This is a genomic window from Marinobacter subterrani, from assembly GCF_001045555.1.
GTDB lineage: Bacteria > Pseudomonadota > Gammaproteobacteria > Pseudomonadales > Oleiphilaceae > Marinobacter > Marinobacter subterrani.
On record NZ_LFBU01000002.1, the window covers coordinates 402054 to 457557 of the forward strand.

The 55504-nt window shown below is 59.0% G+C and carries 59 protein-coding genes (2 of these 59 only partly in view); 27 read left to right on the top strand and 32 right to left on the bottom strand.

The features are described from left to right. From msub_RS17695 to msub_RS17740, 10 genes are all read right to left on the bottom strand, one after another. Nucleotides 1-153 carry the start of a phytoene desaturase family protein gene (locus msub_RS17695; RefSeq protein ID WP_048497464.1) on the bottom strand. Its footprint begins 1509 nt before the window's first position, so only the first 153 of its 1662 coding nucleotides appear in the window; its start codon is at nucleotides 151-153; its stop codon lies off the left edge, out of view. Then, nucleotides 144-650, bottom strand: a complete 507-nt coding sequence (locus msub_RS17700; RefSeq protein WP_048497465.1) for a DUF6231 family protein — start codon at nucleotides 648-650, stop codon at nucleotides 144-146. The genes msub_RS17695 and msub_RS17700 overlap by 10 nt, the downstream gene beginning before the upstream one ends. A gap of 14 nt (nucleotides 651-664) precedes the next feature. After that, nucleotides 665-1990 (bottom strand): DASH family cryptochrome, encoded by a 1326-nt coding sequence (locus tag msub_RS17705; protein ID WP_048497466.1) that lies wholly within the window; start codon nucleotides 1988-1990, stop codon nucleotides 665-667. A gap of 126 nt (nucleotides 1991-2116) precedes the next feature. Further along, entirely contained in the window at nucleotides 2117-2833 is a 717-nt protein-coding gene (locus msub_RS17710) for an ABC transporter ATP-binding protein (protein ID WP_048497467.1), read from the bottom strand. After that, nucleotides 2830-3573: an ABC transporter ATP-binding protein gene (locus msub_RS17715; RefSeq protein ID WP_048497468.1), complete on the bottom strand. Its 744-nt coding sequence runs from the start codon at nucleotides 3571-3573 to the stop codon at nucleotides 2830-2832. Before msub_RS17715 ends, msub_RS17710 begins: the two co-directional genes overlap by 4 nt. A gap of 13 nt (nucleotides 3574-3586) precedes the next feature. Then, the gene (locus msub_RS17720) at nucleotides 3587-4564 is read right to left on the bottom strand and encodes a branched-chain amino acid ABC transporter permease (protein ID WP_053077983.1); all 978 of its coding nucleotides are present in this window, start codon (nucleotides 4562-4564) and stop codon (nucleotides 3587-3589) included. Then, complete coding sequence (locus tag msub_RS17725) at nucleotides 4554-5426, bottom strand: branched-chain amino acid ABC transporter permease (protein ID WP_048497469.1); 873 nt, start codon at nucleotides 5424-5426, stop codon at nucleotides 4554-4556. The genes msub_RS17720 and msub_RS17725 overlap by 11 nt, the downstream gene beginning before the upstream one ends. Nucleotides 5427-5513: 87 nt before the next feature. Then, nucleotides 5514-6773, bottom strand: coding sequence for an amino acid ABC transporter substrate-binding protein (locus tag msub_RS17730; RefSeq protein ID WP_048497470.1), 1260 nt, complete (start codon nucleotides 6771-6773; stop codon nucleotides 5514-5516). Between the two features lie 287 nt (nucleotides 6774-7060). Then, nucleotides 7061-7810, bottom strand: a complete 750-nt coding sequence (locus msub_RS17735) for an SDR family oxidoreductase (protein WP_048497471.1) — start codon at nucleotides 7808-7810, stop codon at nucleotides 7061-7063. 77 nt (nucleotides 7811-7887) lie between these two features. Beyond that, nucleotides 7888-8475: a TetR/AcrR family transcriptional regulator gene (locus msub_RS17740; protein WP_048497472.1), complete on the bottom strand. Its 588-nt coding sequence runs from the start codon at nucleotides 8473-8475 to the stop codon at nucleotides 7888-7890. Nucleotides 8476-8566: 91 nt separating this feature from the next. Between msub_RS17740 and msub_RS17745 the strand changes: the two genes are divergently transcribed. Then, nucleotides 8567-9679 carry an S-(hydroxymethyl)glutathione dehydrogenase/class III alcohol dehydrogenase gene (locus tag msub_RS17745; protein ID WP_048497473.1) on the top strand — a complete coding sequence of 371 codons (1113 nt, stop codon included), beginning with the start codon at nucleotides 8567-8569 and terminating at the stop codon, nucleotides 9677-9679. 125 nt (nucleotides 9680-9804) lie between these two features. Here msub_RS17745 and msub_RS17750 read toward each other — a convergent pair whose 3' ends face one another. Continuing rightward, nucleotides 9805-10713, bottom strand: a complete 909-nt coding sequence (locus msub_RS17750; RefSeq protein WP_048497474.1) for a LysR family transcriptional regulator — start codon at nucleotides 10711-10713, stop codon at nucleotides 9805-9807. A 163-nt stretch (nucleotides 10714-10876) separates the two neighbouring features. Here msub_RS17750 and msub_RS17755 point away from each other — a divergent pair, with 163 nt between their 5' ends. Both msub_RS17755 and msub_RS17760 read left to right on the top strand, forming a co-directional pair. Continuing rightward, nucleotides 10877-11320, top strand: a complete 444-nt coding sequence (locus msub_RS17755) for a DoxX family protein (RefSeq protein ID WP_048497475.1) — start codon at nucleotides 10877-10879, stop codon at nucleotides 11318-11320. A 92-nt stretch (nucleotides 11321-11412) separates the two neighbouring features. Continuing rightward, on the top strand, nucleotides 11413-12216 hold the full coding sequence (locus msub_RS17760; protein WP_048497476.1) for a DODA-type extradiol aromatic ring-opening family dioxygenase: 804 nt from the start codon (nucleotides 11413-11415) through the stop codon (nucleotides 12214-12216). A gap of 5 nt (nucleotides 12217-12221) precedes the next feature. Here msub_RS17760 and msub_RS17765 read toward each other — a convergent pair whose 3' ends face one another. Together msub_RS17765 and msub_RS17770 are read right to left on the bottom strand one after the other, a co-directional pair. Next, nucleotides 12222-13247: a peptidoglycan -binding protein gene (locus msub_RS17765; protein WP_048497477.1), complete on the bottom strand. Its 1026-nt coding sequence runs from the start codon at nucleotides 13245-13247 to the stop codon at nucleotides 12222-12224. Further along, complete coding sequence (locus tag msub_RS17770; protein WP_048497478.1) at nucleotides 13244-13972, bottom strand: hypothetical protein; 729 nt, start codon at nucleotides 13970-13972, stop codon at nucleotides 13244-13246. The genes msub_RS17765 and msub_RS17770 overlap by 4 nt, the downstream gene beginning before the upstream one ends. Before the next feature lie 155 nt (nucleotides 13973-14127). On the opposite strand from msub_RS17770, the gene msub_RS17775 reads away from it, so the two are divergent. Next, on the top strand, nucleotides 14128-15084 hold the full coding sequence (locus tag msub_RS17775) for an AraC family transcriptional regulator (protein WP_048497479.1): 957 nt from the start codon (nucleotides 14128-14130) through the stop codon (nucleotides 15082-15084). Here the strand turns inward: msub_RS17775 and msub_RS17780 are convergent. The 7 genes from msub_RS17780 to msub_RS17810 all read right to left on the bottom strand — a co-directional run bounded on the left by msub_RS17780 (nucleotide 15040) and on the right by msub_RS17810 (nucleotide 21701). Next, the gene (locus tag msub_RS17780) at nucleotides 15040-15984 is read right to left on the bottom strand and encodes an IclR family transcriptional regulator (protein WP_227506845.1); all 945 of its coding nucleotides are present in this window, start codon (nucleotides 15982-15984) and stop codon (nucleotides 15040-15042) included. The two genes, msub_RS17775 and msub_RS17780, sit on opposite strands and share 45 nt — an antisense overlap. A 24-nt stretch (nucleotides 15985-16008) precedes the next feature. After that, nucleotides 16009-17013: a hypothetical protein gene (locus msub_RS17785; RefSeq protein ID WP_048497480.1), complete on the bottom strand. Its 1005-nt coding sequence runs from the start codon at nucleotides 17011-17013 to the stop codon at nucleotides 16009-16011. A 95-nt stretch (nucleotides 17014-17108) separates the two neighbouring features. Then, nucleotides 17109-17822, bottom strand: a complete 714-nt coding sequence (locus msub_RS17790; protein WP_048497481.1) for an ABC transporter ATP-binding protein — start codon at nucleotides 17820-17822, stop codon at nucleotides 17109-17111. Beyond that, the gene (locus msub_RS17795; protein WP_048497482.1) at nucleotides 17819-18592 is read right to left on the bottom strand and encodes an ABC transporter ATP-binding protein; all 774 of its coding nucleotides are present in this window, start codon (nucleotides 18590-18592) and stop codon (nucleotides 17819-17821) included. Before msub_RS17795 ends, msub_RS17790 begins: the two co-directional genes overlap by 4 nt. 2 nt (nucleotides 18593-18594) lie before the next feature. Further along, the gene (locus msub_RS17800) at nucleotides 18595-19551 is read right to left on the bottom strand and encodes a branched-chain amino acid ABC transporter permease (protein ID WP_048497483.1); all 957 of its coding nucleotides are present in this window, start codon (nucleotides 19549-19551) and stop codon (nucleotides 18595-18597) included. Nucleotides 19552-19564: 13 nt separating this feature from the next. Beyond that, nucleotides 19565-20428 (bottom strand): branched-chain amino acid ABC transporter permease, encoded by an 864-nt coding sequence (locus tag msub_RS17805; RefSeq protein ID WP_048497484.1) that lies wholly within the window; start codon nucleotides 20426-20428, stop codon nucleotides 19565-19567. Nucleotides 20429-20528: 100 nt separating this feature from the next. Further along, nucleotides 20529-21701, bottom strand: a complete 1173-nt coding sequence (locus tag msub_RS17810) for an ABC transporter substrate-binding protein (protein ID WP_048497485.1) — start codon at nucleotides 21699-21701, stop codon at nucleotides 20529-20531. Nucleotides 21702-21902: 201 nt separating this feature from the next. Between msub_RS17810 and msub_RS17815 the strand changes: the two genes are divergently transcribed. Next, on the top strand, nucleotides 21903-24128 hold the full coding sequence (locus tag msub_RS17815; protein WP_048497486.1) for a hypothetical protein: 2226 nt from the start codon (nucleotides 21903-21905) through the stop codon (nucleotides 24126-24128). Between the two features lies 1 nt (nucleotide 24129). After that, nucleotides 24130-24678, top strand: coding sequence for a hypothetical protein (locus msub_RS17820; protein WP_048497487.1), 549 nt, complete (start codon nucleotides 24130-24132; stop codon nucleotides 24676-24678). Between the two features lie 206 nt (nucleotides 24679-24884). On the opposite strand, the gene msub_RS17825 is transcribed toward msub_RS17820, so the two are convergent. After that, nucleotides 24885-25499, bottom strand: a complete 615-nt coding sequence (locus msub_RS17825) for an alpha/beta fold hydrolase (RefSeq protein ID WP_227506846.1) — start codon at nucleotides 25497-25499, stop codon at nucleotides 24885-24887. A 24-nt stretch (nucleotides 25500-25523) separates the two neighbouring features. Here msub_RS17825 and msub_RS17830 point away from each other — a divergent pair, with 24 nt between their 5' ends. Both msub_RS17830 and msub_RS17835 read left to right on the top strand, forming a co-directional pair. Further along, entirely contained in the window at nucleotides 25524-27305 is a 1782-nt protein-coding gene (locus tag msub_RS17830) for a hypothetical protein (protein ID WP_156182834.1), read from the top strand. Between the two features lies 1 nt (nucleotide 27306). Then, the gene (locus tag msub_RS17835) at nucleotides 27307-27852 is read left to right on the top strand and encodes a hypothetical protein (protein WP_048497489.1); all 546 of its coding nucleotides are present in this window, start codon (nucleotides 27307-27309) and stop codon (nucleotides 27850-27852) included. A gap of 206 nt (nucleotides 27853-28058) precedes the next feature. Here the strand turns inward: msub_RS17835 and msub_RS17840 are convergent, their stop codons facing one another. From msub_RS17840 to msub_RS17855, 4 genes are read right to left on the bottom strand one after another with little or no spacing between them, the layout of a single operon-like run. Further along, the gene (locus msub_RS17840; RefSeq protein ID WP_048497490.1) at nucleotides 28059-28847 is read right to left on the bottom strand and encodes an alpha/beta fold hydrolase; all 789 of its coding nucleotides are present in this window, start codon (nucleotides 28845-28847) and stop codon (nucleotides 28059-28061) included. Between the two features lie 12 nt (nucleotides 28848-28859). Continuing rightward, nucleotides 28860-30062 carry a 3-oxoadipyl-CoA thiolase gene (gene pcaF / locus msub_RS17845; RefSeq protein WP_048497491.1) on the bottom strand — a complete coding sequence of 401 codons (1203 nt, stop codon included), beginning with the start codon at nucleotides 30060-30062 and terminating at the stop codon, nucleotides 28860-28862. Nucleotides 30063-30070: 8 nt separating this feature from the next. Further along, nucleotides 30071-30847 carry a CoA-transferase subunit beta gene (locus msub_RS17850; RefSeq protein WP_048497492.1) on the bottom strand — a complete coding sequence of 259 codons (777 nt, stop codon included), beginning with the start codon at nucleotides 30845-30847 and terminating at the stop codon, nucleotides 30071-30073. After that, nucleotides 30847-31662: a CoA transferase subunit A gene (locus msub_RS17855; protein ID WP_048497493.1), complete on the bottom strand. Its 816-nt coding sequence runs from the start codon at nucleotides 31660-31662 to the stop codon at nucleotides 30847-30849. Before msub_RS17855 ends, msub_RS17850 begins: the two co-directional genes overlap by 1 nt. A gap of 198 nt (nucleotides 31663-31860) precedes the next feature. Between msub_RS17855 and msub_RS17860 the strand changes: the two genes are divergently transcribed. After that, nucleotides 31861-32640 carry an IclR family transcriptional regulator domain-containing protein gene (locus msub_RS17860; RefSeq protein WP_048497494.1) on the top strand — a complete coding sequence of 260 codons (780 nt, stop codon included), beginning with the start codon at nucleotides 31861-31863 and terminating at the stop codon, nucleotides 32638-32640. Between the two features lie 46 nt (nucleotides 32641-32686). Here the strand turns inward: msub_RS17860 and msub_RS17865 are convergent, their stop codons facing one another. Beyond that, nucleotides 32687-33589: a LysR family transcriptional regulator gene (locus msub_RS17865; protein ID WP_048497495.1), complete on the bottom strand. Its 903-nt coding sequence runs from the start codon at nucleotides 33587-33589 to the stop codon at nucleotides 32687-32689. A gap of 106 nt (nucleotides 33590-33695) precedes the next feature. Between msub_RS17865 and msub_RS17870 the strand changes: the two genes are divergently transcribed. The 8 genes from msub_RS17870 to msub_RS17905 all read left to right on the top strand — a co-directional run bounded on the left by msub_RS17870 (nucleotide 33696) and on the right by msub_RS17905 (nucleotide 41222). Next, complete coding sequence (locus msub_RS17870; RefSeq protein ID WP_048497496.1) at nucleotides 33696-34817, top strand: muconate/chloromuconate family cycloisomerase; 1122 nt, start codon at nucleotides 33696-33698, stop codon at nucleotides 34815-34817. A 35-nt stretch (nucleotides 34818-34852) separates the two neighbouring features. Further along, nucleotides 34853-35143, top strand: a complete 291-nt coding sequence (catC, locus tag msub_RS17875) for a muconolactone Delta-isomerase (RefSeq protein WP_048497497.1) — start codon at nucleotides 34853-34855, stop codon at nucleotides 35141-35143. 96 nt (nucleotides 35144-35239) lie between these two features. After that, complete coding sequence (gene catA, locus msub_RS17880; protein WP_048497498.1) at nucleotides 35240-36181, top strand: catechol 1,2-dioxygenase; 942 nt, start codon at nucleotides 35240-35242, stop codon at nucleotides 36179-36181. A gap of 32 nt (nucleotides 36182-36213) precedes the next feature. Beyond that, nucleotides 36214-37605: a Rieske 2Fe-2S domain-containing protein gene (locus msub_RS17885; protein ID WP_048497499.1), complete on the top strand. Its 1392-nt coding sequence runs from the start codon at nucleotides 36214-36216 to the stop codon at nucleotides 37603-37605. Then, entirely contained in the window at nucleotides 37602-38093 is a 492-nt protein-coding gene (gene benB, locus msub_RS17890) for a benzoate 1,2-dioxygenase small subunit (protein ID WP_048497500.1), read from the top strand. Before msub_RS17885 ends, benB begins: the two co-directional genes overlap by 4 nt. A 20-nt stretch (nucleotides 38094-38113) precedes the next feature. Next, a complete protein-coding gene (gene benC / locus msub_RS17895; protein ID WP_048497501.1) occupies nucleotides 38114-39142 on the top strand; it encodes a benzoate 1,2-dioxygenase electron transfer component BenC in 1029 nt (342 codons plus the stop codon). Next, nucleotides 39139-39918 (top strand): benzoate diol dehydrogenase BenD, encoded by a 780-nt coding sequence (gene benD / locus msub_RS17900; protein WP_048497502.1) that lies wholly within the window; start codon nucleotides 39139-39141, stop codon nucleotides 39916-39918. The genes benC and benD overlap by 4 nt, the downstream gene beginning before the upstream one ends. A 128-nt stretch (nucleotides 39919-40046) precedes the next feature. Continuing rightward, the gene (locus msub_RS17905; protein WP_048497503.1) at nucleotides 40047-41222 is read left to right on the top strand and encodes a benzoate/H(+) symporter BenE family transporter; all 1176 of its coding nucleotides are present in this window, start codon (nucleotides 40047-40049) and stop codon (nucleotides 41220-41222) included. 37 nt (nucleotides 41223-41259) lie between these two features. Here the strand turns inward: msub_RS17905 and msub_RS17910 are convergent, their stop codons facing one another. Then, on the bottom strand, nucleotides 41260-41943 hold the full coding sequence (locus tag msub_RS17910; protein WP_048497504.1) for a type 1 glutamine amidotransferase domain-containing protein: 684 nt from the start codon (nucleotides 41941-41943) through the stop codon (nucleotides 41260-41262). 197 nt (nucleotides 41944-42140) lie between these two features. On the opposite strand from msub_RS17910, the gene msub_RS17915 reads away from it, so the two are divergent. The 3 genes from msub_RS17915 to msub_RS17925 all read left to right on the top strand — a co-directional run bounded on the left by msub_RS17915 (nucleotide 42141) and on the right by msub_RS17925 (nucleotide 44806). Continuing rightward, nucleotides 42141-42893 (top strand): substrate-binding periplasmic protein, encoded by a 753-nt coding sequence (locus tag msub_RS17915; protein WP_048497505.1) that lies wholly within the window; start codon nucleotides 42141-42143, stop codon nucleotides 42891-42893. Beyond that, nucleotides 42890-44272 carry a ribonuclease J gene (locus tag msub_RS17920; RefSeq protein WP_048497506.1) on the top strand — a complete coding sequence of 461 codons (1383 nt, stop codon included), beginning with the start codon at nucleotides 42890-42892 and terminating at the stop codon, nucleotides 44270-44272. Before msub_RS17915 ends, msub_RS17920 begins: the two co-directional genes overlap by 4 nt. A 108-nt stretch (nucleotides 44273-44380) precedes the next feature. Further along, nucleotides 44381-44806, top strand: a complete 426-nt coding sequence (locus tag msub_RS17925) for a hotdog fold thioesterase (protein WP_048497507.1) — start codon at nucleotides 44381-44383, stop codon at nucleotides 44804-44806. Nucleotides 44807-44812: 6 nt separating this feature from the next. On the opposite strand, the gene msub_RS17930 is transcribed toward msub_RS17925, so the two are convergent. Then, nucleotides 44813-46147 (bottom strand): HD-GYP domain-containing protein, encoded by a 1335-nt coding sequence (locus tag msub_RS17930; protein ID WP_048497508.1) that lies wholly within the window; start codon nucleotides 46145-46147, stop codon nucleotides 44813-44815. Between the two features lie 160 nt (nucleotides 46148-46307). On the opposite strand from msub_RS17930, the gene msub_RS17935 reads away from it, so the two are divergent. Next, nucleotides 46308-46520, top strand: a complete 213-nt coding sequence (locus msub_RS17935; RefSeq protein WP_048497509.1) for a hypothetical protein — start codon at nucleotides 46308-46310, stop codon at nucleotides 46518-46520. Between the two features lie 4 nt (nucleotides 46521-46524). Here msub_RS17935 and msub_RS17940 read toward each other — a convergent pair whose 3' ends face one another. Further along, a complete protein-coding gene (locus msub_RS17940; protein WP_048497510.1) occupies nucleotides 46525-47256 on the bottom strand; it encodes a sulfite exporter TauE/SafE family protein in 732 nt (243 codons plus the stop codon). 103 nt (nucleotides 47257-47359) lie between these two features. On the opposite strand from msub_RS17940, the gene msub_RS17945 reads away from it, so the two are divergent. After that, nucleotides 47360-47818: a YchJ family protein gene (locus msub_RS17945; protein WP_082146582.1), complete on the top strand. Its 459-nt coding sequence runs from the start codon at nucleotides 47360-47362 to the stop codon at nucleotides 47816-47818. A 7-nt stretch (nucleotides 47819-47825) separates the two neighbouring features. Here the strand turns inward: msub_RS17945 and msub_RS17950 are convergent, their stop codons facing one another. Continuing rightward, complete coding sequence (locus msub_RS17950; protein WP_048497511.1) at nucleotides 47826-48206, bottom strand: rhodanese-like domain-containing protein; 381 nt, start codon at nucleotides 48204-48206, stop codon at nucleotides 47826-47828. 116 nt (nucleotides 48207-48322) lie between these two features. On the opposite strand from msub_RS17950, the gene msub_RS17955 reads away from it, so the two are divergent. Both msub_RS17955 and msub_RS17960 read left to right on the top strand, forming a co-directional pair. After that, nucleotides 48323-48532: a DUF3565 domain-containing protein gene (locus msub_RS17955; RefSeq protein WP_048497512.1), complete on the top strand. Its 210-nt coding sequence runs from the start codon at nucleotides 48323-48325 to the stop codon at nucleotides 48530-48532. Nucleotides 48533-48581: 49 nt separating this feature from the next. Beyond that, a complete protein-coding gene (locus msub_RS17960) occupies nucleotides 48582-49595 on the top strand; it encodes a DUF2235 domain-containing protein (protein ID WP_048497513.1) in 1014 nt (337 codons plus the stop codon). Here msub_RS17960 and msub_RS17965 read toward each other — a convergent pair. Next, nucleotides 49592-49966: a thiol-disulfide oxidoreductase DCC family protein gene (locus msub_RS17965; RefSeq protein WP_048497514.1), complete on the bottom strand. Its 375-nt coding sequence runs from the start codon at nucleotides 49964-49966 to the stop codon at nucleotides 49592-49594. The two genes, msub_RS17960 and msub_RS17965, sit on opposite strands and share 4 nt — an antisense overlap. Further along, entirely contained in the window at nucleotides 49950-51302 is a 1353-nt protein-coding gene (locus msub_RS17970; RefSeq protein ID WP_048497515.1) for a CHAD domain-containing protein, read from the bottom strand. Before msub_RS17970 ends, msub_RS17965 begins: the two co-directional genes overlap by 17 nt. 224 nt (nucleotides 51303-51526) lie before the next feature. On the opposite strand from msub_RS17970, the gene msub_RS17975 reads away from it, so the two are divergent. The 3 genes from msub_RS17975 to potA all read left to right on the top strand — a co-directional run. Beyond that, entirely contained in the window at nucleotides 51527-53203 is a 1677-nt protein-coding gene (locus msub_RS17975) for a methyl-accepting chemotaxis protein (protein WP_048498013.1), read from the top strand. Between the two features lie 124 nt (nucleotides 53204-53327). Next, nucleotides 53328-54395, top strand: coding sequence for a TRAP transporter substrate-binding protein (locus tag msub_RS17980; protein ID WP_048497516.1), 1068 nt, complete (start codon nucleotides 53328-53330; stop codon nucleotides 54393-54395). A gap of 129 nt (nucleotides 54396-54524) precedes the next feature. Then, nucleotides 54525-55504: the 5' portion of a spermidine/putrescine ABC transporter ATP-binding protein PotA gene (gene potA, locus msub_RS17985; protein WP_048497517.1), read on the top strand. It continues 145 nt past the right edge of the window; 980 of the gene's 1125 nt are visible here — the first part of the coding sequence; its start codon is at nucleotides 54525-54527; its stop codon lies beyond the right edge, outside the window.

Consider the following 55504-nt stretch of genomic DNA (forward strand, 5'->3'; position numbering starts at 1 on the left):
GGCGGTGGTCAGTCCGCCAATACCGGAGCCGATCACGATGGCGTCGTAGGGGCCTTTCAATCGGTTGGCCCGGTATCTTGTGCCGATTCGAATGGTGCTCGGTTTGAGTTTTTCGGAAGACGGACTGTTTACCACCGCGCTTTTCACCACCATGCTTTGCCCCACATTTCCGGATTGGCCCAGTTCTCTGGCGTGTTCCAGGCCCGTTTGTGGTTGTAAGTATCCAGATTGTAGGTGTACAGCGTGAGTGCGCCGTTATCACTTTTCAGCTCGGCATGGCGCCGGAAGCCGAGGCCGATGAAATCGGCAAAGGCCCAGTCCGGCGTTTCGCCCACCAGTACAGCGATCTGGTGTGTGCCGTAGTTTCTGAGCTGGCCGAGCAGCAACGCGCCTTCATCATGGGGCAGGTGTTCGAGGGTGTCGGTGATCAGTGCCAGGTCTGCAACCCGATCCAGAAGCAGGCTGGCGTTCGGGTCGGTGGTGTCCAGCGCGCGCACCTCCACACCCTGCTGGTGTTTCTGCCAGATCTTAGACACCTCGGTGGCCAGAGTGCCGCAGCTCAGCAGGGTGGCGGGCGAGCTGGTGTCGATGATGCGGGCCAGGGTTTCCCGCGCTGTGCTGGTGCTTCCGTTGTCCGTCACATCATTCATAGCTGTCTCGCCTGTTAGAGCAGGGGCCAGTCTGCCGCATCCACTGTGTGCAAACCTACCGGCTGTTCCGCGTGCCCGCCCCAGCGGTCGATAAACGTGCCGGTGGGGTCGTGCTGTTGGGTCTGCTTCTCGAGGTTGAATTGCCGCAGGCCTCTGGGGTCGGCCCCCACGCCCGCCAGGTACTGCCAGTTGCCGTAGTTGCTCCCCACATCATAGTCGATCAGTTGCTCTTCAAACCATGCCGCGCCATAACGCCAGTCCAGCCCCAGTTCGTTGATGAAGCAGCTGGCCACGAGTTGCCTGGCCCGGTTGCTCATGTAGCCGGTTTCCCGAAGCTGGTTCATGGCTGCATTCACGATTGGGTACTCGGTATTACCCTGGCACCAGGCCTTGAACCGATGGCCATAAAAGGTGCCGTGGCGATGCTTGTGCTGGACACCATCCCGGCGGAACAGGTTGGCACCGTGCTTAAGCGCGCACCAGTAAAAGTATTCCCGCCAGAGTAACTCGAACCAGAGCCAATAGGTGGACTCATTTTCGGTCTCACTGGCCTCGTATTCGGAAATGCTCTCCGCCGCCTCCCGGACCGAGAGACAGCCATTGGCCAGCCAGGGCGAGAGTTTTGACGAGGCATCCCAGCGATCCAGAGCGTTGCGGGTTTCCTTATAAGTGTCGATGCCGTGGTTGCCGTACAAAAATTCCCGGAGTCGCTCGAGCCCGGCGGCTTCGCCACCCATGAACTGCAAGGGGTGAAGTGGCTCCGCGATGGGCGGGCAGTCACCCCGGTTGTCTTCCGGAAAACCCGGCGGTGGGGGCAGGGCCGTGAGCGTGCGGATTCTCAGTCGCCCGGAGCAGCGTTCGCCGGTTTTCTCCACCTGCTTGCGAAACTGGGAAAAGGTATTGGGCAGGTCCCGCAGGGTCATGGGCAGGGAACCCTCGGTAAACAGGCTCAGGGTTTCGAATTGCTGGAACAGAGTCTCTGGCAGCCTGTCCTTGATCGCCCGCCACTGACTGGCCTCCCGGGTACCCGGTAACCGCGAGCGAACCACCCGGGCAACCCGGTGCGCGTGCACCAGATCCGGGATCACCGTTTCCGGCTCACCAAAGGCAATATGCAGCCTCTGCCCCAGTGGGCGCAGGCTGCGCTCCAGCGCCACCAGACTCTGCCAGAGAAAACGCCAGCGGTGATCCCCCATGGTCTTGCTCTGCAGCGGCCCCGGCGCGAACCAGCGTGGGTCCACCACGTAGACGCAGAGCAGCATGTCGGAGCGGGACGCGGCCAGTAGTGCGGCGTTGTCGTGCAGGCGAAGGTCGCGGGTGAACCAGTAAAGCGTATTCAAGATGGAAGCTCCTTGGCCTTTTGATTGTTCTCCTAGATACGCGCCGGATTCAGAAAGGATTTTGCAGAATGGTTTTGGGACAGATGGGAAGACTTCGGCAATTGTCGGATCAATGGCGTGTGTCCGTCAGTCGCCGCCCATATAGATAGACATCAGATGATTGTCATCCCTGATGTCTTTCTGTGTGCCTGCAAATTTGCGCTTCCCCCCTGCAAAGATATACACACTGTCGGCGACAGGGAGGGCTTCACGAATATTCTGCTCCACCATGATGACGCCGACGCCGCGCTCCTTCAGGCTGACAACACGCTCCATGGTTTCATGGACCAGCGCGGGGGAGAGCCCCGCTGAGGGCTCGTCAAGCATCACAAACTCAGGATCCGTGACCAGCGCCCGGGCGATGGCCACCATCATCTGCTCTCCCCCCGACAGTGAGCCCGCCGCGGTATTCCGCCGGCGCTGCAAGTTGGGGTAATCCGCAATTAGCGCTTCAATACGGTCCTCAACAACCTGTTTATTGTCCAGCGCGTACCCGCCCATTCTGAGGTTCTCCATGACGGTAAAGCGCGGAAATACACCCCCGCCCTGAGGCATCATCACAATGCCGTTGCGCACCATGGCGTGTACCGGTAACCCGGTGAGCTCGGTGTTGCCGAGTGTGATCCGTCCGGACCATGCCGGTAAAAGACCGGCAATCGCCTTCACAACAGTGGATTTGCCGCTGCCATTGGGGCCGAAAATGCAGGTTATCTGCCCCGGTCGGGCAGAGACGGAGATGTCATGCACTATCTCCTGTTTACCGTAACCGGTAACCAGGTTGTCGACGCTCAGCTCGTTGCTCATGTACGCCCCAGGTAGGCTTGTTGGACATTGCTGTCGCTGGCGATGGTTTCGAAGTCACCTTCTGCTACGACTTTGCCCTGATCCATCACCACCAGCCGGTCGCAGATTTCTTTTACCATTTCCATGTCATGTTCAATGATCAGAAACGTAATGCCAGTTTTTTGCAAGCGCTGTATGGCGCCCAGAATGATCTGACGAATGTTTGGATGCACACCGGCCGTGACCTCATCGAGCAAAATCACTTTCGGGTCGCGCATGCAGACCCGCCCGAACTCCACCAGTTTCTGCTGACCGCCTGAAAGCTCAGAGGCCAGGTTATTGACCACATGGCTGATCTCCAGCATTTCCAGAGTATCTTTCATCCTGTCACGGGCGCCTTGCCAGTCTCCCTCGACAGCGGCGGCGAGCAGGTTGTCCCTGACTGTCATGTTGATGAACAGGGAAGGAATCTGAAACGTTCTGCTGATACCGGCACGGGCGATCTTCCAGGTGGGCCAGCCAGTAACGTCGATGCCTTGTAACAGTATTTTCCCGGCATCTGGCTTCTGGCCACCTGCGGCAAGGCTGAACAGTGTCGATTTACCGCTGCCATTCGGGCCAATTACCCCAACCACTTCACCGGCGTCGGCGAACAATGAGACACCGTCAACTGCGGTAATCCCACCGAAGTGCTTGGCCACTGACTCTATCCTCAGCGGCGGATACCCTGGCTGCTCGGCACTGCGGGATGCAGGTGACATCAGAGGCCTTCTCCTAGAATTTTCTGAGAATACTGGACATCAGTTCTTTGCCGCGCTGGGGGCCCACAATAAGGCTGATCAGCCCGTTGGGCAGGAACAGAACCACCAGCGCGATAATAATGCCGAGTATGGGTAGGTATATGACGGTGTCCCCGAACGTCGACCAGATGTAACGATTGGTGATCCAGAGCAGTACGGCGCCAAGGGCCGGCCCCCAGACGGTTCCAAGGCCGCCGAGAAGCACCATGACAACCATCTGGTCCGTAATATCCGGCCCCATGACGGAATGTGGGTCAATATAGGTGGTCCAGTAGGCGTAGATGCTGCCGAAAAGTGCAGTGATAGCTGCCGAGAGCGCAAAGGACTGGACTTTGACCAGGTTCGTCCGGATGCCCAGCGACTGGGCAGCCGGTTCGTCATCGCGTAACGCCTTGATTCGGAAGCCGAAGCGCGAGCGTTCGATTAACAGCCAGACTCCGGCGAAGCTGACCACCGCTGCGATCAACATGGTGTAGTAGAAGAAAAATTCGTTGAGGTAGGCGGGCAGGGAGAGCCCGGCGGTGCCCCCGGTAAAATCCAACACCGTGGTCAGTTGCAACAGCATCTCGGCAAACGCCCAGGTCGCAATGGCAAAATAGGCGCCCCGGAGCCGCATGGTCGGCCCGCCAATAACCACCGCGACCGCCATTGACAGAATGATCGCCGGGATCAGGGTGGCAAAGAACGAGGCGCCGATATCAGACTGCATCAGGATGGCGGTGGTGTAGGCACCGATGCCGAAGAACGCCGAGTGGCCAAAGCTGATATACCCGGCATAACCCCCCACAATGTTCCAGGCACAGGCAAGGCCTGCCCACATAAGGGCGCCGGTGGCAATTCTCAGCGTGTAGGGATCAATAAAGGCCGGCAATACCGCAAGGGCGATTGCAATGGCGCCGATGAGGAGGGCCCGGACGATGAACTTTGGGGTTTGAACCGGTTTAGATGCCACGTCCCAGAACTCCTTTGGGTGCAACCAGAAGGGCGAGGTACAGGGTTCCGAAAACAATCAGTAAGGAATATCTGGCACCAATATAGGTGGCGACATAGGCCTCAAGCAGTCCAAGAGCGAGGCCCGCGACCAGAACACCGCCAACGGATCCGAGCCCGGCGAGGACAGCAACAAAAAATGCAAAGAGCGTATAGCGAACGCCTACGGAGGGGTTCACGGAATAGATGGTGGCGATCAATACCCCGGCGGCTGCGGTCAACCCGGTATAAATGCCATACACCCAGGCGGAAACCCTCTTCACGTCTACACCCATTAACCCTGCATGATCACGGTCTTGCGCCAGTGCCCTGACGGCCATGCCAAAGCGGCTCCGGTAGAGCAGAATAAACAGCCCCAGGCTGAACAGCATTGCCATGAGAAAGGCTGACAATCGCATCAAGGGAATGGTGACCGGGCCCAGGCTCAGGAACTGCCCTGATAAAACCGATTCGACACTGCGGCTGTTATAGGACCAGAGCCAGAGCGCGCCGCCCTGCATGAACAGGAATATGCCGAACGTAAAGGCGAGCGCCATCAGGTCTGGTCTGGCATATCGGCTGGTTCTGACCCGGTAAATCAGTGGCCCCATGCCCCGGCCGATAAGGAGAAAAAGCGCAAAAACCAGGAAAATGCTGATGAAAGGATCAATGCCGACAAGGGTTACCAGCCAGTAGGCGGTGTAACCACCCAGCATTGCCCAGCCTCCGACCGCAAAATCGATCACATGGAGCACACCGAAGGTGAGCTGGAATCCGATCGTGAGGCAAATCAGAATGCCGCCGATCAGTATGCCATTGACAAGTGTCTGCAGGAAAAGGTCCAACTCGGTACTCCTGGTGGACGGGGCGTTGCCTTCGCCGACGGCCTTCCGCTCAGGCTGACTGCCGGCGACTGTTTATCCGGCTTTACGTCAGGATGTGCCGTTTATTGGATAAACAAGCTCACCCTTGGACGCATTTTCCGGAGCCACTGGCACCACGTCGCCGTTCTTGAGTTGTATGACAACCGGCACAGGCTTGATATTGTTGTGGAAATGACTTCCTTCTTTGGCAAACCCTACGGGGCCATAGAAGGTTTCAATGTCGGTGTCTTCAATGGCTTTGGCGAGTTGTACCCGGGTTTCCTGATCCCATGGCGGCGCTTTGCCGAGCCGGCGTGCGGCGTCCTGCAGCACCAGGCCACTGGCTGAACACGCGGCCTCGGTGTAATCCGGCCGCGTTCCCCACCTGGAAAAGGACAGGTCGGAATAGTCACTTGCGGTTCCAAACAGATCGTCTTTGTATGGTAATCCCGCGGTCCACACGGAAACGCCGAGGACGCCTTCCGACTCGCTTCCGGTTTCATTGATGAAGGCTGCGGAGGTGACGCCATAGTGCATGATGAGCGCTTTGGGTTTGTAGTTCAGTGCCTTCGCCGTATTCACAAAATTGATAAAGACACTTTCGTGCCCCCCCACGGCCACGACGTCCGGATCAGCTGCTTTGAGCTTGGAAACAATGGCCGAAAGATCTGAGTTGGCGGGGAACAGCTCGTAGCTCAGTAACTCCAGGCCGGATTCTTCAACACCCTTGCGGAAGCCCTCCGCTGTCTCCTTGGAAAATGGCTCATCCACCCCGATCACCGATGCGGTTTTTGCCCGATCGCCGAGAGTGTCGGCTAACACCACCATGGACTTGTCAGTGGTCAGATCCACCGCCGGAATCATCCCGAAATTGAAAGGCGGTTTGGCCAGCCACACGTTTGGTGACTCGGCTGAGCCGGAAATCATCGGCACCTTGTACTTTGCGCTGATGGGTTGCACTGCGAGCGTGACGCCCGAGGTATAGGGCCCGAACAGGACGTCCACCTTGTCTTGAATGATCAGCCGTTCAGCGGCATCCGCACCGGAGGCGGGTCTTGACTGGGCATCACCATAAAACATTTCCACGGGATACCGTTTTCCTGCAATCTCGATACCTCCGAGTTTGTTGATTTCTTCGGCCCAGAGGTCATACCCCCTGCGAGTCAGGTTGCCACCAAAACGATTGGCACCGGATAGCGAGGTTACGACACCGCACCGGACCTTGTGCTCCTGTGCGTTAACGTTCAACGCGGGGAAACCAAGGGTCATTGCGCCAGTGCCGAGTATGGAATTCCTTAGAAATTTCCTGCGGGAAAATTTATCACTCATAAACCTGCTCTCCCTCAATGGGAATGGGTGCATTCAGTGCCTTGCCGTAAATGCGGTGATGCCGTGTCGAAGCCGGAAAACCAGCCGTGCAGTTATTCCAGACACATGTTTATGGTTAGTCCAGATTTCTGAGGTTTTCAAACTGGATTGGGAAATACGTTTAATCGGCGTTGGATTTTCGAGGGTCAATAACAGGGCGTGACGGATAGGCAAAAAGCCGGGATATGGAGCAACAACGCCGCCCCGGAAGGGCGGCGTTAAAGCAGGCTGGAAGAGCCAGTGGGACCTTACAACTCCTGAGCCGTCGGCCGCAGGATGATTTCGTTGATATCGACGTCCGCCGGCTGCTCGATGGCATAGACCACGGCCCGGGCCACGGCGTCGGCGTTAATGGCCACCTCGTACAGCTCGTCCGCCGCCTTTTTGGCGTCGGGGTCGGTGATGGTGCTGGTGAGCTCGGTTGCCACGGCACCCGGGGAGATATTGGTGCTGCGGATCTCATCGCCGCCTTCCATGCGCACCCCTTCAGACAGTGCTTTCACCGCGTATTTGGTGGCGCAGTAAACCGCCGCCCCGGGGAAGACCTTGTGGCCGGCGACCGACGACAGGTTGATGATGTGGCCGCTGTGCTGTTCCCGCATGGTTGGCAGTACGGCGGCAATGCCATACATCACGCCCTTGATGTTGACGTCCACCATCTGTTCCCACTCGTCCACCTTGAGGGCGTCCAGAGGTGCCAGTGGCATCAGCCCGGCATTGTTGACCAGCACATCGATCCTGCCGAAGGCCTCTTTTGCCGCGGCCGCCAGCGACTCGACCTGATTACGGTCAGTCACGTCGGTGACCTGCCAGATGGCCTCGGTGCCGCTGGCGTTCAGGTCTTCGGCCAGGGCTTTCAGGCGGTCTTCCCGGCGTGCTGCCAGCACCAGTCTGGCGCCCCGGTCGGCCAGACGGCGTGCAGTGGCTTCACCGAGACCACTGCTGGCGCCGGTAACAATCACGACTTTGCTGTTGATCGGGTCGTTGGTGTTGCTCATGGAACATTCTCCTTCGGGATTGCATGATTGCATAAATGTAATTAGACCAGTCTACTAGTAACTGGCCGAAAAAAATTTCAGCCGATGTTCAGGCACTGTCTGAAAAAGACTCTCACGAACCGCTCCATGGGTTCCGTGGACTTGAGGACCTTCGAGCGAAGAATGGCGCCTTCCCAGCCGGACAGCAGAAAACTGGCGGCGTCTGCCGGATCTATATCGGCACCGATGTCCCCGGCCTGCTGGGCGTCACGAAGGCACTGCTCGAAGCGCTTTTCCCAACTGGCAAACACCGTGTCCAGCCGTTGCCGAAAGGCTTCATTCTGCCCCGCCAGCTCCTGGCCCAGGTTGCCGATCAGGCAGCCCCGGGTGTACTGACAGCTGGTCATGGTTTCAAAGCCGGTGTCGAAGTAGGCTCGCAGGCGGTCGACGCAGGCGCGACTGGTGTCGTTGAGAATCCGATCCAGTTTGGCGTCGTATTCCTCCGCGAAAGTATCTATGACCGCCAGGCCGAAATCGTGCTTGCTGCTAAAGTAATGGTAGAACGACCCCTTTGGTACGCCGGCTGCCGTCAGCACGGCATTGATGCCCGTTGCGCCAAAGCCTTTATGGCCGATCAGGTCTGCGCCGGTGTGAATAATGTGATTGCGGGTGTCGTTCGATGTCATGTTTGCTATAGTAGACCGGTCGTCTAGAACGCGTCAAATAACCGGGGTCCGCAATAGCCGAGACTCCTAACCGATCCAGAGGAGCCTGCCAGTGATTAAATCCCGCGCCGCGGTGGCGTTTGAAGCCAACAAGCCGCTGGAAATCGTCGAAATTGATGTTGCCCCGCCGCAGGAAGGTGAGGTTCTGGTGCGCATCGTCGCCACCGGTGTTTGCCATACCGACGCCTACACGCTCTCGGGCGCCGATCCCGAAGGCCTGTTCCCGACCATCCTCGGGCACGAAGGCGGTGGTATTGTCGAGGCCGTTGGGCCGGGCGTGAAAAACTTGGAGGTCGGCGACCATGTGATTCCGCTCTACACCGCCGAATGCGGTGAGTGCAAATTCTGCAAATCGGGCAAGACCAATCTGTGCGGCGCGGTTCGCGCGACCCAGGGCAAGGGCGTGATGCCCGACGGCACCTCCCGTTTTTCCTACAAGGGCGAGCCGCTTTATCACTACATGGGCTGCTCGACCTTCTCCGAGTACACCGTCTTGCCGGAAATTTCCCTGGCCAAGATTCCTAAAGAGGCGCCGCTCGACAAGGTCTGCCTGCTGGGCTGTGGCGTTACCACCGGCATCGGTGCGGTGTTGAACACCGCCAAGGTTGAGGAAGGCGCAACGGTCGCCATTTTCGGTCTCGGGGGCATCGGCCTGGCGGCGATTATCGGGGCGAAGATGGCCAAGGCCGGTCGTATCATCGGTGTGGATATCAACCCGGGCAAGTTCGATATCGCCAAGCAACTGGGCGCCACGGATGTGGTCAATCCCAACGACTACGACAAGCCGATCCAGGAAGTGATTGTCGAGATGACCGATGGCGGTGCCGACTACACCTTCGAATGTGTCGGTAACGTGAAACTGATGCGTGCGGCGCTCGAGGCCTGTCACAAGGGCTGGGGCGAATCCACCATCATCGGCGTTGCCGGTGCCGGCGAGGAAATCAGCACCCGACCGTTCCAGCTGGTGACCGGGCGGGTCTGGCGCGGTTCAGCCTTCGGCGGTGTGAAAGGCCGTACCGAGCTGCCGGGCTATGTGGAGAAAGCCGAGAAGGGCGAGATTCCGCTGGATGTGTTTATTACCCATGAAATGCCTCTGGAAGACATCAACAAGGCGTTTGACCTGATGCATGAGGGTAAGAGTATCCGGACGGTTATTCATTTCTGATACTGTCGTCCCTTTGATTGCCACCGGAAGCATCTCGCCTCCGGTGGCTCACTCCGACGTGGTTTTGCGTCGCACTCTGCAAGGATCAACACACTTTTGCCGCACTCACGGCTTGCCACGACCGATTAATCAAACCGGTCCCAGTAAGGCGGCTCGCCGAAAAAACCGTCAATAAAGTCGATAAAGCTGCGAACCTTGCTCGCCAGCAGTTGCCGGTGGGCATACACCGCGTAGAGCGCCATGGGTTCGGGTTCATACTCCGGCAATAACATCTGCAATTTGCCTTCCTTGATGGCAGCGCCAGCGATGAAGGTGGGCTGCAAGGCTATCCCGGCGCCGGCTTTGGCTGATTCCACCAGTACGTCGCCGTTGTTGCTCACCATTTCGCCGCCGGTGCGGCGCCCTCTGGCTTGCAGCCATTTTTGCACCGATGGGCCAGTGTCCATATCCATGTAGCTGTAACGCAGGTACTGATGGTTGGCGAGGTCTTGCGGGTGCCCGGGAGTGCCATGTTGCTCAAGGTAGGTGGGCGACGCGCACAGCACAAGCCTGATCGGGGCGAGCCGTTTTGCGATCAGCGAGGAGCTTTTCAGGTGACCGATCCGCAGCGCGATATCAAACCCCTCCTCCACGATGTCGACCTTTCGGTCGTTCAGTTGAAGATCGATGCTGACGCCAGGATGCATTTTCTGGAATTCGCTCAGCAGCGGCGCCATGTGTCGGATGGCAAATGACACCGGGGCGCTTATGCGCAGCAGGCCCTGGGCCTGGGTGTGCAGGTCGTCTAGCTGGTTTTCCATGTCGTCGATGTCGTTGAGCACTTGCTGGGCGCGCTGGTGATACTGGGTGCCGGCTTCGGTCAGATGGATTTTCCGGGTGGTGCGGTTCAGCAGGCGCACGCCAAGATGCGTTTCAAGCTGGGAAACGTACTTGCTGACAAGCTGGGGCGACATCTCCAGTCGCTCGGCGGCGCGGGTAAACGTGCCTTCGTTAACAACGGTTACGAAGGCGCGCATGGCGTCGATGCGGTCCATGGGCGTGTCCTGTCCGGTGGTATTTTCTGGTTATCAATTTTTTGTTGATAATAAAGCAACAGAATCCATCTTAGTCTTTCGTTTTGGTGATAGTACAGTAGCCCCATCACCTGAGGCACTCGCTTCAGGCACACCAACGGCAAGAAGATTCGAGGTTACGATTATGAATACTCAATTCACACAGGCTTTGTTCCAATCCAATGGCGGATTTGCTGCACTGGTTCTTCGGGTTCCGGTCGGCCTGATTCTGGCCGCCCATGGTGCACAAAAACTCTTTGGCTGGTTTGGCGGTTACGGGTTGGAAGGCACCGGCCAGTGGCTGACCAGTATTGGCCTGGAGCCGGGCTACCTGATGGCCTTGCTGGCCGGTGGTGCCGAGTTCTTCGGTGGCCTGGCACTGGTACTGGGGCTGCTGACGCGCCCTGCGGCGCTGGTTGCCGCCTTCACCATGCTGGTGGCGATTTTTTCGGTACACATCAGCAACGGCCTGTTCATGTCCAACAACGGTTACGAATACGCGCTGACGCTCCTGGCAGCCACACTGGCACTGGCGGTCCAGGGTGCGGGACGGTTCTCTGTGGATGGCGTCATCCGGAAAAGCACGTAATCCGGACGGGGAAAGGTTGGCTGGCAGGACAACTGCCAGCCGGTGCAAGTGAAAGAAAAGTAATAGCGTTTATCAACCCGGGAGCAATCGCCATGAAGACAGCAACCGATGTCCTGTTCATATCCCATGGCGGCGGGCCCATGCCGCTGCTGGGTGATCCCGGGCACCGTGAAATGGTGGACCGGCTCACCGAGCTGGCGGGCAAGCTCCGCAAGCCTTCGGCGATACTGGTAGTCAGTGCCCACTGGGAGGAGTCGGTGCCGACCATCACGGCAAGCGCCAGCCCCCGGCTGATTTACGACTACTATGGCTTTCCGCCGGAATCCTACAGCATTGAGTATCCCTGCCCGGGCGAGCCTGCGCTGGCGCACCAGGTTCACGATGCGCTGGAGCAGTCCGGGATTCCCGCGCGGCTGGATGAGCAAAGGGGCTTTGACCACGGGCTGTTTGTGCCGCTGAAACTGATGTATCCGGAGGCGGATATTCCCTGCGTACAGCTGTCGCTGGTAAACAGTCTGGAGGCCGGCGCTCATCTGGCGATTGGCCGCGCCCTGCAGGCGCTGGACTACGACAACCTGCTGGTGATCGGCTCCGGTTTTTCCTTCCACAACATGCGGGAGTTCTTTGCACCGAGCACCCCTGAGGTACAGGCCCGTAACCTGGCCTTCGAGGACTGGCTGGAGAATACCTGTGCGGACCCGGCCATTGCGGAATCCGAGCGCACGGAGCGCCTGGCGCATTGGGAGCAGGCGCCCCATGCCCGGTTCTGTCATCCGAGGGAGGAGCACCTGCTTCCGCTGCACGTATGCTATGGCCTTGCGGGCAAGCCCAGTGATTCGCATATATCGGCAAACATACTCGGCAAGAAATCCGGCACGTTCTATTGGCGTGCCTGAACTGGCTATCGGTCCGTCAGCTTGAGTTCAATCCGCCGGTTCTTCTGCAGGGCCTCCGGCGACGTGCCTTCGGCGACCGGGAAGAACTCACCGAACCCGGCGGCCACCATGCGTCGCTCGGGCACTCCCTGTGCCGCCAGATAGCGCACTACCGCCACCGCGCGGGCGGTGGAAAGCTCCCAGTTGGATGGGAACTGTGGCGTGTTGATGGGCACAATGTCGGTGTGGCCGTCGACGCGCAGAATCCACTCCACGTCCTCCGGAATCTTGGCCGCCACATCCAGTAGCAACTTTGCCAGCTTGTCCAGCTCGCGCCGGCCATCCGGCCCCAATTGCGCCGAGCCTGAGGCAAACAGCAGCTCCGAGGGGAGCAGGAAGCGGTCGCCCACCACCCGGACATTTTCGTTGCTGGCCAGGATGTCCCGCAGCCGGGCAAAGAATTCGGACTGGTATTTCTCGAGCTGGTTAACGCGCTCGGCAAGCAATGTGTTGAGGCGCCGGCTGACATTTGCCAGCGCCTCTGCCTTGTCGGCGGTCGCTTCTTTCTGGAGTTTCAATGCTGCGGTGATCTGCTCCAGTTGAGCCCGGAGCGAGGCAATCTGGTTGGAGAGCCGGAGAATCATGTTTTGCTGGCTGGTGGATAGCTCCTTTTTCTCATCCAGCGCCTGGTCCATGTTTTGCAACTGCTCCGCCTGCGCCTGGGCGGTGGCGGTTTGCTGCATCAGCTGTTCGCGGGTGCTCTCGAGCCGGTCCAGGCTGGCGCTGTAGGCATCCTGCACGGTCGCCATTTCCTGTTCCAGAGCCTGGGTTTTGCTCTGCTCAAGGCCCAGCAATTCGGAAATCTCTGACAGCCGCTGGTTCAGCCGGGCCAGTTCCGAGTTGCGGTCCGACAGGGTCTGCGACAGGTAGAGCTGGCTTACCACATACACCAGCAGCATGAAGATGATCAGCATCAGCAGGGCTGACAGGGCATCCACATAGCCTGGCCAGACGTTGACGTTACTGCGGGTGCGACGCCGGGAACCGATCATGTCAGTTCTTTCTCGGCATCAACCCGGTCAACCAGGTTGGTCACGCTGGTCAGCCACTCCTCGAGCCCGTCGTAGAACCGGTTCTGGGCGTGGCCGGCCTGGATGTCCAGAAATCCGAGAATCAGTGAGCCGCCAAGCCCTAGCAGTGAGGAGCTGAACGCCGTGCCCATGCCCTGCAGCGGGCTCAGCAGACCGGCCTGCAAATCTGCGAACACCTTGCCAAAATCCCCCTGGCCCATATCCAGATTGGTGATTACCTCGCCAACCGCGTTGATGGTGCCCAGCAGCCCCCAGAAGGTGCCCAGCAGCCCCAGGAAAATCAGCAGGCTGATAAAGTAGCGGGTGATTTCCCGTTGTTCATCCATGCGCGAGTGAATGCCATCCAGCACGGTGCGCAGGGACAGGGTCGACAGGGTAAACCGATCCCGCTTGGCCTCCTCGCCCAGCTGCCGGGCCAGAGGTTTGAGCAGGCGCGGCTCCTGCAGCACCGACAGGCCGGCGTTGCCTGTGCGGAACTGGGAAATCCAGCGCATTTCCGGGAACAGAACGAAAACCTGCCGGTAGGTAAGCCCGATGCCAATGAGCAAAACAAAGACAATCAACAGGTTGAAGACCCAGTTGGCCATAAAGGCCTTGACCAGCGGCGCGTGAATCAGCACGCCGACCACGGCCACCACGGCCAGAAAAAGGGTCATCCAGAATAGGGTGTGTTTGGGATTGCTCATGAGCGCAGCCTTTGGTTTGAGTCTCGGAAAACCATAGCACAGGAGAAGCGACCTGGCGGATTACGGATCCCGGGCAGGGGCTAGGTTGGTTGTTGATTGATCACCGCGTTTTATATAAAGTAAACGAGTTCACAATAAATACAACGGAGCACATCATGTTCTGTCAGTCATTAGCCGTTGCCCGGGTCTTTCATGGGGCTCATCCGGAAGATGTGTCGGCCTTTGTAAATCGCCATATTGGTCGCCACAGTCTGGAGTTACTGGGGGAAGAAAACCGGGCTTCGAGCCTGAGTTTTCGCGAATTTGCCGGTTTCGGATTGTCTGAAGTCAGCTATGGCAACCATGTGCGGGTGAAAAGCCCGGCTCTGGAGGCGGTTTACCATCTTCAGATTGTCACTCGTGGGCAGTGTCTCTGGCAGAATCGGAATGACCGCCTTATGATTCGCCGGGGGCAGGCCTTGATGGTGAATCCCGACGAGCAGATTGATCTCGAATACTCGACGGATTGCGAGAAGCTGATTATCAAAATACCGGAGCCGGTGCTAAATAGCGCCCGCGCTGCAACGACCGGCCGGATTCCCGATGACGGCATCCGGTTTGTCAGAAGTCCCGTTGACCTGCGCCTTTGCCCGGCGTTGACCAACATTCTGGGGGCGGTCTTCTCGGAGCTCGAGGAGTGCGGAAACAACGACGTCTCCCTGGTGTCCGGGCCCTATCGGGAAATCATCCTGAAAAAGCTGTTGACTGTGTTTCCCTCGAACTGGAGCGAAACCGATCCGGCGCTGACAAAAACGCCAGCCATGGACAGGATCATCCGTTATATCGATGAAAACCTGAAGCGGGACATCGGGATGGAGGAGCTCTCCGGCATTTCCAACATGAGCATCCGGTCGATCTACAATGCCTTTGCGCGGGCCTTTGACACCACGCCCAAGTGCTATGTCAAACACCGGAAGCTGCGTCAGTTGCGGGAAGACCTGCAGGCCGGCCAGTACCGGAATGTCACCGAGATTGCGCTGGACTACGGCTTCAGCCACCTTGGCCGGTTCTCGTCCGATTACCGGAAGTTATTCGGCGAGCTGCCGTCTGAAACCCTGCGAATGGCCGGTTGATTGCCGGCCTGATACCGGCTTCTGCTCCCCGCAGATTTGCTGGGTGACCCGGCGAGCGCAGTCCTGTACCTGGCGAAACAGTTCGGAGCCTTCACTGATATCGGTATCCCGGTCCATGCCTAGCAGGGTGATGATGGTGACGATGCTTCCGTTGATATCAAAGACCGGCATGCTCAACACATTGATCTCCGGCAGGTAGTCACTGAAGAACGCGCAGTACCCTGTTTCCCGGATCATCTCCAGGTGGCCGCCGAGCTCCTCGCGCGTGATCGGCTTGCCTTGGTGCTTGGGCAACACGCGGGCCTGTTTGTAGTGCTGGTCAATCAGTTGCCGGCGCCGCTTGGCCGGCAGGCTGGCGAGGTAGATGCGGCCGGACGCGGAATTCAGCGGCGACAGCTCCGCACCCAGGCGAACGTTCACGGAAATGGGTTGGCTGGAGTCCAGCCATTTGATGATCAGCGGGCCATTGCCATTCCAGACCGTGACCGACACGGTTTTGTCGGTTTCCTCGTTCAGCCGGTCCACCGCCTCGTAGGAAAGCTGGATCGGGTTGATCCGTCGCAGAGCGGAGATGCCCAGGGTGAGGCTGGAATTGCCCAGGGTGTACTGGGTGTGGTTGACCTGGTTGATGAAGCCTTCCCGAAGCAGGCTGACCAGATACTTATGGGCACGGCTGGGAGAAAGGTCCAGCGCCGATGACAGCTCCTTGAGCGTGGGTGGCCGGGGCGCGGTCGATATATAGTTCAGAATGTGCAGGCCGATTTCCAGTGAACCGATGCCCTGACGCTTGGGGCTTTCTTCTGCCATGGAGGTCGCCGTAATCAGGTTGCTGATGGTGCCGTTGCTGGCGGTGATGCAGAGGCCACCGGAATCGGTGGTCTCTGACTTCGTCTCAGGCAAGGTTATCAAATCCGTGTGCTCGAATCAGAACGCGTATTTTGCCATAACTTCAACTTGCTGACCTCGCGGTAACAGCGGGCCAAACGCCAGGCTGTACTTGCGCCACTCCACACCAATTTCCAGATCCGGAGTCACGCTGTGGATCAGGTTGACTCGATGGGCCTCGTAGTTGGTGTCCGCAGTGTCGTCCACTTCAACCGCCGTATAGGCCACATTGGCTCGCCAGTCACTGGTAATAACATAGCGGAATCCAATGTCAAAACCGGTCTGGCTGACAGCCTCGCCATTCTCGACATCCGGTGACGACAGGCTGTTGTTCACGCCCACCCCGGTAAAGGCGCCCAGACCCTCGCCATAGTGGGCGTTCAGGTTGAGGCTGTGCGGCCCGATCATGAATTTCGAGCCAATGGCGCCACCGGCGACAAAATCACCGTTTGCCACTTCGCGCCCGGAGGCGGTGAGGATCACGCGATGACCACCGTCGAAGTTCAGGTTGTAGTTGACGGCCAGGTCCGGAATGTCGGCATCGTTATTAACGGGATCCTGAGCCGTGACGCGGAAGCCGGCGATTTCGTGGCTGATCAGGTTGGTGCGGAAGTTGAAGCCGCCCAGCGTGCCTCGGGGACCGCCCAGGAAGTCCAGGTAATCGTGGTAGGCCACCGCCCAGAACTGACCGGTCCAGGTTTGCCCGACCGTGGTCTTGTCAACCTTGATGAACGCATGGCGCAATCGAAGATCGTTGTTTTCGCCCGGGTAGGTGCCACCGTAGAAGTCACCTTCCACAAAGCCCACGATGGTATGGCCCTGCTTCTGGGTAACGGTTTTGAGGTTAACGCGGGACTGGCTCGAGCGACCAAAAATGCGGGAGTCGCCGTCGTCCGGCTTTTCGTAAATTCCTTCGGCCTTGAAGTAACCGCCAATGCTGAAGGCCGTGTCGTTGAAGGTGCCGAGTTCGAGCGCGTGGGCGGCGGGTGCCGCACTGAGGCCGGAAGTAATGGCCAACGCCAGCAGTGAGTGTTGATAGTTCATGTGCCTTCTCCTTGTTGTTGGGCACCTGAACTATCGGTTATTGAGGCCGGCTCAAATATCCGGTTAATGAACTTCCCTATCCGTTTTTTGTACATTCAGACGCTGAGCGCGGTTTCGACTTTCTCCAGGTTCTGATCCAACTCGGAGGAGCTGCCGTCAAAGTGAACCTTGCCTTTCACAATCACCACATGGCGGTCACAGAGCCCCTTCAGGGCCTTGATGTTCTTGTCCACCACCAGTGAGGAAATGCCGGATTCCCGGATACTGGCGATCACGTTCCAGATGTCCTGGCGAATCAGCGGGGCCAGGCCTTCGGTGGCTTCGTCCAGAATCATCAGCCGGGGGTTGGTCACCAGGGCCCGGCCAATGGCCAGCATCTGCTGTTCGCCGCCAGACAGTTCCGTTCCCAGGTTGCATAGGCGCTCCGACAGGCGGGGGAAGGTGGCCAATACACGATCGTAATCCCACTTGGTCTCTCCGTTACTGCCGGGGCGTGCCGCCATCTGCAGGTGCTCTTTTACCGTCAGGTTGTGGAACATGCCCCGGCCCTCGGGCACATAGGCAATATCACGGCGCATGCGTTTCCAGGTGGGCAGGTGGCTGATGTCTTCACCGTCGAAATACACATGGCCACTGCGCGGCGGCACGATGCCAAGGATGGATTTCAAAGTGGTGGTCTTGCCCATGCCATTGCGCCCCATCAGGCTCATGGATTCGCCTTTGGCAAGCCGGAACGACAGGTCGTGCAGGATGTGGCTGCGACCGTACAGCGTGTTGAGGTTATGCACTTCCAGAAGCTGGTTACTCACGCCGCTTCCTCCTCTGCGTCATCGTCTTTGCCCAGGTAGGCTTCTTTTACCCGCGGATCGTTGCGCACTTCGTCGACGGTGCCGGTAATCAGGTGGGTGCCGTTGTCGAGCACCGTCAACTGGTCCGAAAGCTCGAAAATGGCGTCCATGTCGTGTTCCACCAACACAATGCAGTAGTCCCGTTTGAGCTGGTCCAGCAGTGCGATGATGCGCTGGGATTCCTCGTGGCCCATGCCTGCCATGGGCTCGTCCAGCAGCAGGATGCAGGGATCCGTTGCCAGCACCATGGCCAGTTCGAGCTGGCGCTGTTCGCCATAGGAAATCTCGGCGGCCACCGTATGAATCCGACGCTCCAGGCCCACCTGATGCAGCGCTTTCTCCGCCGCCTCGGTCACCCGCTGGTTGGTGTGCCTTGAAGCAAGCAGATTGAAGCTGCCGGCAAACCGGCGCTGGGCCGCTACTGCACAGTTTTCAAGGCAGGTGGCAACGGTGTAGATGTTGGTTTTCTGAAAGCTCCGGCCGATGCCCCGGCGCACGAACTTCCAGGGTTTCATGCCGTCAATCTGCTCGCCCTTATGGAAAATACAACCACGGGAGGGCTTCAAGGTGCCACACAGCATGTTCAGCAGTGTGCTCTTGCCGGCGCCATTGGGGCCGACCACGCCGTGCAGTTGGCGGTCGTGGAACCGCAGCGAAATATCGTTGAGTGCCTTGATGCCACCCCAGTGCTTGCTGAGGGATTCGGTTTCCAGAATGATGTCGTTGGCCATGTTTATTTCTCCAGCAATTTTTCGAGATAGCCGGCCAGGCCTTTGCGCAACACAATCACCATCAGGATGATGGCTCCGCCCATGAACAGCAGCCATTCCTCGGTCAGGTGCTCAAACAGGTACTGCAGTCCCTCATAGGCGAAGGTGCCGAGAATGGCGCCGTAAATCGTGCCCATGCCGCCGAGGATGGACATCACCAGCGCGGTGCCAGACATTTCCCAGGTCAGGAACGACGGGTTCACAAAACCGTACTGGAGTGCGAACAGGAAGCCCGCATAGGCCCCCAGGGTGCTGGCGATCACGTAGCTGATCAGGCGAAAGGCAAAAATGTTATAGCCGAGGGCTTCGGTGCGCTCGGGGTTCTGCCGGCTGGCTTCAACAATGCGCCCGAACCGTGAGCGGAGGATGAGCTTCAGGAACAGCAGGGTGTTGAACAGGGACAACACCGCCAGATAGTAAAAGTGCATCGGGTCGTCCAGGTTCAGGAAACTCAGGCCGAAGATGCTGGTTTCCGGTTTCATGAAAATGAACACGCCGTCGCTGCCGCCGAAATTCAGGGAATCGAAGAAAAAGTAATAGGCCATTTGCGAGATGGCCAGAGTGATCATGATGAAGTAAATGCCGCTGGTCCGGAGTACGACCACACCAACCACCAAGGCAATCAGCGCCGCCAGTGCGCACACGTAGAACGTGTACAGCCAGAAATTCACGGCCTCGTATTCCGGTGCAATGATCACGAACAGATACCCGCCCAGCCCATAGAACAGGGCGTGGCCCAGGGTGACCAGGCCAACACGCCCGACCAGGAAATCCAGCGACATCACAAAGGTCGCCAGGATCAGAACGGTGGTGACCTTGCTCACGAAGAAGGAATTGGCCTCCAGGAACAGCGGAAGGCACAGAACAATCAGCAAAAACACCGGCAGAAACAGGCGTTCGGTGCGTTTTTCAAAGATCATGATCGGCTCCCGATTATTTGGCAAAGAGGCCCTGGGGCTTCACCAGCAACACCAGGATCATAAAGATGTAAATCACCATGTTGGACAGGCTGGGCATCAGCACGGCGGCAAAGGTGCTGATCACCCCCACCAGCAGAGCACCGACGAACGCGCCCTTGATGGAACCCATGCCGCCGATCACCACCACCACAAAACAGGTAATCAGCACGCTTTCGCCCATGCCCGGGACAATCGAGCGCATGGGAGCGGCGATGATCCCGGAAATGGCGGCCAGCATGACGCCGATGGCGAACACAACGGTGTACAGGGTCCGGATGTTGACCCCCAGCGCCTCGACCATCTCCCGGTTGGATTCGCCCGCGCGGATCAGCATGCCCAGGCGGGTTTTGCTCACCACGAAATACAGGGCCCCGGCGATCGCGACACAGACCACGGCCGCAAAAATGCGATAGACCGGGTAGCTGGAGTTTTCGGTAAACGGAATGGCGGCGCTGAGGGCATCCGGCACGGATACGCCATAGGGATCGTTGCCCCAGAGGATGCTTTGCAGAGAATTGAAAACAAAGATCATGCCGATAGTCAGCAGCACCTGATCCAGGTGGTTGCGGTTGTAGAGCCGTTGTATCAGTAATCGCTCGATCAGAATGCCGAGTCCGAGCGCAATTACCGCGGACAGCGCTGCCGCAACCGTAAAACTGCCGGTTACGTTCACGAGGTACCACACCAGGTAGGCGCCCACCATGTACATGGAGCCGTGAGCCAGGTTGAGAATGCCCATCACGCCAAACACCAGGGTCAGGCCGGAGGCGATCAGGAACAGCAGCAATCCGTACTGGATGCCGTTAATCAGTTGTACAAAGAAGAGTTCGGTCGACATAACGATACCCAACGGGTTTACGGGGAATGCGGTTCGGTTCAGGCAGGCGGTCCATCTCGGAAATGCCCCCGGCGGGTGGCCGGGGATACGGCAGCCGGTCTCAGAGCTTGCAGCCGCGGGCCGGATCTTCCAGCGATTTGGCGGCAATGCTCTGCACCACGTTCACGCCATCTTTCACTTCCCGCAGATAGATGTTCTGAATCGGGTTGTGGGCTTTCGAGAAGGTGAATTCCCCCCTCGGGCTGTCGATGGTGAGTTTTTCCATGGTGCTGATCACAGCCTGCTTATCGGTGATGTCGCCGTTCAGCTTTTCAATGGTGTTGGCGATCGCCAGGCCGGCGTCGTAACCCTGCACCGCGTAGATGTCCGGGTAATGGCCGTATTCGGTGTTGAAGGCCTCACGGAAGGCCTGGTTGGCCGGAACGTCCAGTTGCTCGGCGTAGTGCAGTGTGGTCATCACGCCTTCGGCTGCCGGGCCCTGGGCCTCAAGGGTTCCCTCGGTCAGGAAGCCGGAGCCCAGCAGCGGGATTTTTCCGCGCAGGCCCATGGCGTCGTAGTCCTTCACGAACTTGATGGCACCGCCGCCGGCAAAGAAGGTGAAGACCGCATCCGGGTTGGTGGCGGCGATGTCACTGACATGAGACTGGAAGTTGGTGGACGGGAAGGGCAGCAACACCTTCTCGACAATCTCACCGCCGCCGGCGGTAAAGGATTCCTCGAACGCGTCCAGGCTCTCGCGGCCCATGCCGTAGTTCCAGCTGATCGCATACACCTTCTTGTAACCCTTATCCAGGGCAACCTGGCCCATGGGGTAGGAGGGCTGCCAGGATGAAAACGAGGTCCGGAAGATATTCGGTGCGCACAGGGGGCCAGTGGCGGCCGCAGACCCGGCGTTCGGGATAATCATGATGGTGTCCTTGCCGCGCAGCATCTTGATCATGCCCATGGCAACACCGGAATGAACCGGCCCGACAATGAAATCAGCGTTGTGCTGGTTCAGCAGGGATGACGCCAGCTCCGGCGCCCGGGCGGGCTTGGCCTCGGTATCCAGGGCGATGTACTCGAAGGTGACACCGTCCAGTTCGGCTGCGTTCTGTTTCAGCGCCAGTTTCAGGCCATCGCGCCCGGCTTCACCCAACTGCGCGTAAATGCCGCTGAAGGGCAGCATCAGCCCGATCTTCACCGGATCGGTGGCGGCCAGGGCGGACGTTGAAAGTCCGGCGGTCAGGGTGGTTGCCAGCACAGCACTGGCCAGGGTTCTGGTACGGATCATTTCAACACCTCAATTTGTTGTTGTGCGGTACTTCCATTAGAGGCGTGTGAGAGCCAGAGGAATATCCGTTTTCTGCACAGGGGTGTCCCCTGCATGCAAGCGCTTTGATCCTGCCCATTGCCAGCGAGCCCGGGATTCGTTAGGTTACGTTTTGCTATTCGGCTTGGAAGCCGACCCACGACAATCATAAGGACATGCCCCATGAGCTACCGTCTCACGGATGTGACGGAACTCCCTCGTTCGCCCGATGCCCTGCTCACCATCGTTCACCCCCTGAGCGCGGTGGATATTGTCAGCCGTATACTCAGCCCTTACACCACCGCCAGCGACCCGATAGAAAACCTCGATCCGCGCCAGCCCCAGGATGATCTGCTGGAGCAACTGACCGTCGGCGAGCGATGGTTGCTGGATGCCAGCGGCGCCAGCCCCGGTGTCTTCCGTTCCCGCCGTGCCGAGGCGGATTTCCTGGTAACCAACCTGTCGCCCCGGTTAACCCGGGCTCTGAACGACCATCTGGAGGGCAACAATGCTGCCGGGGGCGGCGCACCGGCGCCACTGAAGAGTGACAGCCTGGCGGCCGCCATTGAGCCGGGCTACCAGCCGCCAGCCCCCGTGCCTCAAACCAGTCCAAAGCAGGGAGCCAGAGTGTTGGACTTACACTACCGATGGCCGGATGGCACTGGCGTGGCGGGTGCTCCCTATAGCGTTGAGGGGCTCAGCAGCTACAAGTCCGGTAACCTGGATAATGAGGGAAAGGCACGGGTGACTGGCTTGAGTGACCCGGTGGTCGATGTCCGGTTCGGAGAGCCGGCCCGGGCCGGTGAGCTCGATATTTTGCGACGTCAGCTCCAGGCGGGTCTCGACGCCATCCTCACCCGCGAGCGCAGGGAGGCGGAACGCCTTGGCGCGTCTACAGACAGCTTGCCATTAACCATCAAGGCCGGTGTCCATTTCGCCCACGGCTTCCTGGGATTGTGGGACAGCGCCGTGGGCCTGATTGCCAACAACCTTGCCATTACCAACCTTACTCACCTGGGGTATTACAATCGCGCACTCCAGTCCGCCTGGGCCGCGACCCGGGACAGTTCCGACCAGGCCTGGCTGGACGCCTTCAAGAAGAATTTCGACGAAACCAACAAGCGGGCACTGGTGGAAGCACTGGGGTTCGACCCGGGTGCCATCACCCGGGAACAGCTTGCCGACGCCTACGAGGCTACCAACCTGATACTGGCTGACCACGAATCCCGCAAGATGCTGGGCCAGTTCGCCGTGGATTTCGCCCAGGCCCAGGACAGTACTGAAATCAGCTATTTCGCCGGAGGGCTGGTGTTTGAGACTGTTCTGGCGATCATGCTGGCGAGTACCGCCGGGGCAGGGGTAGCGTCGGCGGCCCCGCGCTACCTGCGCAAACTGGCTCCACTTGGAGAAACCCTGCGCAATCTGGCCGCACGGTTAAGGATCACCTACCAGACCCGCTACCACTACAACGTGGATACTGGCGGCCTGTGTGAAAGCACCTGTCGAACAAAACCCGAGGGAGCGGATCTCAAACCCCGGGACCTCAGTTCCCGCCGCCTGCACATCAGCAGTATTGACGAGGCCGTGGCCGCATTGGCGGCATCCCGAAGACGGATCATCGCCCGGGGTGGCTTTACCCCCAAATACACCCAGGAGGAATTGGCGTACCTGGCCAACCAGGGGCTGGACAAGGATCGTTTCATTGTCCGTCTGGTGGAGGAACGCCATGTGGATGGCCCTGACCAGCCCGCAGGTGCCATGGCCGGCAAGCTGGGGAGGCCTGGACCCGCTGGCGAGGTACGGTTCTGGTCCACCACCCTGGACCAGGTCGAGCCCTCCGACACCTGCCCCCGGCTCATCGCGCAGCAGTTGGGGGTGGAGTACAACCCGGAGGCTACGTACAAGCTGGCGATCATTGACAAGGATAAGGCCGTTGAAATGGCCGATGCCGAAACCCTCATTCCAACGTTCGATAATCTCAAGGCCCATGTACGGCACAATGTGGCTGGCTACGCCGACAGGGATGAATTGCTGGACGAAGTGATGACTCCCGAATATCAGGCGAAGTATGAAAAGCTGGTTGATGGGATGGGCGATGCGGAGTGGAGTAATGCTCGTATCAGGGCTGCATATTTGAGAAAGCAAGGTCTTGATGTTGAGCAGGCTATGTTGTTTGAAACCCGCTTCAATATTCAGGATGAAACAGGAGCCAACCAGTACTTTCTTGGTAATGGTCTGACGAAGCACACCACGCTCTCGAAGGATGGCAATATCGTTCATGGTGCTCTGGAGACTTATACGTTGGAGAGGAATCCGCAAACCTTCTACACCATGACCAATGGTGGCAGCGGTGGGCCTGAAGCCTATGTCGAGCTAGTCGACCTGACTCCCATTGACTTTGGAGAATGACATGAACTACCCGAAACTATCGCCCTGGCCCTTCATCGACCCTGATTCGCCCCCCGCCGATTATCTGAAGATTGGTGAAAGCACGGATCAAGCACGGAGCAGCCATTCACCTCAGGTTTGGCACTTTTTTGTAACCCAGGGATACCTGATCATTTCGATTAAAGATTGGATTCAACTGGATGACTCCGAGCCTGGGGAATACGCTTTCAGCCAATACGAATACCCTATCGCCGGAGCCCGCTGGTTCGTGAATACCGTGGAACGCTTTTTCCTTCCACCGGACCACCCCAATGCCGTGCCGCGAGGCAAACTCAACATGCGTGGTGAAGTGGATGGCGAAACCCTCGGGGTCACCCGGGGAGCTTGGTTCGGTGGTCAGTATATTCCTGGCTACTCCTTCGATAACTTGAACCGTATTGAGCATTCAACCGTTCTGCCAGAAGGGGCCTTTTGCCAGATGTTTAAAATGGGTGACCCCTGGCTGTTCGAGGATGGCTTGTTTGAGCTGTTCAAGGAAATCGCGGACCGGCACGAACGGGGAGAGTTTTAGTTAGGATCAGGGTCTTCATGAGATTCGGGAATCGGCTCCTTGGGTGTGGTTATGGGAAGGTCAGTCTGCTGGCCTGATGTCTGTATAAAGCTGCGCGGTGAGCTCACGCTGAACCTGCAACCGGTCGGTAATGCCCTGGACCACTTCCATACGGGCCACCGCTCCGGCCGCAGAGGACCGGGCCCTGGTTGGCAGTTAGTGGGTGCTCAGGTGAGGGTATCAAGCAGTATCTGGCTGAACCTGTCCGGGCATTCCACCGAAGGCACGTGGCCGACGTGTTCCAGAATCACTGGATCAGAGGCGCTACTGCATTGCGCCAGTGCCTTGAGCGTTTCCGGTGGTGTGGCAACGTCATCCGAGCCACCAACCAACTGGAGCGGTACGCGGTGCTCTCCGAGCTTCTCACGGAAGTCGACACGCCCCAACAGCTCGCACAGCAGGGCATAACTGCGGTCGTCACCGCGACCCATGATCACGCGCCAGCCCTCTACCAGGGCCGGCTGCTGTTCACAGGCCGCGGGGCCAAACCAGCGTGGCACGATATCCACTGCCATGACGGACAGGCCAAGCTCCAGTACATTGGCCGAGCGTGTGTTCCAGGCATCGGCGGTGCCGATCACTGCACCGGTGTTGGTGAGTGTCGCCGAGAGCAGGCTGTCTGCATGCTGGCTGACCAGTTGCTGACCGATCACGCCACCAATGGAGGTGCCGACAAAGTGAAAGCGCTCTGCACCGGCGGCTGCCGCGAGCGCCAGGGCTTCCCGTGCCAGGTCTTCCGGGGTGATGCGGTCGCTGTCTTCCGGCCAGGCGGCGTGCCTCAAACCAGTCCAAAGCAGGGAGCCAGAGTGTTGGACTTACACTACCGATGGCCGGATGGCACTGGCGTGGCGGGTGCTCCCTATAGCGTTGAGGGGCTCAGCAGCTACAAGTCCGGTAACCTGGATAATGAGGGAAAGGCACGGGTGACTGGCTTGAGTGACCCGGTGGTCGATGTCCGGTTCGGAGAGCCGGCCCGGGCCGGTGAGCTCGATATTTTGCGACGTCAGCTCCAGGCGGGTCTCGACGCCATCCTCACCCGCGAGCGCAGGGAGGCGGAACGCCTTGGCGCGTCTACAGACAGCTTGCCATTAACCATCAAGGCCGGTGTCCATTTCGCCCACGGCTTCCTGGGATTGTGGGACAGCGCCGTGGGCCTGATTGCCAACAACCTTGCCATTACCAACCTTACTCACCTGGGGTATTACAATCGCGCACTCCAGTCCGCCTGGGCCGCGACCCGGGACAGTTCCGACCAGGCCTGGCTGGACGCCTTCAAGAAGAATTTCGACGAAACCAACAAGCGGGCACTGGTGGAAGCACTGGGGTTCGACCCGGGTGCCATCACCCGGGAACAGCTTGCCGACGCCTACGAGGCTACCAACCTGATACTGGCTGACCACGAATCCCGCAAGATGCTGGGCCAGTTCGCCGTGGATTTCGCCCAGGCCCAGGACAGTACTGAAATCAGCTATTTCGCCGGAGGGCTGGTGTTTGAGACTGTTCTGGCGATCATGCTGGCGAGTACCGCCGGGGCAGGGGTAGCGTCGGCGGCCCCGCGCTACCTGCGCAAACTGGCTCCACTTGGAGAAACCCTGCGCAATCTGGCCGCACGGTTAAGGATCACCTACCAGACCCGCTACCACTACAACGTGGATACTGGCGGCCTGTGTGAAAGCACCTGCCGGACAAAACCCGAGGGAGCGGATCTCAAACCCCGGGACCTCAGCTCCCGCCGCCTGCACATCAGCAGTATTGAAGAGGCCGTGGCCGCATTGGCGGCATCCCGAAGACGGATCATCGCCCGGGGTGGCTTTACCCCCAAATACACCCAGGAGGAATTGGCGTACCTGGCCAACCAGGGGCTGGACAAGGATCGTTTCATTGTCCGTCTGGTGGAGGAACGCCATGTGGATGGTCACAACCAGCCCGCGGGTGCCATGGCCGGCACCCTGGGGCGAGCCGACCCCGCCGGTGAGGTACGGTTCTGGTCCACCACCCTGGACCAGGTCGAGCCCTCCGACACCTGCCCCCGGCTCATCGCGCAGCAGTTGGGGGTGGAGTACAACCCGGAGGCTACGTACAAGCTGGCGATCATTGACAAGGATAAGGCCGTTGAAATGGCCGATGCCGAAACCCTCATTCCAACGTTCGATAATCTCAAGGCCCATGTGCGGCACAATGTGGCTGGCTACGCCGACAGGGATGAATTGCTGGACGAAGTGATGACTCCTGAATATCAGGCGAAGTATGAAAAGCTGGTTGATGGGATGGGCGATGTCGAGTGGGAGGATTCCGATATGCGAAAAGACTATCTAATAGAAAAGGGGCTGAATGAGCAGGAGATTGATATTTTTGAAGTTCGTTTTGACGTCCAGAAAGATACCGGCGCCAATCAGCATTTCATGGGGAATGGCCTGGCCAAGCACACAGCGTTATCTCAGGATGGGAAGGTTGTCCATGGCGCCTTGGAGACTTATACGTTGGAGAGGAGTCCACAAACCTTCCATACCATGACCAATGGCGGTAAAGGTGGGCCGGAGGCCTATGTAGAGTTAGTCAAGCTTACCCCTATTGAGTTTGGAGAGTGACATGAACTACCCGAAACTATCTCCCTGGCCCTTCATTGATCCCGAAAGTCCGGCCGAAGGTTACCTGAAGATTGGGGAAAGTACGGACAGGGCTAGAAGTAAGACTTCAAAGAAAGTCTGGAACTTTTTTGTTCATGATGGCCATCTAGTTGCAAATAAAAAGATTCAGTTACCCGACCGAGACGATCAGACTGGCCGTAGCGCCATCACCCAGTACGAGTATCCTATTGGTGGAGTCCGCTGGTTCGTGGATACCGTGGAACGTTTTTTTCTCCCGCCGGATCATCCTAATGCCGTGCCGCGAGGCAAGCTCAATATGCGTGGTGAAGTTGATGGCGAAACCCTCGGCGTCACCCGGGGGGCCTGGTTCGGTGGGGATTATGTTCCCGGTTATTCCTTCGATAACCTGAACCGCTATGAACACAGCACTCTCTTGACCCGGAGCCGTTGCCAGATGTTTGAAATGGGTGACCCCTGGCTGTTCGAGGATGGCCTGTTTGAGCTGTTCAAGGAAATCGCGGACCGGCACGAACGGGGAGAGTTTTAGTTAGGATCAGGGTCTTCATGAGATTCGGAAATCGGCTCCTTGGGTGTGGTTATGGGAAGGTCAGTCTGCTGGCCTGATGTCTGTATAAAGCTGCGCGGTGAGCTCACGCTGAACCTGCAACCGGTCGGTAATGCCCTGGACCACTTCCATACGGGCCACCGCTCTGGCCGCAGAGGACCGGGCCCTGGTTGGCAGTTAGTGGGTGCTCAGGTGAGGGTATCAAGCAGTATCTGGCTGAACCTGTCCGGGCATTCCACCGAAGGCACGTGGCCGACGTGTTCCAGAATCACTGGATCAGAGGCGCTACTGCATTGCGCCAGTGCCTTGAGCGTTTCCGGTGGTGTGGCAACGTCATCCGAGCCACCAACCAACTGGAGCGGTACGCGGTGCTCTCCGAGCTTCTCACGGAAGTCGACACGCCCCAACAGCTCGCACAGCAGGGCATAACTGCGGTCGTCACCGCGACCCATGATCACGCGCCAGCCCTCTACCAGGGCCGGCTGCTGTTCACAGGCCGCGGGGCCAAACCAGCGTGGCACGATATCCACTGCCATGACGGACAGGCCAAGCTCCAGTACATTGGCCGAGCGTGTGTTCCAGGCATCGGCGGTGCCGATCACTGCACCGGTGTTGGTGAGTGTCGCCGAGAGCAGGCTGTCTGCATGCTGGCTGACCAGTTGCTGACCGATCACGCCACCAATGGAGGTGCCGACAAAGTGAAAGCGCTCTGCACCGGCGGCTGCCGCGAGCGCCAGGGCTTCCCGTGCCAGGTCTTCCGGGGTGATGCGGTCGCTGTCTTCCGGCCAGGCGGCGCTGGCGCCGTGCCCTGGCAGGTCCCAGGTCAGCACCCGAAACTTACCCAGCAACGCCGGCAGCATGTCGTCCCACACGCCCTGGGTCATGCCCAGGGGGTGGGCGAGCATCAGCAGCGGTTTTGCGCTGTCACCCAGCAGGCGGTAGCAAACCGCTCGGCCGTTGTGCTTGAGAAATGCCATGTTCGCTCCTGATCAGACCCGTTCGATGAGTGTCGCGATACCCTGGCCGACGCCCACGCACATGGTGCACAGGGCGTAGCGACCACCGGTGCGCTGCAGCTGGTGGGCGGCGGTCATCAGCAGGCGAGCGCCGGACATGCCCAGCGGGTGGCCCAGGGCGATGGCGCCGCCATTGGGGTTCACGCGCTTGTCGTCGTCGGCGATGCCGAGCTCACGCAGAACTGCCAGGCCCTGGGCGGCGAAGGCTTCGTTCAGTTCGACGACATCAAGGTCGTCTATTCCGATGCCCTGTTTTTCAAGCAACTTGCGAACGGCAGGGACTGGGCCAATACCCATGATGCGTGGTTCCACACCGGCCGTGGCCATGCCCAGGATGCGAGCCATGGGCTTTAGTCCGTGGGTTTTGACGGCGGCTTCACTGGCAACCAGCATCGCTGCAGCGCCGTCGTTCACGCCGGAGGCATTGCCCGCGGTCACGCTGCCGTTTTCGCGGAAGGGCGTGGGCAGGGAGGCGAGCTTCTCCAGGGTACTCTCGCGGGGATGCTCGTCGGTGTCGAACACCAGCGGCTCCTGCTTGCGGCGCGGAATGGACACCGGCACGATTTCCTCGGCGAAACGTCCTTCCTTCTGGGCCCGGGCGGTCTTTTCCTGGGAGCGGAAGGCAAACAGGTCCTGATCCTCCCGCGACACCTTGTATTGCTCGGCCACGTTCTCTGCCGTTTCCGGCATGGAATCGATGCCGTACTGTTTCTTCATCAGCGGGTTCACGAAACGCCAGCCGATGGTGGTGTCTTCAATCTTCTGGCCACGGGAAAAGGCGCTGTCGGCCTTGCCCATCACGTACGGCGCACGGGACATGGACTCGACACCACCGGCCAGAATCAGGTCCATCTCGCCGGCACGAATGGCGCGGAACGCGGTGCCCACGGCATCCATCCCGGAACCGCAAAGCCGGTTGAGGGTGGTACCGGGAACAGAGGTGGGCAGGCCGGCCAGCAAGGCAGACATCCGTGCGATGTTGCGGTTGTCTTCACCGGCCTGGTTGGCGCTGCCCATCATCACTTCGTCAATGGCGGCCGGGTCCAGCTCAGGGGCTTGCGCCAGTACCGCCTTGAAAATGTGAGCGGCGAGATCGTCCGGGCGAACGCTGGCCAGGGTACCGCCAAAGCGGCCAATGGCTGAACGGCGGGGGTGGCAGAGATAGACGTCAGTCATGATGTTCCTCACTGTTGGCCGGCATGGTGTTTGTTGGTGCGTGCTTTCAGATCACGCAGGACTTCCAGTTCTTTGGCGCTTGGCTCCGGCGTGGTTTCCAGCGACTCGACAAACCGGATCTCCCAGCCAGTGGCTTCGATAACGTCTTCCCGGGTCACGTTCGGGTGCAGGGAGGTGACCACCAGTTCCTTGCTGTCCGGGTCCGGCTTCAGAATGCACAGGTCGGTAATCACCACGGTGGGGCCACGACCAATGTTGGGTACATTATCCCGTGCCTTGCCGTCGCGTCCAAAGCCAACCGTGGTGACGAAGTCCACATCCTTCACAAAGGTGCGCTTGGAGTGTTTTACGGTAATAAACACTTCCTTTGCGTTGGTGGCGATTTCCGGTGCGCCGCCACCGCCCGGCAGGCGAACCTTGGGCTCACGGTAATCACCGATCAGCGTGGTGTTCAGGTTGGCGTAGCGATCAATCTGGGCGGTACCCAGGAAGCCGACGCTGATGTGGCCACCCTGTAGCCAGTAGCGAAACATCTCCGGTACCGCCACGGTGGTCAGGGCGGATTCGCACAGTTCGCCATCACCGATGGACAGCGGCAGCACGTCCGGTCTGGTCTGCAGGGTGCCGGATTCGTAGATCAGGGTCACCTCCGGCGCGTGGGTTAGTCGCGCCAGGTTGGCGGCCTCGCTGGGCAGGCCAATGCCGACGAAGCAGGTCATGTCGCTGGTCAGTGCGCGGGCGGCAGTAACGCTCATCATTTCCGAGGCGGTAAATTCAAGGCTCATCACGCAGCTCCTTTTTCGAATACGTTTTCTTTCAGCCAGGTCTGGAAGGTGTCCCGGTCACGGGCAATGCCGTCCCACTCTTTGTAGAAGGCGTTGTCACGCTCGTAATAACCCAGGGCGTAGGAGGGGCTGGCGCCTTTCGGTGCTTCGGCGATGGCGGTGATAGCCCAGGACGGCAGTACGCAGGCGTTTACGGAGGCGCCCAGGTCGTCCACGATTTCCTCCACCGTCACGATGCTGCGTTTGGCAGCCAACACGACTTCCTTCTGAATCCCCACGATTCCTTCAATCAACACGTTACCTTTGCGATCAGCTCGCTGGGCGTGAATCACCGACACATCCGGGCGCACGGACGGCACGGCGGCCAGACGCTCACCGGTGAACGGGCAGTCGATGAATTTGATCTGGTCGTTCACCTTCGGCAGGTCGCTGCCCACATAGCCGCGCAGAACCGCGAACGGCAGTCCGGCGGCACCCGCATCGTAGGCACAGGCCATAGCGGCGTGACTGTGTTCCAGGATTTCCAGCTTGTTGGGCCAGCCTTTCTCAACGGCATCCCGCAGCCGATGCAGGGAGCCCACGCCGGGGTTGCCGCCCCAGGAGAAGATCAGTTTTTTGGCACAGCCGGCGCCGATCATCTGGTCGTAGATCAGATCCGGGGTCATGCGGATCAGGGTCAGGTCACGCTTTTCCTGGCGGATAATCTCGTGGCCTGCCGCGAACGGAATCAAGTGCGTGAAGCCTTCAATGCATACCGTGTCGCCGTTGTTGATATGGCGGTTCACGGCGTCCTGAAGGGAGAGGAATTCAGCCATTGCAGTGTCTCCATTGCAGTGATTTAAAAAGTTCGATATACGAACAGATGTTTAATATGCGAACATGATGACTTGAAGGTTTTATTGGCGTCAAGTACAAATTTTCACCAGTTTGCAAAAAAAGCACCGATGTTCGGAGTGCGAACCAGCTGATACCATGCGTGGGTACTGATTTTTAGATGCCCTGAAGGAGCGGGAATGGACGAACAGATGCTAAAGCCGGGAGACCGGGACTACGTGGGGGCACTGGCCTCGGGGCTGGAGGTGTTGCAGGCCTTTGATGCCGAGCATCCCCGCATGACTCTGAGCGAAGTGGCGGCGCGAACCGACATGGACCGGGCAAAGGCACGGCGTTTCCTGTTGACTCTGCATGCCCTGGGATTTGTTAAGCGCAATGGCCGGCAGTTCGAGCTGACCCCGAGGGTATTGCAACTGGGTTATGCCTATCAGGCGTCGAACCAGTATCGGGCGGTGATTCAGCAATACCTGGAAGACATCACCGCTGAGCTTGGGGAGTCATCCTCGCTGGCGGTACTGGACGGTGACGACGTGGTCTACGTGGTGCGTTCCTCGGCGAGGCACCGGTTAATGGCGATTACTCTGTCGGTAGGCACTCGCTTGCCAGCCGCTTATACCTCCATGGGGCGGGTGTTGCTGGCGCAGTTGTCGGAAGCGGAACGGGAGGCCTTTCTGGCCAGGGTAACGCTTGAGGCGTATACGGCTTCCTCTGTAACCACTGTGGAGGCTCTGCGAGAAGAGATCCTCAAAGTCCGGACCCAGGGCTATGCCGTGGTCGATCAGGAACTGGATTCGGGTTTGCGTTCGGTGGCGGTGCCGGTATTTGCCGGTAGCGGTGAGTTGCTGGGCGCAATTAACATCAGCACCAACGCGGCGCGGGTGGATATGGATAGGTTGATGGGGGTGTATTTGCCGCGTTTGCAGCAGGTGGCGGAGGCGGTGCATCGCACGACGCGATGACCCTATCGGATTAGAGTGGTCAGGTTCGTCGCCCAACACACTTCTGTCACGGATACCTTCCGGTCAACCGGTTCTGCACCAACTCATCCAGAATGGTGTTGGCCAGACGCATCACCGCATTGGGGTTTTCGCCTTTTCGCCGGGACGCAATCACCGGTGTGGTGATGTTGTCGTCTTCCAGTGGCATGTAATCAATCCCTTCCCGGTGCAGCCGTCGAACCTGCTCGGGGACCAGGGTGAACCCCATGTCGGAGGCCACCAGAGACAGCGCGGTCTGCACATCATTCACTTGCTGGATCACATTGACCCGTAACCCTCTGCGGTGAAACAGGCCCAGGGTGATGTCGGCAAAGTTCGGCCCCGGCCCGGACGGAAACGTGACCATGGGCCAGCCGGCCAGTTCCGTCATGGACGGCGGGTGCCGGGTGAGTAGATGGCCGGCGGGCAAGGCGGCGATCAAGGGCTCGTCGAACAGCAGTTCCTGGTCCACGTCCGGATCGTCAATCCGCACCCTGCCGAAGCCGATGTCGATTTTGCCATTTTTCAGGGCGTCCACCTGTTCCCGGGTTTTCAGTTCATGGAGGATGATCTCCAGGTTCTTGTTGCGGCGCAGGCGCCGGACCATCAGCGGCAACTGGCCGTAGAATACAGACGGCACAAAGCCGATGGAGAAAACGGTTTTGCGATGCTGGGCAATCCGTCGGGTGTCCTCCACCGTGGCCTCGACTTTATGCAGTATCTGGCGCGCCTGCTCCAGGAAGTATTCGCCACCGGACGTCAGCTCCAGGCCCCGGGGTTTGCGAAGAAACAGTGCGACGCCTACCTCTTCTTCAAGCTGTTTGATCTGTCGGGTCAGGGGTGGTTGCGCGATGAACAGCTTTTCCGCCGCCCGAGTCAGGTTAAGCTCTTCGGCCGCCGCCACGAAGTACCGCAGGTGTCTCAGCTCCATCCATACCTCCAGGGTATCGGTTTGTACTTAATCAATATTGGTTCATGTCCGTGAAACTTCGTACTGTTCGAATTACAGGCATTTTAACTTGCGATTCGGAGAGCCCATGTCCGCTACCATTCAGTCCATCGAAGCCATTTTGGTCGATATCCCGACCATCCGGCCGCACAAACTATCGATGACAACCATGGGGGTTCAGACCATGGTGATTGTGCGGATAAAGGATTCCAGCGGCCTCGAAGGTCTGGGTGAAGCGACCACCATCGGTGGCCTGGCCTATGGCCCGGAAAGCCCTGAAAGCGTGAAACTTACCATTGACACCTATTTCAGGCCGCAACTGATCGGGCAGCCTTCGGATAACAGAAATACCTTAAGGGTAATGTTAAACCGCTCAACCCGTGGCAACAACCTCGCCAAGTCTGCGATTGAAACCGCGCTGCTGGATCTGCAGGGCAAGCGACTGAACTGCCCGGTGTCCGATTTGCTTGGCGGTGCCGTGCATTCGCACATACCGGTGCTCTGGACCCTGGCCAGTGGTGACACGGCAAAAGACATCGAAGAATCCCTCAGCCTGATCGAAACCGGGCGCCACTGTGATTTCAAACTCAAGATCGGCTCTCGCGCACTCATGGACGATGTCCGCAACGTAGCGGCCATCAAGGCTGCCGTCGGCGAAACCGCCAGTGTTCGTGTGGATGTGAACCAGGCGTGGGATGAGGCCACCGCCGCCAGGGGCATGGCGGAATTGCAGGCCGCCGGCATTGATCTGGTGGAGCAGCCCACACCGATGAAAGATTACGCCGCGCTGGTGCGCCTGTCGCAGAAGTTTTATCTGCCGATTCTGGCAGACGAGGCGGTGGCCGACGCCAGTGAACTGTACAGCCTGGCCGCCGCCGGTTTCTCCGGTGCGGTTGCCCTGAAGATTGCCAAGGCTGGAGGCCCTGCCCGGGCCCTGGAGCAGGCGGCCGTTGCCCAGGCGGCGGGTATAGGCCTGTACGGCGGCACCCTGCTGGAGGGCACGATCGGCACAGTGTCTGCTCTCCACGCCTGGTCCACCCTGGACACTCTGCGCTGGGGCACCGAGATGTTCGGCCCGCTGTTAATGAAAGACGACATCGTGATCAAGCCGCTGAATTTCCACGATAACGGCGTTGACCTTCCCGAAGGCCCCGGCCTGGGTATCGATATTGACGAAGACAAACTCGCTTTCTATCGCCGGAAGGCCTGAAGGCGCCGGCAAGATTCATAAACGGAGAGGCACACATGCTGTTCAAAGTCGAAATGACCGTGAGGATCCCCCACGACATGCCCGCTGAGGTAGTGGCGGATATCAAGGGCCGGGAGAAAGCCTACGCCCAGGACCTGCAACAACAGGGAAAATGGCGCCACCTGTGGCGGGTCGCCGGCAGCTACGCCAACGTCAGCATCTTTGACGTGAAGGACAACGCCGAACTGCAGGATCTGATCAGCAATCTGCCGCTGTTCCCCTACATGGATATCACTGTCGCGCCGCTGTGCCGGCACCCGTCCTCCATTCGTGAGGACGATCGATAACACTGGGCTCGCCCTCGCAGGCGAATGACAAAAGCACGTTGTTGCCAACTGATGGATGTCTTGAGCAACAAAAACAAAAGACCGAGGAGACCAACAATGACCGTTAAGACCATGCAAACCAATGATGTGAAAGAGCTGCTGGAAAAAGTGGCTGGCTTCGACCAGGCAGGCGGTAACGAACGCATGAAGAAGGTCGTGCATCGCGTCATGCACGATATTTTCCAGATTGTGGAAGATTTTGACGTCACGCCTGAAGAGTTCTGGAGCGCCGTTTATTACGTGGGCGAACTGGGCGCAAACGGTGAAGCTGCGCTGCTGGCCCCGGGTCTGGGGATGGACCGTTACCTGGACATCCGCCAGGATGCCGAAGACGAGCAGGCTGGCCTGACCGGTGGCACCCCGCGCACCATTGAAGGCCCGCTTTACGTTGCCGGTGCCCCGATGGCGGACGGTTTTGCCCGCATGGATGATGGCTCTGATAAAGACGCCGAAGTCATCCTGATCAAGGGTCGGATCACTGATGAAAACGGCGAGCCGCTGGCCAATGCCACTGTGGATATCTGGCACGCCGACAGCAAGGGTGCGTATTCCTACTTCGATCAGTCCCAGAGTGAGTACAACCTGCGCCGTCGCATCAAGACCGATGCCGAGGGCCGTTACGCCGCCCAGAGCATTATGCCCTCCGGTTATGGTTGCCCGGCCGAAGGTTCCACCCAGCAGTTGCTGAACCAACTGGGCCGCCACGGCCAGCGTCCGGCGCATATCCACTACTTTGTATCCAAGCCGGGTTACAAGCACCTGACCACCCAGATAAACATCGCGGGTGACGAGTACACCTACAGTGACTTTGCCTTTGCCACCCGGGAAGAGCTGGTGGTGGAAGCCAGTCGTGTCGAGCACTCCGAGACTGCTGCACAGCATGGGGTGAACGGGCCGATTACCGAGGTTGAGTTCAACGTCGCCCTGGTCGCCACGGACAAGCCCGAACTCCAGCAACGCCATGCCCGTCAGCGCGCCCTGGAAACCGACGCGGCGTAAGCGCGAGCCAACAACAAGAGGAGTGGGATGACATGAGCAACAAACTCGAACAACTCGCCGACAAGGTTCACAATGCGGTTGTCGCGGACCCGGACACCGGCCGCTACCAGTGCGACCGGGGTATTTTTACGGATCGTGAACTGTTTGATCTGGAGATGAAGTACATCTTTGAAGGCAACTGGGTGTACCTGGCCCATGAAAGCCAGATCCCGGAGCCGGGTGATTACTTCACGGTGACCGTAGGTCGCCAGCCGGTGATCATCACCCGCACCAAGGATGGCGAGCTGAAGGCCATACTCAACACCTGTTCGCACCGGGGCGCCACCCTGTGCCGCAAAAAACGCGGCAACAAGACGTCTTTCACCTGCCCATTCCACGGCTGGACGTTCCGTAACGACGGCCAACTGCTGAAGGCGAAAGATCAGAAGAAGGGCGGCTACCCGGAGCAGTTCAACACCGACGGCTCCCACGACCTCAAGGAAATGGCGAAATTCGGCAACTACCGTGGCTTCCTGTTCGGCAGCCTCAGTGCCGATGTGGTCTCTCTCGAGGAGCATCTGGGTGAGACCACCAAGATCATCGACAACATCGTGGATCAGTCCGAAGACGGTCTGGAAATCCTTCGTGGCAGCTCGACCTACACCTACGAGGGCAACTGGAAGCTGACCGCCGAGAACGGCGCGGACGGTTACCATGTTGGCACCGTGCACTGGAACTACCTGTCTACGATGGGCCAGCGGAACTACGACAAGGGCGGTACCGAAGCGGTTGATGCCAAGAGCTGGTCCGCCGAAGGTGGCTTCTACTCCTTCGAGAATGGCCACATGATGTTGTGGACCCGCCTGCTGAACCCGGAAGTCCGGCCAATCTTCAGCCAGTTGGAGCGTCTCAAGGAAACTTACGGCGAGGCCCGTGCCGATTCCATTGTCCGCACCACCAAGAATCTGTGCCTGTACCCGAATGTCTATCTGATGGATCAGTTCTCCACCCAGATTCGCGTGACCCGGCCGATCGACGTTAATAAGACGGAAGTGACCATCTATGCCTTTGGTCCGAAGAACGAGCCTGCGGAGCTGCGTACCAAGCGCATTCGCCAGTACGAGGACTTTTTCAACGTAAGCGGCATGGGCACTCCGGATGACCTGGAAGAGTTCCGCGCCTGCCAGAGCGGCTATGAAGCCCGTGACATGCGCTGGAACGATATGAGCCGTGGCGCCGCACACTGGATTGACGGCCCGGACGAGCACGCCAACCAGATTGATATGAAGCCGATCATGAGTGGCGCACGACCAGACGACGAAGGTCTGTACGTGAATCATCACCAGCACTGGCAGGTTGAAATGACCCGCGCCATCGAGGCCGAGCGTGCCCGGTTCATTCCCCTCGCTTCAAGTTCAACAGCGTCAGAGGAGGCGTCGGCATGAGCCTGAGCTATCACGACATTGAGCAGTTCATCATTCGCGAAGCCCGCTTCCTGGACGACCGCGAGTGGGACAAGTGGCTGGAATGCTACCACGAGGACGTCACCTACTGGATGCCGGCGTGGGACGACAATGATGAGCTGACCGAGGATCCGCAAAGCGAGATCTCACTCATCTACTACTCGAATAAGGAAGGCCTGGAAGACAGGGTCTACCGGATCAAGACTGAAAGATCCGGGGCCAGCTCCATGCCGGAGCCACGCACCACGCATTTCACCAGCAACCTGGAGATCCTGTCCCAGAGTGACAGTGAGGTGAAGTTCCGGTTCAACTGGCTGACCAAGGCTTATCGCTACAAGAAATCGGCCGAATTCTTCGGAACCTCCTTCTACACCCTGGACATCACCGGCGAACAGCCGTTGATCCGGGAGAAGCGAATGGTTCTGAGCAACGATTGCATCAATCAGGTGCTGGACGTTTACCACCTGTAATTGATGGGGAGAGCATCATCATGAGTTACAAAATCGCGCTTAACTTTGAAGACGGCGTTACCCGTTTTGTGTCCTGCAACGAAGGCGAAACGGTTCTCGATGCCGCCTACCGTGCGCAGATCAATCTGCCCATGGACTGCTCCGATGGCGTCTGCGGCACCTGTAAAGGTGCCTGTCATCAGGGCCAGTTCGACATGGGTGAGGAATACATTGACGAAGCGCTGTCTGACGAGGAAGCCGAACAGGGCATGGTCCTGACCTGCCAGATGGTGCCCTCCAGCGATTGTGTGGTGGAAGTGCCCGTCGCTTCCACCATGTGCAAAACCGGCAACGCCAGAGTCACCGCTACCGTGGCCGAGGTGAATCTGATTTCGCCCACGTCCATCGAGCTGAAGATCACCGCGGACGACGATATTGCCTTTTTGCCAGGCCAGTATGTGAACATCCAGGTGCCGGGCACCGAAGAGACCCGCGCTTATTCGTTCAGCTCCAAACCCGGTAGCCGCGACCTGAGTTTCCTGATTCGCAATGTGCCGGGCGGTCTGATGAGTTCCTGGCTGGTGGGCAAGGCCCGCACCGGTGACAAGGTGACACTGACCGGCCCCATGGGCAGCTTCTATCTGCGCCCGATCGAGCGCCCGGTACTGATGCTGGCGGGCGGCACCGGGCTGGCACCGTTCCTTGCGAAGCTGGAGCATATGAAAGCCAATGGCTGCGACCTGCCGACGCACCTGGTGTACGGCGTCAGCAATGACGACGACCTGGTGTGCCTCGACGTTCTGGATCGCTTTACCGAAGAGCTAGACAACTTCAGCTACGTCACCGTGGTATCGGGAGACGACAGCCGCCATCCGCGCAAGGGTTACGTCACCCAGCACATGGATGAAGCGCCCCTGAACGAAGGCGATGTGGACGTATACCTGTGTGGCCCCCCACCGATGGTGGATGCGGTACTCGGATTTTTCCGCGAGCAGCGCATCAAACCGAACTCGTTCCACTATGAAAAGTTCGCAGCCAGCGCGCCGGCGGCCAGGGAGAAGGTTGCATGAAAGACCGTTTCACCAACAAGGTCATGGTGATCACCGGGGCTGCCCAGGGTATCGGCAAACGCGTTGCCGGGCTGGCGGCCGCCGAAGGCGCCCGGCTGCTGTTGGTTGATATCGCCGACTATGTGCAGGGGGTCGCGGCCGAACTGCGAGACCAGGGCGCCGATGCGGTCGCGGTCCAGGCCAATCTGGAAACCTGGGCCGGCGCCGAAACCATTATGGCGGAAGCGCACGGGCAGTTTGGCCGCATCGACATTCTGATCAACAATGTCGGAGGTACCATTTGGGCACAGCCGTTCGAACACTACACGCCGGAGCAGATTGAGAAGGAAATCCAGCGGTCACTGTTCACCACCCTGTGGTGCTGTCGCGCGGTGTTGCCCTACATGCTGGAGCAGAAGGGCGGCGTGATTGTGAACGTCTCCTCCGTGGCAACGCGGGGCTTGATGCGAGTGCCCTATGGCGCGGCCAAGGGTGGTGTGAATGCCCTGACAGTGAACATGGCCTATGAGTATGCGCCCCACAACATTCGGGTAAATGCCGCCGCGCCGGGCGGAACCGAAGCACCACCAAGGCTGACCCCGCGTAATGCCAAAGAGCAGAGCGAGCGGGAAAAGGCCTGGTACCAGACATTGATTGACCAGACCACTGCAAACAGCTTCATGCACCGTTATGGAACCCTGGACGAGCAGGCTGAACCGATCCTGTTCCTGGCATCCGATGCCGCCAGTTACATCACCGGTACGGTCATTCCCGTGGCGGGTGGTGATCTGGGGTAGATGTTATGGAGCGTTGACGCGACCCAAGGGTAGACTTCAGTCATACCCCTTTCGGCTCCGGCACACCCGTGCACGGGGCCCTTTTTGTTTTTCATTTTCGTAATTAAGACAACAACAAGGAAATCTCCATGGCGTCGTTTTTGAAAGACCTTTCCCTGCCGGCCATCGTCGCCGGCTTTCTCGCGGTGCTGGTGTCCTATTCGGGGCCCTTGGCGATTTTCTTCCAGGCCGGTGCCAGCGCCGGAATTTCTCCGGAAATGATGACCTCCTGGGTCTGGGCCATTTCCATGGGTGCGGCGATTTCCGGCATTGTCCTGTCACTCTGGCTGAAGGCGCCGGTGGTGACCGCGTGGTCTGCACCCGGCACGGCGCTGCTGGTAGCGCTGTTTCCGGAATTGTCCCTGAATGAAGCCATTGGCGCCTACATCACCGCTGCGATCATTATTTTTATCATTGGTGTCTCCGGTACCTTCGACACCTTTGTGCGGGCCGTTCCCAAGGGCGTTGCCGCTGGCATGATGGCGGGCATCCTGTTCCAGTTTGGCGTGGGTGCGTTTACTGCCATTGAAACCACCCCGGCGCTGGCCATTGGTATGCTGGTGTCCTATGTGGTGTTTCGTCGTCTGTTTCCCAAATACACCCTGGTATTGTTGCTGATTGCGGGCGTAATGCTGGCGATTTTCCTGGAAGGCGCTTCACTGTCCGGTGTGCGTTGGAGCATCGCGGTTCCGCAGTTCATCATGCCGGAATGGAACCTCGGGTCCACCCTGAGCCTGGCCATTCCCCTGGTGCTGGTCAGTCTGACCGGGCAGTTCCTCCCTGGCATGGCAATTCTGCAAGGCGCCGGCTACAAGGTGAAGGCCAAGCCGGTGATTGCGGTGTCGAGCCTGGTATCACTACCCATGGCACTGTTTGGCGGGATAACAACGGTGGTGGCGGCGATCACGGCGGCGATCTGCACCGGCAAGGATGCCCACGAGGATCCCGCCAGGCGCTACGTGGCCGGGGTGTTCAACGGGGTTTTCTACCTGGTGGGTGGCCTGTTCGCCGGCACCATTGTGGCGCTGTTCACGTCACTCCCGGCGGCATTTGTGGCAGTTCTGGCGGGGCTTGCCCTGCTCGGGGCGATTGCCAGCAACCTGTTTGCGGCGCTGGAAGATGCCAGCCACCGGGAGGCCTCCCTGATAACGTTTATCGTAACTGCCTCGGGGCTGTCACTGTTTGGCTTGTCGTCGGCGTTCTGGGGCGTGGTTATCGGTTACGGCTGTTATCTGCTTTTGAACAGCAAAAAAGGGGTCAGATGAACGTTTCATCTGACCCCAATTTCAGCCCACCGCAGGCTCAGCCTTCCTGCAGGGCCTGCACCACAGCCTTCGCCGCCCCTTCGGAAGAGGCCGGGTTCTGGCCGGTAATCAGCTTGCCGTCCACCACAATGTGCGGCCCCCAGTCTTCGCCGCGGGTGTAGGTGGCGGTGTTTTCCTTCAGCATGTCCTCGACCAGGAAGGGCACCACTTTGCTCAGGCCCACGGCCTCTTCCTCACTGTTGGTGAAGCCGGTCACTTCGCGGCCACCAACGATGTTCTGGCCGGGCTTCACTTCCACGTTCTTGAACACGGCCGGTGCGTGGCAGACGGCGCCGATCACCTTGTCCTGCTCGTACGCCGCCTTGATCAGGGCAACCGATTTGTCGTTGTTGACCAGATCCCACAACGGGCCGTGACCACCCGGATAGAAGATGGCATCGTAGTCGTTCATGTCCACGTCGCTCAGCTTCCTGGTGCTGGCCAGCGCCTCCTTGGCGCGCGCATCTTCCCGGAAGCGGCGGGTTGTTTCGGTCAGGGCCTCCTCCGCCTCGCTGTTGGGATCGACCGGTGGTTGGCCGCCTTTCGGAGAGGCAATGGTGATGTCCGCGCCCGCATCTCGGAATACGAAATAAGGTGCGGTGAACTCTTCGAGCCAGAAGCCGGTCTTATGGCCGGTGTCGCCCATCTGGTCGTGGGAGGTGAGAACCATCAGAATCTTCATAGTGTTCGTCCTTATCGTTGACGAATGAATGGCACTTCTTGACTGGTCTGTGGAACAACCTTGTGCCGCCGGTGAACGAATTCAACCATCGTTACGTAAACCCGGCCCCAGCAGATCTTGCACCGTCTATACTTTAGACAGATCACCAAACCTGAAAGAATGCGAAAAGCACCCAGGCAAGAACAGGACAGGTACGCATGCGAGTTTTGATAGCCGCCCTCATGATGGCTGTGGCGCTTCCCGCCATAGGTCAGCAGGGTACTGAGACCGTCGAACCCCTGACCGTCACGGTCGGCGCCAACCATGCGCCTCCGTACCGGATTATCGACGGTGGTGAGGCCACCGGGCTCTACGTGGAGATATTCGAAGAGATCGCTGATCGCCTGGGCTGGCAGGTGAAATACCGGGAGGCGCCCTTCCGCCGGGTGCTGAGGATGGTCGAGGAAGGCAAGGTGGATGTCATGCTCGGCCCTCTTAAGACGGCCGAGCGTGCTGAGGTGATGGAGTTTGTCGCGCCGGCTTTCCCGCCGGAGCGACGGCTGTTTTTCTATCTGGACAAACAGCACAGAATCGAACGCTACTCAGATCTGCACGGCCGCGCCATCGGGGTTCTGGAAGGTGCAAGCTATTTCCAGCGGTTCGATAACGACGACGAACTGTTGAAAGAGCCCGCACCGCGCTATGAAAATCTTATGCTGATGATGCAGAAAGGGCGGGTGGATGTGGTGATCGCCCCGGAACTTGTCGGGCGTTACGTGATTGATGAGCTGGATATTGATGCCCAGATATCGCCGTTCTTCGTGCCCGGTGAGCGTTCGTACATCGCGGTGGCAAAAAACTCGCCGGTGCTTGAGTATGCGGATGACATAAGAGCGGCGCTCAAGCTGATCGAAATGGAAGGCATACACGAGGATCTGGTTTTGAAGTACCTTGGCAGAGCCCCCGAATGATTCCGGAGTCTTCTGACCTCTGGTTCCTGCCCCTTGGCGGCACCGGTGAAATCGGCATGAACCTCAACCTCTACGGGCACGATGGCGCCTGGCTGATGGTGGATTGTGGCGTCACCTTTCCCAAGCCCGGCCGTGTTGCTGCCGACGGAACTGTGCATCACCGGGGTGAGCCGCCGGTGCAGATGGCCGACCCGGCCTTTATCGCCGACCGTCGGGACCGACTGGCCGGGCTGATTATTACCCATGCCCACGAAGATCACGTCGGTGCGGTGCCTTATCTCTGGCCGCTGCTGCAATGTCCCGTTTATGCCAGCCGGTTCACTGCCGAAATACTGCGTCGCAAACTGGCGGAATTCGATCTGCTGCATCGGGTGCCGATCATTGAAGTGGAAACCGGTCAGTGCAAACAGATCGGTCCGTTCAGCGTGCAGTGGCTGGCGCTGACGCACTCCATTCCCGACCCCAATGCGCTGATGATCCGCACCCCCTTGGGTAATATTTTTCACAGTGGCGACTGGAAACTGGACGACCAGCCTCTGGTGGGTCATGGCTACTCCAAGGAAACCTTCACCGGCCTTTCCGAAGAGGGCGTACAGGCCATGGTGTGCGATTCCACCAATGCCACCGTGCCCGGCCATTCGATCTCCGAAGCCGCGTTGCATGCCGGATTATTGAGCGCGGTGAGTGGCGCGGAAGGGCGGGTGGTGGTCACCTGCTTTGGCAGCAACATTGCCCGTCTGCACACCCTGGCCACCATCGCCCGTGAAAGTGGCCGCTACATGGGTTTGCTGGGGCGCTCGTTGATCAACATGAGTGGCGCCGCGAAAAAAGCAGGGCTGTGGGATACGGCGGACCAGTTGATCAATCCCGCCCATCTCGGTTATCTGCCCCGCAGAGAAGTGCTGGCGGTGGTCACTGGCAGCCAGGGCGAGCCCAGAACGGCCTTGCGTCGGCTGGCGGCGGGCAATCACCCGGATTTCGAGCTGGAAGTGGGCGACACGGTTATCTTCAGTGCCCGGGCCATTCCCGGCAATGAGGAAGCCATTGAGGCACTGATTGCCAACCTGAATGGATTGGGGGTCCGGGTGATCACCGCCGAGGACGCTGATTTGCCCATTCACGCTTCCGGTCATCCTGCCCAGGAGGAACTGGCGCTGATGTACCAGTGGGTCAGGCCCGCCGTTGCCATTCCGGTTCACGGGGAGGCGGAGCATATGGAAGTCCATGCGGACATTGCCAGGGCGCAGGGCGTGCCACGGGCCATGGTCGGCCGAAACGGCGATCTGTTCATGATTCGGCCTGTACCGGGCATCCGTCGACAGATTGCGGAAACCGGTCGTCTGGGTTGGGAAAAAGAGGCGCTTGTCAGAGTTGAGTGAGTGCTGACAAAAATCTGCTCTCCGGGCTTGGTCGTTCGCATCCTATCTGTATAAACTGGGGTCTTTGCGTCTTTCCCTGTACCAAACCAACAAGAGAGCGGTATCTGCATGGCAGTCTGGACCCAAACCCCCAACCTGGAAAACCTCGCCAAAGCCAGTAAAAACACGGCGGTCAGCCACATGGGTATTGAGTACCTTGAGATCGGCGATGACTATGTCAAGGGCCGCATGCCCGTGGACGAGCGCACCGTGCAACCGTTCGGCATCCTGCACGGCGGGTCCTCGGTATTGCTGGCGGAAACCCTCGGCAGCATGGCGGCCAACTGCTGCCTGAAAGATCCGGAAACCGTCGCGGTAGGGCTCGACATCAACGCCAACCACATTCGTCCGGTAACCAAAGGCTGGGTCTACGGTACGGCCAGGCCCATTCACATCGGCAATGCGACCCAGGTGTGGGAAATTCTGCTGGAGAACGAGGAAGGCAAGACGACCTGTATTTCCCGGCTCACCATGGCGGTGACCAAACGGCCGTGATCCGGCCTAACCGGGGTCATCCGGCTGGTCGGTTTTGGTGACGATCAGCCCCTCTTCAACAAAATCCTGCAACACAATGCCGTGGGCGCCGTCCGGCACTTCCCGGGCGATCTGATACACATTGCCAGCGCCGTCTTCGGGCGAGGTCATCAGGTCCAGTGACTTGTAGGGTGTCATCATTGTCTTGTCGGACTCGCGAACCATCAGGACCTTGGGCCTGAGTTTATGCCTGGGGTGGCTCTCGACAATAATCCCGACCTCGCCGTTGAGCATTTCAACAATGGAGCCGGGCGGGTACACGCCGATCATCTGGATAAACGCATCGGCCAGTTCCTCATCGAACTGGGTGCCACGGTGTTTGTGGATGATTTCCAGGGCCTGCATGGAGGCCCGGCCCCTGTCGTACACCCGGGTGCTGGTGATGGCGTCGTAGGTGTCTACCAGGCCGATGACCTTGGCAAAGTAGGGGATCTGCTGTGCCTTCAGGGCCCGGGGGTAACCGGAGCCGTCCATCCGCTCGTGGTGGCTGAAAGCCACATCCACCGCGGTATTGAGGGAGTTACTGGTACCCATCAGGATGGTTCGGCCGTGGGTGGTGTGGTGGCGCATGACGTCAAACTCTCTCGGAGTCAGTGCTCCCGGTTTATTGAGAATCTCATCGGGAATCCGGGTTTTACCCACATCGTGCAGCAAGCCGCACAGCGCCAGATTGCGGATTTCGCCTTCCAGTAAACCCAGATGCTTGCCGAAAGCGGCGGCCAGGATGGCCACGTTGATGCAGTGTTCGGCGGTGTACTCGTCCTGATGCTTGATCTTGGTCAGCAGCAAGAGTGCGTTTTCATTGCGCAGCACGCTTTCTACGCAGCTGTTGACCACGGCGCGGGCATTGTTCAGGTCCAGCGTGCGGCCTACCCGCAGGCCGGACATGATCGCTTTGGCGGTCTGCTGCGCCTCCTCGAAACGGATAATCGCGGTTTCCATTTCCTGCCCGGCGCTCACCTTGTTGATGTAGGTGACCCGTTTGCGCGGCGCAACGGCTTTGACCGTGTTGCTGGCGGGCTTGGGGGTGGCCTTGCGGCTGAACAGGCGTTTGAGGACGGACGGCTTCGGGGCGCTCCTGGCCGGATCTGGGCGAGGTATGCCATCGACCCGGCCCTCAATCACAACGAAGTCACACTGCGCCCGTAGCGCTTCAATCTCGGACTGATCACGGATTACAAATCCCTGGAGCAGGAAATTCGTTTCTTCCCACGGCCGGTCCAGCCGGATCACATGCATGCCAATGGCAAGTTCCGAGACGTCGATCTGGCTCTCAACAACTTCCTGATGTGGTGTGCCCATAATCCAATCCTGAATCCCTGGAGACCCATTTTGCAGCAAAACAGCAATGACAGGATGGACCGGATTGCAAAATTTGGTCAAATAATGTTCATTCAAGGTGTTAGCGGCTGACCTTCGCGGCGGGCAAGAGCCCTGCCTGGATACTCGAGGAACCTGTGCCATGGCCGACCATCGCTTCGTCCATCTCTGGTGGCTGGCGCTTGGCCATGCTGGCGACGGCTTCAGTCTGATGCGCAGGGTTGGTGTGGTGCTGTATTTCTCCCTCACCTTTATCTGTGAGTTGCTGGTCAGTGCCGGGCTGCGCAGCCATCCGCTCTGGGTGGCGTTTTTGTGGCGCAAAAGCCGGTTCCGGGTGCGCCTGTGGGCGGATTGACTGGTCACAGCGATAGCAGCCCGCGAGTCAGTGCTGCGGTTCCCGCAATGGCGGCAATCGCCAGAATCACCGGGCGAAGCCCTTCAAAGGGCATGCGATGAACCAGTTTGCCGGATAACCAGAAGCCCACAAAAACCCCCGGAAAGGTGACCGCAAACAGCCATAGCTCCCGGGTGCCCAGATAGCCGGAGGCAAACAGGCCTGACAGGCTGAGGACACTGGCTGCCAGGAAAAACGCGGACATATTGGCCCTGACCAGCGGTCCCTTTTCATTCTGGTAGATCAACGCGATCGGCGGTCCACCAACCGCGGTAATCGTGCCCATGTAGGTTGAAGCCGCTCCGGCCATGATGCTGTTCCGGGCATTCAGGGTGGGCTTGAGCCCACCGATGCTGAGTGCCACCCCCGCAAGAATGAGAATGCCAAACGTCAGCTCGAAACCCTTGTTGGAGATGACCAGCAGCGTCAGCGCTGCCAGGACTGCCCCGGCAACCCCGCCAATGATCGCGAAGCGCACTTCCCTGACCTGCAACGCGCCGCGATTGCGGATCAGCATGAAGACCGTCAGCAGGGTGGCGTTCAGGATCAGCGGTCCGGGCACGAACAGCGGGCTGATGAGAAACAGCAATGGCGCAGCCAGCGTGCCAATGCCATAGCCGGCCACGCCCTGAAGGCAGGCGCCGGCGAGAATGGCAAGGTTGGCGAGGAGAATCTGTAACAGCGATACATCCGTCAAAACAAATCACCAGAGTGTAGAGGGTGAGGGGAGGAGTGGGGTCAGGCCGGTTTGATGCTGATAGACTGACGGTTCAATAGCATAGCCGAAAATTCTGAATCCGATGACACAACCGCCTGAAAACCGAGCCTGCCCCTGCGGCAGCGGAAAACCCTACGGTGAATGCTGCCTGCCCCTGCATCAGGGCGGGGCGGCGTCGTCGCCCGAGGCCCTGATGCGCTCCCGGTATGCCGCCTTCGTGCTGAATCTGCCCGACTATCTCCGGGCCACCTGGCACCAGAGTACCCGGCCAGAGACCCTGACCCTTGACGACTCACCGGACTGGACTTCTCTGCGGGTTCTCGACAGCAGCCAGACTGGAAACAAGGGAGCCGTTCACTTCCAGGCAATCTACCGTCTTCCCAGCGGCTGGGGATTCCTGGAAGAAAACTCCGACTTTGTCCGGGAAGACGGGCGCTGGTATTACCTGCGCGGCAACACCAGTGAAGGCCAGCTCAAGCCCGGCCGCAATGAACCCTGCCCCTGTGGCAGCGGCAGGAAGTACAAGGCCTGCTGTCTGTAGGCGCCGGTCAGTCGAAAGATGGCAGCTCCGGTTGGGCGACGGGTTTGCCGGCTTCCTGCCAGGCATCAAAACCACCGGCAATCGACAGCACGTGCATGTAGCCCATTTCTTTCAGGGCTTTCGCGCTCAGGGCCGCACGGCCTGAGGTTTTGCAGTAGCACACGATTTTCATGTCCCGGTTTTCCAGAGCTGGATCATTGGTGAACTTGAATTCCAGCATGCCCCGGGAAATATTGACCGCGCCGGGAATATGACTGATCCGATACTCATCGGGATCCCGGACATCCAGTAACAGGTCGGCATTGGAAATGGCGTCGTCTGCCTGCTCAACCGGGATCTCCTGGATGCCTTTTTTGGCGGCTTCAACCAGATCGTGGGCAGTCTTCATGGGGCGTCCTCCTGCAGCAGTGGAATAACGTTATGCCTCAGGATAAGGGTATTGGCGAGGCGGCGTCATCCCGAAGATGGATAATGAACACATTATTTCAGAAACGAGGAGGCTTTATGAAACAACCCATCACCGGCTACCACAAAGACGAGGAAGACCACTGGGTGGCCCAGTTGGCGTGCGGACACAATCAGCATGTGCGCCACACGCCGCCCTGGGTGAACCGCCTGTGGGTGACGACCGCAGAAGGCCGGGATTCGATGTTGGGGTATGAGCTGGCCTGCCGTAAATGCGACACGGGCGCGCCGCCGGATGACCGGCCCTGAGCTATACTGTGGTTGAAATCTGATCACATGATTGGCAAGGGAGTCTGCCATGGTGAAGCGCCTCGTTATCTGTGCCGATGGTACATGGAACCGCCCGGAAGAAGATCTTCAGGAAGATGTACCCACCAACGTTCTGAGAATGGCCAGGGCGATTCGCCCGTTCGCAGCCGATGGCCTGCCCCAGCATGTGTTTTATGACTGGGGCATCGGGTCCTACCACAATGCGGTCATTGGTGGGGTGACAGGCGAGGGCATTCACAAGAACATCATGGATGCCTACCGCTATATTGTTCAGAATTTCATGCCCGGCGCCGAAATCTACCTGTTCGGTTTCAGTCGCGGCGCCTACACCGTGCGCTCCCTGTGCGGGCTGATCAACAACTGCGGCATTCTCAAGCGGCCGGATGCACGGTTGATCCAGCAGGCGTTCGACCATTACAAGAAAACCGGCGACCCCTGGAAGCCCTCAGGCGCCAGATCATTGGAATTCCGCAAGGCGCACAGCCATGAATCCCGGGAGATCCGGTTTGTCGGTGCCTGGGATACGGTGGGTGCCCTGGGGCTGCCCTTCTCACTGATGGGGCTGTTCGACCGCAAGGACGAGTTCTACGACACCAAGCTGGGCAGCAATGTGCGCATTGCCCGCCATGCCATGGCCATTGATGAACGCCGGGAGGACTTTGAGCCCACTCTCTGGGAGCCCCGGGACGGGCTGGATCTTGAGCAGGTGTGGTTTGCCGGCTCCCACAGTGACATCGGTGGAGGTTACCCGGCGGATGATCAGGGCCTGCTGGCGTCGGACAGCGCCCTGGAATGGATGGTGGAGCAGGCCCGGAATGCCGGGCTGGACATAGAAGAACACCTGCCTGCCGGTATTAACCCCAGTGCCAGCGCCAGATTGCACAATTCACGGCGCCATATTTTCCGGTTTTCAACGCCACTGATTCGTAACCTGAAACCGAAAGATGTCGAGACCGCCATTCACCCATCCGTGGCCGAGCGCTGGCGGCTGGATCCGGATTACCGGCCGCCCAATCTTGAACAGATCGGATTCAGCGGTTAGACGGCTGTGTTATTGCCAATGGCGCAGGCGTATTTGCGCTCATAACGCCTGTCTGCCCATCTGCCGTAGACCCGTGAGGCAACCAGAAAGATGCCGGGCCACAGCAGGGGCTTGAACAGGAAACCGAAGGGCGTGTGGGACCAGGCGCGCACGTTTGCGGGCAGGCCGGTCACCCATTCGCCGGTCCAGGTCATCATGTGCAGCCGCCTGAGCAGGGCTTCGTGGCTCGGCAGGTTGGTACTGCCATCGCGTTGTTCGTGGATGTCCGCGAAAATCAGGTTGCCCCGCTGGAGTTTGCGCAAGGTGCGGATCTCCCTGGCGCAGAGCGGGCATCGCCCGTCGTAAAACAGGGTGTCATAACGGGGCTCCATCGAGTCCTCCAAGGGCCAGAATCTGTCTTCGGGCGTCCGCCTTGCGATCCTCCAGGGTTTGCCGGATGCCGGCGAGCGCGGCCGGCAGCACCTCGGGTGCCGCCTGCTGAAACTGCCCAAGCAATTCGATCTGCACGTGCAAATCCTGGAAGCGGCCATAGAGCTGCTGCCGGGCTTTCAGGAGCTTCAGCTCGCCTTTCCAGGTTTTCGCGTCCAGCTCCATCAGGTAACGAATGCGTTTGAGCTGCTTGCGCAAACGGTGGATGTCGTCATCCGGGGAGGTGTGCATCAACTCAGCGGTACGCCTGTTGAACCATTTGATACGACGCTCCACCGCCTTTCGGATGTCTTTGGGGCTGAGCGTTGCGGCCAGTTTGTGAAATTTTCGGGAGTCGATCAGGTTGAGCCATTGCTCCATGCTGTCCCGGTAGCGCTTTCCTGTCAGGCGCTTCACCAGTTTCTGGTGTCGGCTGGCGGCTTCTCTGCCGACCCAGACCTGCAGGGCCGCCTGGATTTCGTGATTGTCGCCGCACAACGCCGGCAGGTCCTGCAGGAAAACATGCAGGTCTCTGAGTGGCCCGGTGGCGTTGGCATGGCGTTTCAGGGTTTTCACCGCCCTGGCCAGTGCCTTGTCGCCGGTCACTTCCTGAACCGATTCGGCGATGGCCCGGCTGCGACGAATGGCGATGCGGTACTCGTGCAGGAATTCGTCATCCAGGCCCACAATGACGCCCTGTTCCAGTTGCCTTACCCGCTGTAGTTGGTGGTGGAGTGCGGCGGGGATGTCTTTGGCCGGGTTGTCGCCATCGGTCCGGGCTTTCTTTTTCAGCTTCCGGGAAAAGTGGGCGTAGCTGAACTCCGCAGGTGTCAGCAGCATCACGAGCTTGCCATTGCCCCGATCAAGCTGGTGCCAGTGTGTGACCGGAAGCCGGATATGGATAAAACTGGCGGTAGGCAACTGTTCCGGGGGTTGCTTCAATAGCCACTGGGCGAGCTCCAGCAAGGCCGGGTTGTGTCCTACCAGCAGGATCCTGGCTTCGTCGCCCCTTTGTTCCAGCCAGTCAAGGAGGCGGCGGTAGTCAAACGTATAGAGTTCGCTCCGGGAATGGCATCGCGCTGGCTGAATGGTTTCCGGCAGAACGCCTTCAAGCGTGGCGAGGGCGCGGGTAGCATCGCTGCTGTAGATGTCACCCTCGAAGGCGCCGGCGGACTTCAGGGCTTTGCCCAGTGGCGGCAACTGGCTTTGTCCCCGGGCGTTCAAAGGGCGGTCCCGGTCACTGAGCTGGTCATCGGCCCAGCTGGATTTGGCGTGGCGTACCAGAAACAGATGCTTCATGGGTCTACCTTCGTAGTGGTCCTTTAGTCTAAAGATTCCTCAAGACATCCAGCTTACTGCCGATACCTTACGTATCTTAAAAATGCTTTGCGAATAACAGTTTAGCCCTGGAAGCGCCGACGGCGCCATCAGCCTCTGAAACCTGGCTTAACAAACTGGAACAGATCTGCCGGAAGGGTCTGTGGATAATTCGCGACAGGAACAATCCCTTGGGAGCGGGCAAGATGACCTTTCTGAACCAACTCACGATACGAACGCGCATATTGGTGGCCGTACTGGTGCCTGTACTTATTACGGCAGCTACCCTGGCCTGGATCACCGCCAGGCAGATTCAGGGAAATGGCGAAGAGGAACTGAAACGCCTGGAGGCGAGCCTGCTGGAGGCCCGGAAAACCGGCCTTGAAAACATGATTGATGCCGCCAGGGCGGTTGTGCTCGAAGCCAAGAATGACCCGGCCCTGAGTGAGGAAGAGGCCAAGAAAGAGGCCGCAGCGCGCCTGCGCTCAATCCGCTTCGATGAAACCAACTATGTGTTCGCCTACACCCGGGATGTCTACAATCTGGCGTACGCGCCCGATCCGTCCAAGGAAGGCCCGAGCAATAACCCTATACTTAAAAAGCTGGTGGGTAGTCTGTTTGACGCCGCCGAGAGCGACGGGTTTTACAGCTATGACTGGATGAATCCGGCTTCGGGCAAGGAAGAGCCGAAGGTCTCCTATTCCACCCTCATTCCGGGCTGGGACTGGATGATCGGTGCCGGCGTTTACGTTACCGACATCAAGAAAGAAGTGGCGGTCGCCCGGCAGGAAATCGAAGCCGACATGACGGCAACGCTCGGCTTCATCCTGCTGGTCACGGTCGTGGTGGTGCTGATTTCCCTGGTCATCGGTGTCTTTGTGGGTCGCACCGTGACCCAGCCGTTAAAGCGCGTCAGCGGCATGATGCAGGAAATTGCCGATGGCGAGGGTGATCTGCGCCAGCGACTGCCGGATGAGGGTAAGGATGAGCTGGCGGAGCTGGGCCGGCGTTTCAACGCATTCGTGATCAAGATCCAGAACACCATGCGGGAAGTGGGTGCCACCACCGATCAGGTGGCTTCCGCCGCCGAGGAGCTGAGTAGGGTGGCCAACGAAACCCGGTCATCAGTGCAGGAGCAGGGCTCGGAAACCGACCAGATCGCGTCGGCCATCAATGAAATGGCGGCCACCATTCAGCAGATCTCCGGTAATGCCAACGAGGTTGAGAGCGCCGCCTCCGACGCCGACCGCATGGCCCGGGAAGGCGGTGAAACCATTGCCAGTGCCCAGAGTGCGGTGAACCGGCTGTCGGAGGAGATTGAGGGCACGGCGAACAGTATCAACGCGCTGGCGGAAAAGTCCGACGACATCCAGCAGGTGCTGGATGTGATCCATGCGGTCACCGAGCAGACCAACCTGCTGGCTTTGAATGCTGCGATTGAGGCGGCTCGGGCCGGTGAGCATGGCCGCGGCTTTTCGGTGGTGGCCGACGAGGTGCGTCAGCTGGCCAAGCGCAGTGCCGAATCGGCTGACCAGATCCGGGAAATGATCAACGGTTTTGTGTCTGAATCCCGCGCGGCGGTGGACCGAATGGGTAACTCCCGCAAGAGCTCGGATGAAACGGTCGAGCGTATCAATCATGCTACGGACGCCCTGCGGACCATCGAATCGTCTGTTGGTCAGATCCACGACCAGGTCACCCAGATTGCCACCGCAGCCGAGCAGCAAAGCCAGGTGGCGGAAGAGGTCAATCAGAACGTGGTCCGGATAGTCGATGCCGCCCAGCGCAGCGATACCGGTGTGACCCAGACGAACGAGGCCAGCCACGAACTGGCCCGCCTGGGCGAGAGCCTTCGTGAGCTGGTAGGGCAGTTCAGGGTCTGATGTTTTGCGTACGGTATTTCGCCTAATGGCGTGATCGCTGATTGGCGGGATACCGTGAGCAAGCTATGATGGACTGGTAGCAGACATACTTGTTTTCAAACCAACAATAACGGAAGCCAACACAATGACAATCCGGAAAACACTGCTTGCGGCTGTCGCTGCCGCAGCCACTGTCTTCAGCGTGTCCTCGGTTGCCGAGGAAAACTTCACCCTGCGCCTTGCGCAGACCTGGGGCCCGAACTCTCCGATTTTGGGGGAGACGGTACAGCACATGGCGGACATGGCTGAACTCATGTCGGATGGCCGACTGAAAATTCGCATCGATCCTTCCAACAAGCACAAGGCGCCCTTCGGTATTTTTGATCTGGTGCGTAACGGCCAGTATGACATGGGGCATACTGCGTCCTACTACTACAAGGGCACCATCCCGAATGCCATGTACTTCACCACGGTACCGTTTGGCATGATCGCGCCGGAGCAGTATGCCTGGTTCTATCACGGTGGCGGCATGGAGCTGATGCAGAAGGTCTATGAGCCCTACGGCCTACTGTCGTTTCCCGGTGGTAACACGGGTAACCAGATGGGGGGCTGGTTCCGGAAGGAAATTAACTCGCTGGAGGACCTGGAGGGCCTGAAGATGCGCACACCCGGATTCGCGGGCGAGGTGATGGCCGAGCTGGGTGTGGCGGTAACCAACATTCCGCCGGGCGAGCTGTACAGCGCGCTTGAGCGCGGCACTATCGATGCGGTTGAATGGGTTGGCCCGGCGCTGGATTTCCAGATGGGCTTCCATCAGATCGCCAAGTACTACTACTCGGGCTGGCAGGAGCCGGGTGCCGAGGTGCAGTTTCTGGTTAACCAGAAAACCTGGAACAAGCTTCCGAAAGACCTCCAGGAAATCCTGAGGGTCGCCATGCGCACCGCCGCCTATGACATGTATATCCAGAGCACCCATGAAAGTGGCGTGGCCTGGGATCGCATGAAGGAAGACTACCCGGACGTCACCCACAAGACCTTCCCGCCGGAAGTCATTGACGCATTGCGCGCGGCCACCGACAAGCTGCTGGCCGAAGCGGCGGCTAAAGACCCGCTGGCCAAGGAGATCATCAGCTCCCAGCGCGATTACCTGCAACAGGTTCGCCAGTGGACCAATATCTCTGACAAGGCCTATCTCAACACCGTTGCCGAGTAGGCTGACGGCACAAATGGCCTGCTGACAGGCCGATGAAACGAGGGGCGCGGGGTTCGGATTACCCCGACGCCCCTTTCTGTTTGTGTCGCTTTCTGGAAAAATAGGCCGCTCATTCTTTGGGCAGCGCCGATGAAACAGACACTGCTATCCCTGAGCAATCTTTCCAAGCAATTCAGTGGTAAAACCGTTCTCGACCGGCTGGACCTCGACATCTACGATGGCGAGTTCATCACGCTCCTCGGACCTTCCGGCTGTGGCAAGACCACGCTGCTGCGCCTGATGGCGGGTTTCGAACATCCGGATCACGGCTCGATCACGCTGGCAGGGCAGGATCTTACCCACACCGCGCCGGAGAACCGCCCGCTCAATACCGTATTCCAGCATTACGCCCTGTTTCCCCACATGTCGGTATTCGACAATGTTGCCTACGGCCTGAAGATGGAGAAGCGCCCGAAGGAGGAAATCCGCCAGCGGGTTGAAGATGTTCTCACCATGGTTCAGTTGCAGGACTTCGCCCGGCGCAAACCGCATCAGCTCTCTGGTGGCCAGCAACAGCGGGTTGCCATTGCCCGGGCGGTGGTAAAACGGCCCAGGTTGCTGCTGCTGGACGAGCCGCTCTCGGCGCTGGATTACAAGCTGCGCCGCACCATGCAGGTAGAGCTGAAACGCCTGCAGCGGGAGTTGGGCATCACCTTTGTCTTTGTCACCCATGATCAGGAAGAAGCGCTGTCCATGTCGGACCGGGTCGTGGTGCTCAGGGACGGCGCGGTGCAGCAGCTGGGTACCCCCCGGGAAGTCTATGAGCGCCCGGCGAACCTGTTTACCGCGCGGTTTGTAGGTGAAACCAATTTCTTCCCGGGCACCGTTGAGTCGGTTCACGATGGCTCGATTACTGTGGACGTGTTTGGTCTGAAGCGAACCCTGCGCCAGCCGGATTTCACGGTTCTCGAGGGGCAGAAACTGCATGTGCTGTTGCGCCCCGAGGATATCCGGGTGCTGGACCCGGCGGACGAACAGGGCGTGGCCGGTAAAATTGTCGAGCGCAATTACAAGGGCAGTACCCTGGATTCGGTGATTCACCTTGCCGACGGCACCGAGGTTCTGGCCAG

Coding starts and splice junctions, on each gene's coding strand:
- msub_RS17945 (WP_082146582.1), top strand. CDS start 47,360: ATGACACAACCGCCTGAAAACCGAGCCTGCCCCTGCGGCAGCGGAAAA.
- msub_RS17820 (WP_048497487.1), top strand. CDS start 24,130: ATGAACTACCCGAAACTATCGCCCTGGCCCTTCATCGACCCTGATTCG.
- msub_RS17840 (WP_048497490.1), bottom strand. CDS start 28,847: ATGGCATTTCTCAAGCACAACGGCCGAGCGGTTTGCTACCGCCTGCTG.
- msub_RS17800 (WP_048497483.1), bottom strand. CDS start 19,551: ATGATCTTTGAAAAACGCACCGAACGCCTGTTTCTGCCGGTGTTTTTG.
- msub_RS17765 (WP_048497477.1), bottom strand. CDS start 13,247: ATGATCGGTTCCCGGCGTCGCACCCGCAGTAACGTCAACGTCTGGCCA.
- msub_RS17860 (WP_048497494.1), top strand. CDS start 31,861: ATGGACGAACAGATGCTAAAGCCGGGAGACCGGGACTACGTGGGGGCA.
- msub_RS17980 (WP_048497516.1), top strand. CDS start 53,328: ATGACAATCCGGAAAACACTGCTTGCGGCTGTCGCTGCCGCAGCCACT.
- msub_RS17700 (WP_048497465.1), bottom strand. CDS start 650: ATGAATGATGTGACGGACAACGGAAGCACCAGCACAGCGCGGGAAACC.
- msub_RS17770 (WP_048497478.1), bottom strand. CDS start 13,972: ATGAGCAATCCCAAACACACCCTATTCTGGATGACCCTTTTTCTGGCC.
- catA (WP_048497498.1), top strand. CDS start 35,240: ATGACCGTTAAGACCATGCAAACCAATGATGTGAAAGAGCTGCTGGAA.
- msub_RS17925 (WP_048497507.1), top strand. CDS start 44,381: ATGGCAGTCTGGACCCAAACCCCCAACCTGGAAAACCTCGCCAAAGCC.
- benD (WP_048497502.1), top strand. CDS start 39,139: ATGAAAGACCGTTTCACCAACAAGGTCATGGTGATCACCGGGGCTGCC.
- msub_RS17855 (WP_048497493.1), bottom strand. CDS start 31,662: ATGGCTGAATTCCTCTCCCTTCAGGACGCCGTGAACCGCCATATCAAC.
- msub_RS17735 (WP_048497471.1), bottom strand. CDS start 7,810: ATGAGCAACACCAACGACCCGATCAACAGCAAAGTCGTGATTGTTACC.
- msub_RS17810 (WP_048497485.1), bottom strand. CDS start 21,701: ATGATCCGTACCAGAACCCTGGCCAGTGCTGTGCTGGCAACCACCCTG.
- msub_RS17815 (WP_048497486.1), top strand. CDS start 21,903: ATGAGCTACCGTCTCACGGATGTGACGGAACTCCCTCGTTCGCCCGAT.
- msub_RS17750 (WP_048497474.1), bottom strand. CDS start 10,713: ATGGACCGCATCGACGCCATGCGCGCCTTCGTAACCGTTGTTAACGAA.
- msub_RS17785 (WP_048497480.1), bottom strand. CDS start 17,013: ATGAACTATCAACACTCACTGCTGGCGTTGGCCATTACTTCCGGCCTC.
- msub_RS17740 (WP_048497472.1), bottom strand. CDS start 8,475: ATGACATCGAACGACACCCGCAATCACATTATTCACACCGGCGCAGAC.
- msub_RS17805 (WP_048497484.1), bottom strand. CDS start 20,428: ATGTCGACCGAACTCTTCTTTGTACAACTGATTAACGGCATCCAGTAC.
- msub_RS17710 (WP_048497467.1), bottom strand. CDS start 2,833: ATGAGCAACGAGCTGAGCGTCGACAACCTGGTTACCGGTTACGGTAAA.
- msub_RS17850 (WP_048497492.1), bottom strand. CDS start 30,847: ATGAGCCTTGAATTTACCGCCTCGGAAATGATGAGCGTTACTGCCGCC.
- msub_RS17775 (WP_048497479.1), top strand. CDS start 14,128: ATGTTCTGTCAGTCATTAGCCGTTGCCCGGGTCTTTCATGGGGCTCAT.
- msub_RS17965 (WP_048497514.1), bottom strand. CDS start 49,966: ATGGAGCCCCGTTATGACACCCTGTTTTACGACGGGCGATGCCCGCTC.
- msub_RS17905 (WP_048497503.1), top strand. CDS start 40,047: ATGGCGTCGTTTTTGAAAGACCTTTCCCTGCCGGCCATCGTCGCCGGC.
- benC (WP_048497501.1), top strand. CDS start 38,114: ATGAGTTACAAAATCGCGCTTAACTTTGAAGACGGCGTTACCCGTTTT.
- msub_RS17885 (WP_048497499.1), top strand. CDS start 36,214: ATGAGCAACAAACTCGAACAACTCGCCGACAAGGTTCACAATGCGGTT.
- msub_RS17915 (WP_048497505.1), top strand. CDS start 42,141: ATGCGAGTTTTGATAGCCGCCCTCATGATGGCTGTGGCGCTTCCCGCC.
- msub_RS17865 (WP_048497495.1), bottom strand. CDS start 33,589: ATGGAGCTGAGACACCTGCGGTACTTCGTGGCGGCGGCCGAAGAGCTT.
- pcaF (WP_048497491.1), bottom strand. CDS start 30,062: ATGACTGACGTCTATCTCTGCCACCCCCGCCGTTCAGCCATTGGCCGC.
- msub_RS17910 (WP_048497504.1), bottom strand. CDS start 41,943: ATGAAGATTCTGATGGTTCTCACCTCCCACGACCAGATGGGCGACACC.
- msub_RS17975 (WP_048498013.1), top strand. CDS start 51,527: ATGACCTTTCTGAACCAACTCACGATACGAACGCGCATATTGGTGGCC.
- msub_RS17930 (WP_048497508.1), bottom strand. CDS start 46,147: ATGGGCACACCACATCAGGAAGTTGTTGAGAGCCAGATCGACGTCTCG.
- msub_RS17715 (WP_048497468.1), bottom strand. CDS start 3,573: ATGTCACCTGCATCCCGCAGTGCCGAGCAGCCAGGGTATCCGCCGCTG.
- msub_RS17760 (WP_048497476.1), top strand. CDS start 11,413: ATGAAGACAGCAACCGATGTCCTGTTCATATCCCATGGCGGCGGGCCC.
- msub_RS17955 (WP_048497512.1), top strand. CDS start 48,323: ATGAAACAACCCATCACCGGCTACCACAAAGACGAGGAAGACCACTGG.
- msub_RS17935 (WP_048497509.1), top strand. CDS start 46,308: ATGGCCGACCATCGCTTCGTCCATCTCTGGTGGCTGGCGCTTGGCCAT.
- catC (WP_048497497.1), top strand. CDS start 34,853: ATGCTGTTCAAAGTCGAAATGACCGTGAGGATCCCCCACGACATGCCC.
- msub_RS17870 (WP_048497496.1), top strand. CDS start 33,696: ATGTCCGCTACCATTCAGTCCATCGAAGCCATTTTGGTCGATATCCCG.
- msub_RS17755 (WP_048497475.1), top strand. CDS start 10,877: ATGAATACTCAATTCACACAGGCTTTGTTCCAATCCAATGGCGGATTT.
- msub_RS17835 (WP_048497489.1), top strand. CDS start 27,307: ATGAACTACCCGAAACTATCTCCCTGGCCCTTCATTGATCCCGAAAGT.
- msub_RS17960 (WP_048497513.1), top strand. CDS start 48,582: ATGGTGAAGCGCCTCGTTATCTGTGCCGATGGTACATGGAACCGCCCG.
- msub_RS17920 (WP_048497506.1), top strand. CDS start 42,890: ATGATTCCGGAGTCTTCTGACCTCTGGTTCCTGCCCCTTGGCGGCACC.
- msub_RS17730 (WP_048497470.1), bottom strand. CDS start 6,773: ATGAGTGATAAATTTTCCCGCAGGAAATTTCTAAGGAATTCCATACTC.
- benB (WP_048497500.1), top strand. CDS start 37,602: ATGAGCCTGAGCTATCACGACATTGAGCAGTTCATCATTCGCGAAGCC.
- msub_RS17950 (WP_048497511.1), bottom strand. CDS start 48,206: ATGAAGACTGCCCACGATCTGGTTGAAGCCGCCAAAAAAGGCATCCAG.
- msub_RS17970 (WP_048497515.1), bottom strand. CDS start 51,302: ATGAAGCATCTGTTTCTGGTACGCCACGCCAAATCCAGCTGGGCCGAT.
- msub_RS17795 (WP_048497482.1), bottom strand. CDS start 18,592: ATGGCCAACGACATCATTCTGGAAACCGAATCCCTCAGCAAGCACTGG.